The organism is Nocardia sp. NPDC056952 (assembly GCF_042674185.1).
Lineage (GTDB): Bacteria > Actinomycetota > Actinomycetes > Mycobacteriales > Mycobacteriaceae > Nocardia.
Window position 1 is genome coordinate 1 of record NZ_JBHURA010000005.1, and the last position, 57,671, is coordinate 57,671.

Consider the following 57,671-nt stretch of genomic DNA (forward strand, 5'->3'; position numbering starts at 1 on the left):
CCTTCGTCGCGTACGCAACGGCGCCTGACCGGCGACCCGGCCGCGGACCGGCCACTTCGTGGCCGCCGCTCCCTAGGGGTCGCGGGTGGGGGTTGGGAGTGCGGTCATGGCGGTCTCGGGGTTGTCCGTGTGGCGGGGTTGTGAGGGGGTCGCGTGTCGCGCGGGGTTGGGCCGCCATACTGGGCGCATGAGTATTCGGCCGTTGGACGGTGTTCGCGTCCTGGAACTCGGTAACTATGTTGCCGCTCCTACTGCCGGACGTATTCTCGGCGATTTCGGCGCCGAGGTGATCAAGGTGGAACGCCCCGGCACGGGCGACGAATTGCGCAACTGGCGGTTGTACGGTGGCGATACCTCGATGCTGTATCGCACCGTCAACCGCAACAAGAAGTCGATCGTGCTGGATCTGCGGACCGAGGCGGGGCGCGCGATCGTGCTCGATCTGGTGAAGCAGTGCGATGTGCTGCTGGAGAACTTCCGGCCCGGAATGCTCGAGAAGTGGGGCCTGGGGCCCGAGGCGCTCGAGGAGGCGAACCCGAAGCTGGTGATCACGCGGATCTCGGCCTACGGCCAGACCGGGCCGATGGCCGCGCGGCCGGGCTTCGCCGCGGTCGCGGAGGCGGTCGGTGGGCTGCGTGAGCTGGTGGGGGATCCCGATCGGCCGCCGGTGCGCACCGGGGTGTCGATCGGTGATTCGATCGCGGGCATCTACGCGGCGTTCGGGACCGTGATGGCACTGTTCCAGCGCGAACGGGTCACGGGTCCGGTGCCGCAGGTGGAGCGGATCATCGATGTCGCGCTCAACGAGTCGATCCTGTCGGTGATGGAATCGTTGATCCCCGACCATCTCGCCTACGGCATCAACCGGGAGCGCGTCGGCGGCCGGATGGAAGGCATCGCGCCGTCGAACGCCTATCCGACCAGCGATGGTTACTCCATCATCATCGGTGGCAACGGCGACGCCATCTTCCAGCGGTACATGCAGGTCATCGGCCGCCCCGACCTCGCCGTCGATCCGGAACTCGCCGACAACAACGGCCGCTGGCGCAACCGCGAACGCCTCGACGCCTCGATCGCGGAATGGTCGAGCAAACACACGCGCGCGGAGGCGCTGAAACTGCTCGATGACGCGGCCATCCCGTGCGGCCCCATCTACACCGCCGCCGACATCGTGGCCGACGAGCAGTACCGCGCACGCAATATGATCCAGATGTTCCCCGTCGACGTGGGCGAGGCCGAACCCAAGCAGGTGGGTTTCGGTGGCATCGTCCCGGTGATCGGGGACGCATCGCTGCCGATCCGCAATGTCGGCCCCGATCTCGGCGAGCACACCAGAGAGGTGCTCGGCGGGCTGCTCGGGATGAGTGAAGATCAGATCGACGCGCTGGAGGCACTGTGACGAGGCGAGTACACGGCAGGCGCCGCCCGCCGGTGCGCAACAAGTGGGAGCCGCGAGGCCCGGGTCATGTGCGTCCGACGGTCCACCCCACCCCGGCCAGCGTGGGCGACAAACCGTGCGGTGGCGTGATGTGTGTGCCCGCGCGGGAACCGGAGCAGCGACGGTGACCGCACCGCTGTTGCGTGATGTGACGCTGCGCGACGGTTTGCAGCTCACCGGCAAGGTGCTGCCGGTCGAGCAGAAGATCGACGTGGTGCGCAGACTGCTCGCGGCGGGAGTGCCCGCGCTGGAGATCGGTTCGATGGCGCGGCCGGATCTGGTCGCGCCGATGGCCAACTCGCTCGAGTTGATCGCGGCGCTCACCCCGGACGAACTGGCGAAATGCTGGGTGTGGGTGGCCACCCCGCGCCATGTCGAGAAGGCCGCCGCGGCGGGCGCTCGCAATTTTCAGTACTGCTTCTCGGTGTCCGACGCGCACAACAGGGCCAATATCGGCCGCGATACCGAGACCTCGGTGGCGGCGATGCCTGCGGCGATCCGCCTCGCCCACGAGGCGGGCGGCGAGATCCAGCTGTGCCTGGCCACCACGTTCACCTGCCCGTTCGACGGTCCGGTCGATCCCGGCCGGGTGCTCGCCATCGCGAACGATCCGCGCACCGACGGTGCCGCCGACATCGTCCTCGCCGACACCCTCGGCCAGGCCCACCCGGGTCAGGTGAGCGCCTTGGTCACCGCCGTCCGCGACACCACCCCGCCGCGCCGCATCGTCTTCCACGGTCACGACACCTGGGGCATGGGCGTGGCCAACACGCTCGCGGCCGTCGCCGCGGGCGCGACCATGGTCGACGGCGCGCTGGGCGGTCTCGGCGGCTGCCCCTTCGCTCCCGGTGCCAGTGGCAACACCGCGTCCGAGGACATCCTCTTCGCGACCAGGCCGGACTGGTTCACCCCGGCCTCGCTGGCCGACCTCGTCGGGCTCACCGAAGAACTCCTCGCCGAGCTCGGCGAGCCCAACCGTTCCCGCGCCCTGGAAGGCGCGCGTTCGGAGGCCGACGCCTTCGAGTGGGTCGTTCGCTGAGAGGTCGGTAAGACCTGCGGTATCGGGGGGATCCCGGATGGCGCGGTTCACGGTGGGCAGCCAGACTGGACAGCATGACTTCGCACGCCTTGGGCACCGAGGCCGCCGATGCGGCGGCCGCTACCGATATCGCGGCCGCCGCGCTCGACCTGGTCAAGCTGTACGGATCGGGAGATACACAGGTCAAGGCCCTGGACGGGGTGTCGGCTGACTTCGCGAAGGGCGAATTCACCGCGATCATGGGCCCATCGGGTTCGGGCAAGTCGACGTTGATGCACTGCTTGGCCGGGCTCGACAGCGCCAGCACAGGTCAGGTCCGCATCGGCGACACCGCGCTCACCGGCCTGTCCGACAAACAGATGACGGCGCTGCGGCGCGACCGGATCGGCTTCGTCTTCCAGGCGTTCAACCTGGTCCCGACGCTCACCGCGCTGGAGAACATCACCCTCCCGCTCGATATCGCGGGTCGCAAGGCCGACCAGGAATGGCTCGACACCGTGGTCAAGCGCCTCGGTCTCGGCGACCGCCTCGAGCACCGGCCGTCCGAGCTGTCCGGCGGTCAGCAGCAGCGGGTGGCGTGTGCGCGTGCGCTGGTGGGCAAGCCGGAGATCATCTTCGGTGACGAGCCGACCGGCAACCTGGACTCACATTCCTCGGGTGAGGTGCTCTCGATCCTGCGCGCCTCGGTCGACGAGTTCGGCCAGACCGTGGTGATCGTCACCCACGACCCGCGCGCGGCCGCCTACGCCGACCGCGTCGTGTTCCTCGCCGACGGTCGCATCGTCGACGAGCTGCGTGACCCGACCCAGGATTCGATCCTCGACCGGATGAAGGCGCTGGAAACCCGATGAGCAATCCCATGCGCAAGGTCGCCTTGCGTAACCTCGCCGCGCACAAGGTGCGTTTGGCATTGACTCTGCTGTCGGTGGTGCTCGGTACCGCCTTCATCTCCGGATCGTTCGTCTTCACCGACACCCTGCAGCGCACCTTCGACGGGATTTTCGAAGGCCAGGCCCAGGGCGTCGACGTGCGCGTGGGCCCCGCTGACCGCCAATCACTCGGCGTGCCGACGAACATCGTCGACGCGCTGGCCAAGACTCCCGGCGTAGCCAGGGTCGCGCCTGCGGTGAACGGCCCGGTCGTGCTGCTCGAGCCCGACGGCAAGAAGGCCGTGCAGACCGGTGGCGCACCGAGTTTCGGTCTGTCCTACCTGCCGCCCGACAAGTCCGTCGAGGAGCCGGAGAAGTTCCTGTCGGGCGCCGCGCCCACCCAGCCGAACGAAATCGCGCTCAACGCCGGTGGCGCCGAGAAGGCCGGGCTGAAGGTCGGCGACAAGACCAAGGTGCTGATTCCGTCCAAGGGTGACCCGTTCGAGGTGACGCTGTCGGGTATCTACGAGATGCCGGGCGCCGAGGGCGGCGGTGTGGTCGCGGTGATGTTCACCGAGCCGCAGGGCCGCAAGCTGTTCACCGACGGGTCGCACGTGGCTTACGCCGATATCGCAGCGGCGCCCGGTGTTTCGGCCGATGACCTGCGCGATCAGCTCGCCGCTGGCCTGCCCAACTACAAGGTGCAGAACTCCGACGAGGTCCGCGAGGACATGAAGAAGGAGATCTCCGAGGCGCTCACCTTCATCAACTACTTCCTGCTCGCCTTCGGCGCGATCGCGCTGATCGTCGGCACGTTCATCATCTACAACACCTTCTCGATGATCGTGGCCCAGCGTCTGCGCGAACTCGCGCTGCTGCGCGCGATCGGAGCGAGTCGTCAGCAGGTCGGGCGGTCGGTCGTCTCCGAGGCGATCGTGATCGGGCTGATCGGTAGCGCGCTCGGGCTGGCAGCGGGGATCGGGCTGGCGTACGGGTTGTCGGCGTTGCTCAACGCGTTCGATCTCGGACTGCCGACGGGGTCGTTGACCGTGTTGCCGCGTACCGCGATCGTCGCGCTGCTCGTCGGCCTGATCGTCACCGTGGCCAGCGCCTATGCTCCCGCTCGGCGGGCCGCGAAGGTGCCGCCGGTGGAGGCGATGCGGTCCGAATTCGCCAGCGCGGGTGATTCTTTGCGGCTGCGCACGATCATCGGCGCGGTGATGGCCGTCGCCGGTGGCGTGCTCGTGTACGTGGGTGCGCAGGGCACCGGCAAGGGCTCGGCGGTGACCGTCGGCGTCGGCGCGCTCGGGCTGATTCTGGCGGTGCTGCTGGCGGCGCCCGCGTTGTCGCGGCCGATGGTGCTCGTGCTCGGGGTGCTCACCCGGCCGTTCGGTGCGATCGGGCAGATGGCGCGCAACAACGCCACGCGTAACCCGCGGCGTACCGCCGCCACCGCGTTCGCGCTCACGCTCGGCCTGATGCTGGTCTCGGCGATCGGCATTCTCGGTGCTTCGGCGAAGACGAGTGTCGGTGTGCTCATCGACAAGGGTGTGAAGGCCGAGTACGTGCTCGCCGGTCCGCAGATGATCGGCGCGCCGATCGGTGCGGTCGACGCGGTGCGCACCGAGGTTCCCGGCGTCAGCGATGTCACCGGGATCCGGGTCGTCGCGTTCAAGGTCGGCGACGAGCAGATCGGCGCCACCTCACCGGACGGTCCGATCGACCCGGTGATGGACATCGACGTGATCAGCGGCACCACCACGATCCCGGCCGGTGGCGCGCTCATCGACGAGACCGAGGCGACCGAGCGTGGGTGGAAGCTCGGCGACAAGGTCACCATCACCAGTCTCGACAAGAAGCAGATCGAGCTCACGATCGGCGGCATCTACGCCGACTCGCCGCTGCTCGGGCCCATGGTGGTCGATCCCGGCATCTACGAGCAGCTGATGCCACAGAGTCTGCGCACCAATGTCTTCGTGCTGGTCAAGGCCGCGCCGGGGGCCGATCTCACCGCGATGCGGACGAATCTGGAGAAGGCCACCGAACCGTTCGTGGTGGTACAGGTCCAGGACCACGAACAGTTCAAGGGCGCGCAGGGTCAGCAGATCAACACCCTGCTCGCCATCCTCTACGGGCTGCTCGCCCTGGCGGTGGTGATCGCGGTGCTCGGCATCATCAACACCCTGGCACTGTCGGTGGTGGAGCGCAGGCGCGAGATCGGCATGCTGCGCGCGGTCGGCACCCAGCGTGCGCAGGTGCGTCGCACGATCTACCTGGAGTCCATGCTGATCGCCATCTTCGGCGCGATCGTCGGTCTGGTGCTCGGCATCGCGCTCGGGGTCGGATTCCTGCGCACCCTGCGTGATATGGGCATCGACCAGATCACCATTCCGTGGTCGCAGCTGGTGATCGTGCTGATCGCGTCCGGCGTGGTGGGTGTGCTGGCCGCGGTGTGGCCGGGTGTGCGGGCCGCGCGGACACCGCCGTTGGCGGCTATCGCCGATCTGTAGGCGGAACCGGCACGTCGGCCCCCGGTGGACTTCTACGCCGGGGGCCGGCCTGTGTCGGGGGGACGGCGATCACGCGGGGTAGCGGTTGTACCAGTCCTCGGTCGGTTGGCCGGAGTTGCCGACCGGCGGGGTGAGGCCGAATTCGGTGGCGTAGTCGGCGGCGAGACGTTCGAGGACGTGGCGCGCGTCGACTGTCTCGAACCAGCTTCAGAGAAATTGACAGCGTCGCTGATGAATTCACGGACGGGTAGCCTCCCGCTGGTCTACTTGGAGGTCTCGAGTTTGATGACCCGGTGCAAATCCAACAGGTAATTGGTCTGAGTTTCGTTCAGCCCAAACGCCATTGAGAGCTTCACTATGCTCGTCATGTCTGGAGTTCGCTCGCCGTGCATCCATTTGTCCACAGAAGACTGACTGGTACCGGACTCCCGTGCGATTACGGCCATCGACTTGCCCGATGCCAGGGACAGCCGAACAAGCTCATTGGCAAGTGCTGCCCGTGCGGGAGTGTGTGCCCCACGCACTTTCGGGCTAATTCTGCGCCCCGACCTACGTTCTTTTGTTGGAACATCGGCGGTGTGCGTACGGTCCGAGTCAGGTTCGACCGTCGGGACATCCGGGATAGTCTGCGTGGTCAGGTTTGTATTGGAGTTGCCGAATTCGGGGGTTCTCGGCCTTTGGGCGGGCATTGCCCGATCGGTGACGTGCTCAGTTTGAGCGTCAGCGACCGGACTGTATGAACCTCGACTATCTGCGAGGGCTGCGAATTGGAGTCTCCTGAACCGGTGCGTGAGGCCGTCGGGCTCTTCCATGGATGCGCCGGCGAGAGCGCCTACCAGTCGTTCAACGAGGTCTCTGCTCGGCAGAGCCGGGCCAATAAGTGCTCGGTGCACAACTTGACGTGATCTGCCGACCATTTCGGCAATGGTGCCGACCGAGGGGTCGCCAGCCCTCATCACGAGACCCTGTAATGCAAGGAAGAAGTCGCGTTGCGGCCCCGCGGGTGCGCGAGGTGCTGCGAGAGGTTTCTTGGCCACGGTCGCAGTGTACGAGCTACGTCAACTCTATGTCACCTATTTGTATGGGTTGATCCCACACACGTGACTTTGGACAATGGTTGCTGGTGTCAGTCTTATGTCACCCCAATGTCACCTTCACTCAAAACTTGGGTGACATCGGGTTGACGCTTGCATCCAACTGTACGAACTGTACGAAATATACGAACTGTCAAAGGTTTTCGATGGTCCTGCTACGTGAGTGCAAGACGTCGAGTCGGGGATTGATGTCACCTAACAGGTGTGGTTATATATCCGGGGCTCACTGACCTAGGAGCCCTTGGTCAGAATTAGCGATGGATTTGAGAAATGGAAAGTTGGCCCGCTGTGAAGGTGCTCGTGACGCTGATCGTTGTGCTAATCGCCGTGGTGGGTGCTCTGGTCGCCGGGGTGATTTCGCGAATCTCCGGCGCGACATGGGGCGTCGCGATTTTTGGTGGGTTCGCGAGTTTTGGTGCGACGTACTGGATCGCTGCAGATATTTCGGACCGGTTGGTGCCTGTGTAGTGGTGCACCGTTCGAACCATTCGCTCGGATGACAGTTCGAGCGTGCCGGCGCTGCGATCCCGATTTCTGGTGCGTGCCGGCGGCATTTATGCCGGGTAGCGGTTGTACCAGTCGCCGGTCGGCTGACCGTGGTTGTCGGTCGGCGGGGTGAGGCCGAATTCGGTGGCGTAGTCGGCGGCGAGACGTTCGAGGACGTGGCGTGCGTCGACTGTCTCGAACCAGCGGCGGGGTAGTGCGTTGAAGCCGTAGCGGGCGCCGAGGAGACTGCCCGCGATCGAACCGGTGGCATCGCTGTCGCCGGAGTGGTTGACCGACAGCAGCAGTCCGGTGCGAACGATGTCGTGGGGTGCGCCGCCGAGCCCTTCGGCCGCGAGGGTGGCGAAGACGGCGATCGACAGCGCTTCGGGACCGATCCAGCCCTGGCCGAGGGTCTCGACGTCTTCCGGTGTGGGATAGCGCCGTTCGCGTTCGATCCGGGCGGCCAGCCGGTGGGCGGCATTGAGGGCGGCCGAGGTCTCCTCGTGTTCGGGGTAGCTCGCCAGTTCGACCCGCGCGTGGGACAGCGCGGTGGCGAGGTCGGCGCCGCGCGCGAGCTGATAGATCAGCGCCGACAGCGTGCCCGCGGGGAGCCAGCCGCTGGGGTGGCCGTGGGTGAGTGCGGCGGCGTCACAACCCAGTTCGAAGATGGCATCGGTCGCGTCGCCGGAACGATCTGCGGCGTAACCGAATCCGCACGGGGCCGCGCGCATCACGGCTCCACTGCCCTTGGAGTGGTTGATGGGCTGGTCGCGGGTACCGAGCGGGTCGGTCGGCGCGCGCCGCGCCGCCACCTGGCGTAGCGCGGTGTAGACCGAATTGGCCACGCCGCGTTGCTCGATGAGCTCGGGGTAGCCGGTGAGTGAGCTGTGCAGTGCGAACGGTTGGTCGGGTATCTCCGCGACCTGTCCGCGCAACCACACGAGCAAGCCCTGCTGGAGCAGGCCCATCGTCGCCCCGCCGATGCCCTTGGCCCTGGCCCGCACCGAGCCTCTGATCAGCGCTTCGACCGTGAACGCGGTCAGCTGGGTTTCCTCGGAGATGCGCAGCGGGTCGATGTCGGTGACCCCGGCCGAGCCGTATTCGGCTCGGATCTGTTGCAGTGAACGCGTTTCCACCGGAGCGCCGAGCGCGTCGCCGATCGCGCCGCCGAGCAGGCAACCGTGCACACGCTGCGCCCACATCGCCGCACCCACTGCTTTACGCGCGGCATTCCCCGGCTCCCCGTTGCGAACCGCCGAACGCCACTGGTCCCGCGAGACGGTGCCCGTCCGGGCGGGCGCCGCTGGGTCACCCGGCGCACCGGGCGGCCGGGTTTCCGGCTCGGCTGCGGTGTGGCGAACAGCTGTCGGGTCGTGGCGCCGGGCAGCGCTGCGCCGACTCGACCCGTCGTGGGGCGCGGCCTCGGCGACGGAGTTCGGTGGGAACGCGGGCGATGACGTCGCGGTCGGGCGCGACTCGGCCGCCGATACGGTGCCCGCGGGGTAGACGGAGGCGCGCGGGGGGCTCTCGATGCGGATCGGGGCGTGGGTGGCGGCGGATCGGGCGGGGTGGCGCAATGCCTCGGTGAGCGCGGTGGCGAACGCGGTGCAGGTGGGGAATCGGTGGGTGGGGTCTTTGGCCATGGCCTTCGACAGGACGGTGTCGACCGTGGTGGGGAGGGTGGCGCGGCGGGTGCTGGCCGCGGGAGGTGGGGCGTTGAGGTGGCCGAGCATGACGGTGGCCGGGTTGGGGGCGTCGAAGGGCCCGGTGCCGGTGAGAAGCCGGAAAACCGTGCAGGCCAGGGAGTATTGATCACCACGGCCGTCGAGGGGAGCGCTGCTGAGTTGTTCGGGCGAGGCGTAGGCGATGGTGGCGGTGAACTGGCCGGTGCGGGTGAGGCCGCCGGTGTCGTCGAGGAGTTTCGCGATGCCGAAGTCGGTCAACACGACTCGTTCGTCGAAGCCGGCGCCGACACCCGCGGTATGCGACAACAGGATGTTGGCGGGCTTCACGTCGCGGTGCAGAACGCCCTGGCGGTGGGCGTAGTCGAGCGCACTCGCGGTCTGGGTGACGATCTGGGCGATCCGCTCGCTCCCGAACTGCTGCACCGGCACCGCCGAGGCGTCGACACCGTCCACGAACTGCATGGCTATCCAGAGACGTTCCTCGTCGACGCCGCGGTCGTAGACGGTGATGATGTTCGGGTGGTCGAGCTGGGCCACCAGGTCGGCTTCGCGTTCGAATCTGGCGCGGATCTCGAAGTCGGCGAACAGGTCACGGTGCATCAACTTCAACGCGGTCAGCCGCGGCAGCCTGCGGTCTCTGGCCGCGTACACCGCGCCCATCCCGCCACGTCCCAGCTCGCGCTCGATGACGAAACCGGCGAACACCGCCCCGCGCCGCAACATCGCCTCACCCCGTCCAACGAACCCGATCGTTCGCAGCCTAGTTGGCGCGGGCTCGCAACGCTGCCGAGTCCCGCCACGTTCCCCGGGGCGCGATCACACCGCCGGGGCGTTGGTGTCGGCCCAGCGCGTGATGTCGCCGCGGTCCAGCGCGATGGCGAGCAGGTCCGGGAACTTGTCGGGGGTGCAGGCGAAGGCGGGGATGCCGAGCGCTGCCAGTGCCGCGGCATTGTCGTGGTCGTAGGCGGGCGCGCCCTCGTCGGAGAGCGCGAGCAGCACCACCACCTGGACGCCCGCCTCTTTCATCGCATGGCAGCGGCGCAGCATCTCGTCGCGGACGCCGCCTTCGTAGAGGTCGGAGATGAGCACGAAGAGGCTGTCGGTGGGCCGGGTGATCAGCGTCTGCGAGTAGGCGATGGCGCGATTGATGTCGGTGCCACCGCCGAGCTGGGTGCCGAACAGGACGTCGACCGGGTCGCTGAGCTGGTCGGTGAGGTCGACGATCTCGGTGTCGAACACGACCAGTGAGGTCTTCAGCGACCGCATGGACGCGAGGACGGCGCCGAACACCGAGGCGTAGACGACGCTGGCCGCCATCGAGCCGGATTGGTCGATGGCCAGCACCACATCGCGCTGGATCGACTGCGACTTGCGGCCGTAGCCGACGAGCCGCTCGGGCACGATGGTGCGGTGTTCGGGCAGGTAGTTGGCGAGATTCTTGCGGATTGTCCGGTTGAAATCGATATCGCGCAGTTTCGGGCGATGGGTGCGGGCGGCACGGTTGATGGCGCCCGAGACCGCGGCCACGGTCTTGGCGGCGATACGCTGCTCGATCTCGCGCACCACCTTCTCGACCACCATGCGCGCGGTGGCCTTGGTGGTTTCGGGCATCACCCGGTTGAGGCCGAGCAGTGTGCCGACGAGGTGCACATCGGGCTCGACCGATTCCAGCAGCTCGGGCTCCAGCAGCAGCTGAGTGAGGTTGAGCCGGTCCACGGCGTCGCGCTGCATCACCTCGACCACGGTCGCGGGAAAGTAGGTGCGGATATCGCCGAGCCAGCGCGCGACTCGGGGCGCTGAACCGCCCAGCCCGCCGGACCTTTTCGTCGACCCGGCGGCTTCACCGGTGTTGTAGAGGGCCGACAGTGCCTGGTCCATCGCCTGATCGGCACCTGAGCTCAACCCGCCGAGTTGTTCTTCGGCGGCGCCACCGAGTACGAGACGCCAACGGCGCGCATGGGTTTCGTCGGGTTCGGTCATCGGTGCTCCTGGTGGTCGAGCGGGAGAGCGGGACGCGGTGTCGCGTGGGTGTCGGGCGCGGCCACCGTGACGATCGCGCCGCACGCGATTCGCGGTGCGCGATCCTCGCGCGGCGACCGGTGGATCCGATGTCGGGCCCGGCCCGGCCGCTGCTTCGGCGTCAGACGTCTGCGGAGGTGGGTCACCCAGCGGCCCCCAGGATCGCGGTCGCTGCGCGCAGCGCCAGCTGCCCGCGGATCGGATCGACCGCGGTGCGGCCGTCGGAGGTGGTCGGTGCCGATCCGGTGTCTCGCAGGGCCTGGCTGATGGCTCGGCGTTCGCCGGATTCGAAGGACCCGAAGGTGCGGCGCAGCAGGGGAAGGGTGGCGACGAACTGGTCTTCGTTGAGGTCGCGGAGCCATTCGTCGATGCGGCGCAACAGCTCTCGGTCATGGACCAGGAGCAGTCCGCGGCCGCCGAGGAAGCCGTCGATCCAGGCGGCCTTGGCGGCGGGGGTGTTGCCGACGGACAGGGCGGCGGCCAGTCGGCGGGCGGAGTCGGCGTCGTCGATGCGTTCGGCGTCGCACAGCAGGCGCACCGCGCGGCCGCCGATCGCGCCGTGCACGTCGTCGCGGTCGGCGATGCGTTGCAGGGTGGTCAGCCATTCGGTGGTGGCGTGCTCGTCGTCGCGGGTGCTGATGGCGGTGTGCGCGGCGTCGATCTGGGCGCGCAGGGCCTGGGCGGCATCGGTGTCGAGGCCGGTGACGGCACCGGGCAGGCCCGCGCAGATCCGCACCAGCAGCCCGTCGGCGACGTGGGCCAGGGCCTTGGTGTCGGTGCCTCGGACATCGCCGTAGCGCAGGGTGCGGGTCAGGCCGGGGAGGGCGCCGAGCAGGTGGGTGACATCGTGGTCGAGGGCGGCGGCGGCCTCGAGCCTGGTGATCAACCCTTCGGTGGCGCCGCCGAGGTCGGCGAGCAGGGCCATTTCCAGTGCGTCGGCGAGGGCGGTGACGGTGACGTCGTCGCGGCTCGCGGTGTCGAGGATCTTCGTCTCGGCGGCGGTGCGCAGGGTTGTTCCCCATACCGCCGCTTCGACGATGCGGACTTCGAATTCCGGTTCCCAGCGCAGCGTCCACGTCTCACGGAAGGTGCCGGTACTGCGGACTTCGCCGGTGGTCGGGGTGCCCCAGCCGATCCCGAGCAGGCGCAGGCGGTGCAGCAGGTGTGAACGCTCGACGTCGCGTTCCTTGCGCAGGTCGAGGTCGACATTTCGGGCGAGCGCTTCCTGCTTGAGCCGCAGGGTTTTACAGCGCGCCCGCAGATCGGCGGCCAAGGGAACCGTCGGAGTGTCCTCCGGGACACCGCCGAGCGTCTCGCCGACGACGAGTTCGTCGACCACCAGTCGCAGCATGGTCTCGTCGCCACCGCACATCACCGACCGCACAGCCTCGGTGACCTCGGACAATCCCGGCAGCGGCCTGCCGCGCAACGCGGCGAGGGTGTCCGCCAGCCGCACCGCCTCGATGATGTGCGCACTCGACACCGGCAGATCGTGCGAGCGCAACACCCCGGCGACCTTGGTCAGCCAGCGCGCCACCGGCCGCTCGGTCTCGGTGAACAGGTGGTGATACCAGCCGGGCGAGGTGACGCCTGCCCCGTAGCCGGACCCGGCCGCCAACCGCGAATGCGTCCACGGCACCCAGGTCAACGCGGCCTTCGTCTTCGGCAACCCCTTGAGCAGTCGCATATCCGGTGCGGCGGGACCGAGCGGTTCGACCAACGCGGGCGCGTGCCAGGCACCACACACCACCGCCAACCGCTTCGCACCGCCCTTGAGGACCTGCCGCATCACCTGCCGCATATGCGCCTCGCGGACCAGAGTGTGCTGGTCGACGATCAGTGGCGCCGTCGCGGGGTCATGTCGATCCGCGGCCGCCGGGGACTCGAATCCGTTCGCTGCCGAAGGCTTCTCCAGCAGCTCAGGAGCGTCGAGTGGTGAAGTTGTCACCGGGTCGGGGACTTCGGTGTCGGTCGGCGCCGACGCGCTGAGCGGCGGTGCAGCGTCCGCAGTGGGTGGCGTGATCCCAGTCGCGGCGTGCAGGGCATCCTCGCGCAGGGCGGTCATCGCCTCGGTGATGGCGTCGAAAGCCGCACTGTCGGGAACGGATTCGACGACCGCGTCCCACCAGCGTTCGGCGTCGTCGTAGCCCGCGGCCGAGGCCAGGGCGGCCAGCGGGTCGGAGCCGCCGCCACGGGCGTCGTCGTCGGCGGCGAGGACGTTGGTGGCGGGGAGGTCGCAGAAGCGGACCGGGACGGCGTGCTCGACGCCGTAGCGCATGGCCTGCCACTCAGGAGAGAACACGGCGAACGGCCAGAATGCCGCGTGAGCAGGCGAATCCGGGACGTAGGCGAGCAACGCGACCGGTGGGGCCATCGTGTCGGCGGCGACGAACCCGACCAGCGGATCCGCGTCGGCGGGGCCTTCGATGAGAATGGCGTCGGGCCGGAACTCCTCGAGGGCGTGGCGCAGCGAGCGCGCCGATCCGGGTCCGTGGTGACGGATGCCGAACACCCGCGTCACCGCCGCCGCGTCGACCAGCGGATCGCTCGCCGCGCCTGCGTCCGAGCCGGAGCTCTCGCGGATATCGGCATCGCTCGCCGGATCGCCCGGTGTGGCGTCACCGGTGGCCGGGTGGGTCGCCTTGTTGCGTTGACTCATCGAAAACCCCATGTGTGGTGTGTGTTCCGTCCTCCCCTTCGGGCGTTTCTCAGCCGGCGATCTCGCGGCAGGCCCGGTAGAAGTCGGCCCAGTCGGGGCGTTCCCGCACGACGGCCTCGAGGTATTCGGTCCAGATCACGGTGTCGGCCACCGGGTCCTTGATCACCGAGCCGAGAACGGCGCCCGCGATGTCGGAGGCGCGCAGCACGCCGTCGCCGAAGTGGGCGGACAGCGCGAGGCCGTTGGTGATCACCGAGATCGCCTCGGCGGTGGACAGGGTGCCCGAGGGGGATTTGAGCTTGGTGCGGCCGTCGGCGGTGATGCCGGAGCGCAGTTCGCGGAAGACCCGTACGACGCGGCGGACTTCCTCGGCGGCGGCGGGAACGGTGGGCAATTCCAGTGCGGCGCCGAGCTGTTCGACGCGACGGCTCACGATGGCGACCTCGGAATCCTCGTCGGCGGGCAGCGGCAGCACCACGGTGTTGAAGCGGCGCCGCAGGGCAGAGGAGAGATCGTTGACGCCGCGGTCGCGATCGTTGGCGGTGGCGATGACGTTGAAACCCTTGGCCGCCTGTACTTCCCCGCCGAGTTCGGGCACCGGCAGGGTCTTTTCGGACAGGATGGTGATCAGCGCGTCCTGCACATCGGAGGGGATGCGGGTGAGCTCCTCGATGCGTGCGATGGCGCCGGTGCGCATGGCGGTCATCACCGGTGACGCGACCAGAGCGGCGTCGCTTGGCCCCTCGGCGAGCAGCCGGGCGTAGTTCCAGCCGTAGCGGATCGCTTCCTCGGCGGTGCCGGAGGTGCCCTGCACGAGCAGGGTCGACTCGCCGCTGATGGCGGCCGAAAGATGTTCGGAAACCCATGTTTTCGCGGTGCCGGGAACGCCGAGGAGCAGCAGGGCGCGGTCGGTGGCGAGGGTGGCGACCGCGACCTCCATCAGCCGGCGCGGGCCGACATATTTGGGCGTGATCACGGTGCCGTCGTCGAGGGTGCCGCCGAGAATGTAGGTGACCACGGCCCACGGCGACAGTTTCCAGGACGGCGGGCGCACGCGATCGTCGACGCGGTCCAGGGCGGCCAGCTCGTCGGCGAAGGCCTGTTCGGCGTGGGGACGCAGCAGGGTGGTGGAGGGTTCGATGGTGGTCAACGCAGCTCCTCGAGCATGGTGGCACGATCGGTGAGATCGTGGGCGAGTCGGTGGAATGCCTGTTGCCAGGCGGGATCGTCGGTGGTGTCGGCGAGCGCGCTGACGCGCGTCGCGAGTTCGGCAGGCAGGTGCACGCTCGCGGCCGTGAGCAGCGCCCGGTCGGTGTACACGCCCGCACTGGCGTGCGGCTGCCGTGCGGTGGTGCGGGCGCGCTCGCCGAGCAGACGCAGCACGTGGTCGGCGACGGGTTCCGGCCACGGGTGATCGAGGCCGGGCAGGATCGCGTGTAGTTCGTTGAGCTGGTGGGCGTCGAGGTCGAGCACGTGCTCGATCCGGTCGGCGGCATCGAGCAGGGTGAACAGTTCCCGACGCCGCAGCACGGCCTGCTCGGTCGGGGTCGCGTGGGCGAACAGCGCCCGGGCCCACGCGGTGTCGTGCTGGGCGAGCGTGGCGTCGACCCAGCCGTCCACGATCGCCTTGGCGTAGCGAGGTGGCAGCGACAGGGTCAGCGCGGTGGTGGGAGTGTGCTCGCCGGTGGCCCGTACGATCGAGGACCATGCGGTGAGCGGAGTCGCGGCGATCGCCTGGTGCAGCGTCGTGATCGTCGAATCAGGGGTGTCCCAGCGCAATTTCGCTTGATCGGTCGCATCGGTGATGCCGTCGCGCCGGGCCTGCGCGTCGAGCTCCGCGGGTACTCGTACGTCTACCGTCCCGTCTTCCTCGACCCGGATCCACGACGCCACGAGCGCTGCCATCCGCCGCCCGAAAGCGGCATCCGGGAGCTTGTTCAGCAGCGTCGTGGCGGTGCGCCGGACATCACCGCGCCGGTCGTCGAGGGCCCGCTCGAGCAGGGCTTCGTCGGCCGAACTCAGCCCGTCGGCGAGCAGTCCCAGCAGCTCCGCCTTCACCGGCCCCGACTCCTTCGGCCACGCAGCTGTCAACACGGCCAGTGCCGCGGCCGGATCGGCCCGGCGAGTACGCGCGAACCAGTCCTTTCGCTCGCCGGATGTGCCGAACAACCAGACGTCGTGCGCTGCGTGCGCTCCCGGCTCCGTACCGGAGCCCGAGCCGGCAGTCGTGCCCGAATCGGCATCGGCCGCCTCATCCGCCGACGATGTGGCAGCGTCGGCAGGGAACTCGTCGACCAGTTTCGCCCAGGCCGGGTTGCGGGCGGCGAGCCAGCGTCCGCGGCGGCCGGCCAGTCGGAGCAGCGGCGCACGCAGGGTGGTGTCGGAGGCAGCCGAGAGCGCCTGGACACACAGCACATCGGGCAGGCGGAAATCGAATGGTGTTGCCGCAGTGAACCATTCGGTCAGGAACGGGGATTTGTCCGCGAGGAGGCGGCTGAGGCGGTCGGCGGCGGGGCGCGGGAGAAGCGGGCGCGGATCATCGACGGCGGGTTCGGGTTTCGCCGCGGTACGGGGGAGTTGCCCGCCGCGCAGGTACAGGTCTTGCAGCGCGGCGGTGTGGAGCAGCCGGGTGGCCGGTTCGCCCGCGTGCTGTGGGACGGCGGCGGCGACCGCGGAGTCGAGGTGCACACCGTCGGCGCTGCGCCGGGCGGTGCCGAGCAGCGCCACCGAGACGAGCTCGGCCAGCGCGGGGGTCGGGGTGGTTTCGGTGGGGAACTCGGTCTCCAGGTCGCTCACCTCGCCGGCGCACAACACCGAGATCGGGTCGAAGCCGTCGGCTCGCCACTCGCCGCACACCGTCACCGGATGACCACCCGCGACCGCGATCAGTCGCCACGGGCGCACGCCCGCGGGCAGCGGTAGCGCGGTGCCGTCGGATGCGACGAGTTGCCAGCCGTTCTCGTCGAGCACCGGGACGACATCGGTGAGCAGCGCGGGCCAGGAACGCAGCCACGGATCCGCACTCAACGCGCCCGCGTAGGCGTCGAGCGCGTCGTCGATCGTGGTGCCGCCGACAGCGGGGACGGTGGTGAAGGGTTCGGGTGTGCCGTGGCGGGTGCCCCACTGCGCGCGCAGGGACGCCGCGCCGGGGTAATAGTGCAGTTCGGCGTCCACTTCGTTGCCGGGCGCAGGCACCTCGCCGGTGAAATTCGGGGTGGCGAAGGAATGTTCGATGAGCAGGGCCCACCGTCCGCTACCGCGACCGCGCAGCCAGGTGCGGCGCGTGTGCAGCCGCTCCTCCTCGCTCGTCCGCATGCCGAGCACCAGCCAGCGATCCCGCACCGCGGGCTCGTTCAGCACCGACTCGGCCGACGTCGGGTAGCCGACATGGGTGCGGATCCCCGCCCGCAGCGGCTCGGGGAGGGCGTCGAGTCTGCGATGGGCCAGCACCAGCAGGTGCAGGCGGGCGTACTCGCGCAACAGCAGTTCGGGCCAGTGTTCGGTGGTGACGACCGCGGTGGGCAGCCTGCGCAGGGCCTCGGCGATGCGGGGCGCCTGGGCATCGACCATCCGTGCCGCGATCGCCTCGTAGGCAGCGTACGAACGGTCGGTCTGGGCGAGCCCGGTCCGGATCTGGTCGGTGAGCCAGACCTCCAGTTCGGTGAGCCCGGCGGATACCCGCGCCCGCCGCTGCTCGACGGTGGCCTGCGACGGCGTGCTCGCGGCCTTGGTCTTCGGCGGCGCGGCGGCCTTCGCGGCCCGCCCGGCCAGCCACTCGGCCGCGAAGTCGGCGGGCTCCTCCCGGACGGGAGTCCGGCCACCCGACCACGTGAGCAACAGCGACAGCGTGTGCTTACACGGGAACTTGCGGCTGGGGCACGAGCACTTGTACGCGGGCCCGTCCAGGTCGACGATCGCCTGATACGGCTTGGCGCCACTGCCCTGACACAGCCCCCACACCGCATTGCCCGCGGTGCCGGTCTCGCGCCAGCGACCGGCCAGCTTGCGTGCGGCAGCCAGTGAGCTCGCATCGGGCGCGAGCGCGCGGACCTGGTCCTCGGTCCACGGCGTGCGTTGCTCGGTCATCGGTTCCCCCGTTCTCGTGTTCGCCGAATATCTACCGCAACCCACCGACAACTGGCGGACCCGGCGGCGTAGCGCTCGGAAAACACTGGTGCCGCGGCAAATTCGTGCTCCAGCTCTTGCCGTGGGTCGCGATCTCTGGCATTCTGACCTGTTCGGCACCGCCCGGACCGCCCGCGCTGCTCGACGCAGCGTAACGCGGGTGTGAACACCTCATCGAGCTGCCCGCCGGGGTGGGCGAGGGGTGGACATCGAGGGCCCGCCGTGGCGCCGCGATGGCCATTCCACTCCCGCGGGCAGATTCGCTGAGGGCCCTGCGCATCCCCTGGGCGAACATCCGGCGATCGGGTAGCGTTTCAACCAGGATCGCCGCGTTGCGCGCCGACGCGAAGGGGGATGTCGCAAGTGTGCTCGGATCGGATCGCCGAGGTGGTCGCGCGCGAGCTCGCCGCCGACCCGGCAGTGGAGGAACGGGTCGCCGATTGCGTGCTCGCCGCGCTCACAGCTGTCGACGGTGACTCGGCCGCAACGGATTCCGGCGATACCGGGGTCTTTCTGCGGTCGATCACCGTGCAGGGTTTCCGGGGAATCGGGCCCGCGGCGACGCTGCGGTTGAATCCGGGGCCTGGCCTGACGCTGGTGGTCGGTCGCAACGGCAGCGGGAAATCGAGTTTCGCCGAGGCCGCGGAATTCGCCCTGACCGGCGGGAATCGACGCTGGGACGGCCGCTCGACCGCCTGGCGCGAGGGGTGGCGCAACCTGCACGAACCCGAGACCGCCCGGATCGACGTCGAGCTGCTCACGGCGGGCGATGACCCCGCGCTCTCGGTCGCGACCAGCTGGGACCCGAGTGCGGACCTGGCCGACGCGCGGTGGACCGAGCGGCGTGGATCCGAACCGGCGGCCTCGGTCGACCCGCACGGACGGCGCCGGCGGCTCGATCTGTACCGGCCGTTCCTGTCCTACAGCGAGCTCGGCGCGCTCGTCGACGGGAAGCCGAGCGACCTGTTCGACGCGCTGCATCGCCTGCTCGGCCTGGACGAGCTGGCCGCCGCGGCCGAACAGATCCGGTTGCGCAAGCTGGAACTCGAACGCGCGGTGAAGGATTCGCGCCAGTCCCGCGCCGACCTGCTGGTCGAGCTGGCCGAGGCCGATGACGAACGTGCCCGTGCCGTGGCCGACCTGCTGCGCACGCCGGACCCCGATCTCGACGCGGTGGCGGGCGCGGTGGCCGGTTCGGTCCTCGGCATCGACGGGCCGGAGGGTTTGCGCGCGATCCTGCGCCTGTCGTTGCCCGATGTCGCGCGGGTTGCCGCCACCACCGATCGACTCGCCGAAGCGGCCCGGAATGTGGCGCGCCACGAGACGGTCGATACCGAAGCCGATCTGCGAGTGCTCGAATTGCTCACGCGGGCGCGCGAACACGTCTCGACGGCGGGTTCGTGCCCCTGTCCGGTCTGTGGACGCGACGAACTCGACGCCGACTGGCTCGCCGCCGCCGATACCGAAATCGCCCACCGCACTGCGGAACTCGCGGCCCTTCAGGCGGCCACGGCGGAATTCGACACGGCTCTGACAGCGGCCCGCAACCTTCCCTCAGACCTGCCGATCGAGTTCGGTTCGGCGATCGCAGCCGGTACCCGCGCAGTGGGTCTCACGGTATCGACGTCCGATCCGGCGGGGCGTCGGGTGGATGCGCCCGCGCCGTACGGCACGTCGGACTCGTTGCGGAAACAGCGCGACATCGTCGGACAGCTGTGGTCGGAGTGGGCCGCGCTCGCGACAGCCGACTACGAAGACCAGCTCCCGGATCGACTGCGCACGATGCACGCCGACCTCACCGCGGAACTCGCCGCACTGCAACGGGATACGCGCACCGAACTGGACCGTCTGGATGCGGTGTGGTCGCCGTTGGTCCCGCGCGTTCTCGCGTGGCTCGACCCCGCCCGCGCCGTCGCCGACCACGCGAGCGAGCTGCGGGTGGTGAAGAAGGCAGCCGACTGGCTCAAGGCGGCCACGGCGACGATCCGTGGGGAGCGGATGCGGCCGCTGGAGACCACGGCACGCTGGGTGTGGAGCACCCTGCGCCAGCAGAGCAATGTCGAGCTCGGGGCGATTCGTTTGCAGGGCAGTGCGGGCACGGCGCGGCGGGTGCTGCTCGATGTGACCGTCGACGAGGTGGACGGCGCGGCGCTCGGCGTGATGAGCCAGGGGGAGCTGCACGCGCTCGGACTGTCGCTGTTCCTGCCGCGAGCCACGGTGGCGCACAGCCCTTTCCGGTTCGTCATGATCGACGACCCGGTGCAGGCGATGGATCCCGCGAAGGTGGACGGGCTGGCCAGGGTGCTCGCCGAGGTGGCGGCGTCGCGGCAGGTGGTGGTGTTCACCCATGACGAGCGCCTCGCCGAGGCGGTCCGCCGCATGCAGCTCGACGCGACGGTGCTCGAGGTACAGCGTCGCGAGCGTTCGATCGTCGAGGTGCGGGTGACGGGCGACCCGGTTCGCCGCTATCTCGACGACGCCCGATCCCTGCTCCGCACACCGCAACTGCCCGCCGCCATCGCCGATGAACTCGTCGCGACCTGCTGCCGTTCGGCGATCGAGGCGGCGGGCCTGGCGAAGGCCCGTCAGGAACTGCTGGCGACCGGTCTGGCGCACGGGGAAGTGGAGCGGCGCGTGCGCAACGCCCACACCACCCGCGCCATGATCACCCTCGCCATCATGGGTGTCGGCGCCCGCGTGGACGACCTGAACAAGCATCTCAGCGCGGTCGGCGGACGCTGGCTCGTCGGCGTCCTGCGCGATGCCACCGCGGGGGCGCACGTGCCGATCGATCGTCCGATGCGTGAATTGATCAGTGACACCGAACGATTCATCACGTGGCTGCGCGCCCACGAGCCGAACGCGGTGCGAACATGAGCGGCGCGGCCGCACCGCCGCGTGGCCTCGCCGGTGCGGTGAGGTCGACGTGAATCGCCGTGGCAGGCCCGCGCGCGCGAAGTTCAGCCCGAGGCCGTCGGTGGCGCAGCGGCTGGAAGCGGCCGAGAATTTGCTGGACGGATCGGTGTCGGATGCCGGTGGGGTGTGGTCGCGGGCGGTGGCGTGGATCCTGCGGTTGGCGCTCGAGCAGGCGGTGGACCAGCTGTGGGCGCAGGTGGCGCCGGAGCTGATGCGGTGTCCGATGCGGGCGCAGCTGCTCGCGTTGCGGGTGTACGCGGGGCCGGAGACGGCTGGTCAGGTCGGTGCGTTGTGGGCGGCGCTGTCACGGGCGGCGCATCATCTCGACTACGAGATGGCGCCGAGTGTCACCGATCTGCGGCGTTGGCGGGATCAGACCGCTGAGCTGGCGCGAGCGCTGGAGCTCGCGCCCCTTGCCCACCAGCCGTTCGGGTGATCGGCGAAGGGTGGCCATGGTGGACCTGGGGTGCGCGGTGTGACCGCGAGGTCCGGCAGGATGTGCGGCATGGGTGAAGTGAAACCGTGTCCGTGCCGCCGTGGCGAGCCGTTCGATGCCTGCTGTGGACCGATCCTGGCCGGGGACAAGCCCGCGCCGACCGCGGAAACGCTGATGCGCTCGCGCTACACCGCCTACGTAGTAGGTGACGTGGACTATCTGCTGCGCTCCTGGCATCCCAGCACCCGCCCCGCCGACCTCGAACTCGACGCGGACCAGCGCTGGCTGTTCCTGGAGATCGTCGGCACCCAGCGCGGCGGCCCGTTCGACGACAACGGCACCGTCGAATTCATCGCCCACTACAAGCTCGACGGCACGCGCGACGCGATGCACGAGCTGAGCACCTTCGTCCGGGTCGACGGCGCGTGGGTCTATCTCGACGGTACCTTCCAGGCGTGAACCAGGGATACTGCTGAGGTGCCACGCATCGCGATCGAGTACTGCACCCAATGTCGCTGGCTGCTCCGCGCGAGCTGGATGGCGCAGGAATTGCTCACCACGTTCGCCACCGAGCTCGGCGAGGTGGCGCTGGTGCCCGGCCAGGGGGGCATCTTCCGCATCACCCTGGACGGCGAACAGCTCTGGGAACGCAAGGCCGACGGCGGCTTTCCCGACATCGCCGTCCTCAAGCAGCGGGTCCGCGACCGGATCGCCCCCGAGCGCGACCTCGGCCACTCGGACCGCCGCGACTGACGTCGCAGCGGCGGCCGCGCACTCCGATCGACGGAATCAGCAGCAGCCGCCACCACCGCAGCAACCGCCACCCGCCGGACGTGGCGCAGGTGCGGGGGCGGGCGCCGAGCCCCGTCCCACCGCCGCGAAGGTGGTGAGCAGTTTGACGGTGTCGTCGTGGCCGGCCGGGCACGTGGCCGGATCCGCGGACTGCGCCATCGGCCGGTTGACGTCGAACGTGTCGCCACAGGAGCGACACCGGAAGCTGTAGTTCGGCATCGGCCCAGTGTAAGGCCGATGCTTGCGATCACGCTGCGCCGAACGCTTCGTCGTGGCCGCTGCGCTCCGTACCGTGAGCGAACAGCGGTGATGGCGAGGTGGCGCATGGCGAACAGTAGCGCGGGGGCGGTATTGCGGGCGGTGCTCGACCTCGGGTCGGCACCGCGCAGCGTGGTGGCCAGACACGCCGGGGTTTCCCCGGCCACGGTCACCTGGCAGAGCCGGGCGCTGGTCGAGGCGGGACTGCTCGTCGAACTGCCGGAGTCACCAGGGCCGGGTGGCGTGGGCAGGCCACACAGCCCGATCGCGCTGGACGCGGTCGGCAATGTGGTGATCGCGGTGCATATCGCGGCGGTGCAGATCACCGTCGCGGTGGTCGACATCGCCGGTGCGGTGCTGCGCAGCGAGCAGGTGCCCCACCGCACCCATGCTCCGTACGACATCCTCGACGCCGTATTGGAGCGAGTGCGCGCGGTCGGGGCCGACCTCGCCGACCAGGTGCGGATCCGCGGGCTCGGGGTGGCGATCGGCGGCCGTGTCGACACCGCCACCGGTTCGGTCGTCGAACACTCCTACCTGCGCTGGCGTGATGTGCCGGTGCGCGAATATCTCAGTGCCCGAACAGGTTTACCGGTCAGTGTGGACAGCCACACCCGCGCGACGGTGTACGCCGAACAGCTCTACGGCCGGTTGCGCGGCTCGGCGAGCTCGATCGTGCTGTTCGTCGGCAATGTCATCGACGCCGCCATCGCCGTGCACGGCCGCGTCCACTGCGGGCCGCATTTCGGGGCGGGCTCGATCGCCCGATTGCTCGGCACGACCGACAGATTCGCCCTCGAGGCCCTCGGTGACCACGCGTTGCTGGCGCGTGCCGAAGCGATCGGCCGGTTCGACGGCTTCCCCGAGTTGGTGGCGGCGGCCGCGGCGGGTGGCCCGGAACGCGAGTACTTCATCGAGCGTGCCACGGCGATGGGCGAGGTCGCCGCGGCACTGATAGATCTGATCGACCCGGAAGCGCTCGTACTGATCGACCGCGGCTTGTTCGCGGTTCCCGGCGTTCGCGAAGCCTACGACGACGCGGTGCGCGCCCACTCGACCATCGGCGCCGACCCGTCCGAGGTGATCTTCGCGTCGACGTTCCCCGGGCAGGTGCTGGTGATGGCGGCGGCCGGGGTGGTGTTGCAGGAGTTGTTCAGTGATCCACTGAGCACGGTTGTCGCGCAGGCAGTTTGATTCGTGGTTATTTTAAGACAGTCGAATATTGACCGAAAGCGGCGTCACCCGCGACAGTTGACACTATGAACAAAATGCAGTCCGGCGTCGCCCGGGTCACGTCGGATGTGCTGTGTTGTCGCGGTTCGAATTCCGTCGCCGACAATTCTTCCATCAAATCCGGGAAATCACCTTGCGTAAAAATATTCGACGAATAGCACTTCTCGCCGCAGCGGCTTCGCTGCTCGCGGTCTCCTGCGCCACCGGCGACGAGGGCGGCGCCGCGCTGACGAATCCGCTGCCCACCGAAGTCCCCGCCGGGGTCTCGCTCGCGGTCGCGGCCAATACCGCCAAAGTGGCACTGACCGCGTCGGGAGAACTGAACAAGCTCGGGTTCACGGTGTCGTCGTGGCCCGCCGTGCAGGCCGGTCCCGATGTCATCCAGGCCTTCCGTGGCGGGTCGGTGGACCTGGCCACCAACGCGGGCATTCCGCCGATCCACGCGCACGCCAGCGGTCTCGACGCGAAGATCGTCGGTGTCAAGGTGCGGACGACCCCGCTGTACAAGCTGGCCACCGCCCCCGGATCGAGCATTACCGGCCTCGATGGGCTGCGCGGGAAGAAGATCGGTTTCTCGCCGGGCCAGGCGCAGGGGCTGGTGGTGTTGCGCACGCTGAAGGCGGTGGGCATCCGCACCGACGAGGTGCAGCTCGTGGAGCTGCCGAGCACGAAGTTCCTCACTGCCCTGCAGGCCAAGGAAATCGATGTCGCCCCGTTCGGCGAACCGACCCTGACCAAGTATCTCGACAAGTATCGCGTCGACGGCGCCACCGCGATCGACACTCCCGCCGTCGACGCGCTGACCGTGCTGTGGGCGCCGACCTCGGTATTGCGTGACGACAGCAAAGCCGCTGCCGTCGCCCAATTCGTGAAATTCTGGGCGCGCGGGGAAGTCTGGGCCTGGGAGCATCCCACGGAATGGATCGACGCCTACTACGTCAAGGATCAGACGGTCTCGGCCGAGGACGGCAAACGCATTGTCGCCACAACGGAAAAGCCGTATTTCCCGGAGAATTGGAACGAGGCGATCGCCTGGGAACAGGAGACGATCGATCTGGTGACCAAAGCCGGCTTCTTCGGTAATTCCTTCCCCGCCGGCGAACTGTTCGACCGCCGATTCGAGAAGATCGCGTTCGACGCGGTGGCGGCGCCGTATCGCACCAAGGGGCAGCAATGACCATCGCCCTGTCTCGTACCGCGATTCCGGTTTCCGCACCGTCCGGTGACGGATTCGTCGAGCGGCGCACGCTGCGCCGGCTCGGACTGCGCAAGGCCTTCCCCGCCGCCCGCCTGCTCGGCGTGGTCCTGGTGGTCGGAGCGTGGGCGGCGGGCTCACTGCTCGAACTGATCGACCCGCGCAAACTGTCAGCGCCGTGGACTGTCCTGGCGACCGGCTGGGAGTTGCTGGTCGACGGGCCACTGCTGGCCAACCTGGGGGTGTCGCTGCAACGGGTGCTGATCGGCATGGTCCTCGGTGTGCTCATCGGCACCACGCTCGCCGTGATCGCGGGACTTTCCCGGTGGGGTGAATCGCTCATCGACGGCCCGGTCCAGATCAAGCGGGCCATTCCCACCCTCGGCCTGATTCCGCTGATGATCCTGTGGCTCGGTATCGGCGAGGAATTCAAGCTCGTGCTCATCACCCTGGGTGTGGTCGTGCACATGTACATCCAGACCCACGCCTCGCTCACCACTATCGACCAGAAGCTCGTGGAACTCTCCGAGGTCCAGGGTGTTTCACGCGCGGAGTTCATTCGCAGCGTGGTGCTGCCCGGATCGCTGCCCGGCTTCTTCCTCGGTCTGCGGATGTCGGTCACCAGCGCCTGGCTGGTACTGATCGTGGTCGAGACGGTCAACGCCATCGACGGTCTCGGCAAGATGATGTCGAACGCGCAGAACTACGGGCAGGCCGATGTGATCCTGGTCGGCTTGGTCGTCTACGCCATCTTCGGCCTGGCCTCGGATTCGGCGATCCGCCTGGTGGAACGGAGGGTGCTGTCATGGCGACGCACTATCGCGGGGTGAGTGAGCCGAAGGTCGCTGGTGTCGAAGTCCGCTCGCTGACGCGAAGATTCGGCGATCGCACGGTGCTCGACTCGATCGACCTGACCATCGCACCCGGCCAGTTCGTCGCCTTGCTCGGACGCAGCGGCTCCGGCAAGAGCACGTTGCTGCGGGCGCTCGCCGGGCTGGACTACGACGTCGACGGCGGTGGCACACTGCGCATCCCGGCGAAAACCTCGGTGGTGTTCCAGGATTCACGGCTGTTGCCCTGGCAGCGGGTGCTGCCGAACGTGCTCTACGGGCAGCCGCGCACGCGCCGCGCCGCCGGCGAGCAGGTCCTGGCCGAGGTCGGCCTGGCCGGTCGCGAACGCGCCTGGCCAAGAGAGCTCTCCGGTGGTGAGCAGCAACGAGTTTCGCTGGCCCGTTCCTTGGTCGGCGAACCGGATCTGCTGCTGGCCGACGAACCCTTCGGCGCGCTCGACGCGCTCACCCGGATCAAGATGCACGCTCTGCTGCGCGACCTGATCAGCCGGCATCGTCCGACCGTGCTGCTGGTCACCCACGATGTCGACGAGGCTGTCGCACTGGCCGACCGGGTGATCGTGCTCGACGACGGAAAGCTCGCGGTGGACATTCCGGTCGACCTGTCCGGCGAGCGTGATCCGAGCCAGCCCGCGTTCCAGCGCATCCGCCGCACTCTGCTCACCGCACTCGGTCTTGCCGAGACCGCGGCCTGAAAGGCACCCATCATGTCGAAAAAACTGCACCTCAACGCTTTTCTGATGTCGGTCGGTCACCACGAAGCGGCCTGGCGGCTGCCGGAGAGCGATCCCCACGCGCACACCGACATCAACTACTACGTCCGGCTGGCCCAGACCGCCGAGCGCGGCAAGCTCGACTCGATCTTCTTCGCCGACAGCCCGGTACTGATGGGCGACCCCGGCCGCCGGCCGAGCGGCAAGCTCGAACCGACCGTCATCCTGACCGCGGTCGCCGTGCAGACCAGCCGGATCGGCCTTATCGCGACGGCCTCCACCAGCTACAACGACCCCTACAACCTCGCCCGCCGGTTCGCCTCCGTGGACTGGGCGAGCAACGGCAGGGCCGGCTGGAACATCGTCACCACCGCCGGTGCCGACGCGGCCCGCAACTTCGGGCTCGACGACACCCCCGACCATCGGCTGCGCTACGAGAAGGCCGCCGAATTCGTCGACGTGGCAACGAAACTGTGGGACAGCTGGGACGACGACGCCATCCTGGCCGACAAGGAACTCGGCATCCACACCGACGCCTCGAAGGTGCGCAAGATCCTGCACCACGGCGAGCACTTCCGAGTCGACGGCCCCCTGAACCTGCCACGGTCACCCCAGGGGTATCCGCTGCTGGTGCAGGCAGGATCATCGGAGGACGGCAAAGAATTCGCCGCCCGCTACGCCGAGGCCGTGTTCACCGCGCAGCAGACGCTCGACGACGCCAAAGCCTTCTACACCGACCTCAAGGCGCGCACGGTCGCCGCGGGCCGCGATCCGGAGAGCATCAAGATCCTGCCCGGCATCGTCCCGATCATCGGCGACACCGAGGAGCAGGCCCGCGAACTCGACGAGGAACTGGCGCGGCTGATCTCGCCCGAATACGCGCGCAAGCAACTCGCCGAGCGGTTCAAGCTGCCCGTCGACGAGCTCGACCTCGACAGTGAGCTACCCGAGGACCTGCCCACCGAGGACGACATCGAGGGCGCCAAGAGCCGCTTCACCCTGATCGTGAATCTGGCTCGGCGCGAACGGCTCACGGTGCGCGAGCTGATCGCCCGGCTCGGCGGCGGACGCGGGCACCGCACCTTCGCGGGGACCGCGGTCCAGGTGGCCGACGCCATCGAGGACTGGTTCCGTCAGGGCGCCGCCGACGGCTTCAACATCATGCCCGCGGTGCTGCCCTCGGGTCTGGAGCGCTTCGTCGACGAGGTGGTCCCGATCCTGCAGGAGCGCGGCCTGTTCCGCACCGAGTACACCGAGACCACGTTGCGCGGCCACTACGGTCTCGCGCGACCGGCGAACCAGTTCGACGACGCGGACGCGCTCGTGGCCGCCCGATGAGATCGGACTGGATCCGGTACCTGACCCGTCGCTGTCTCGAGCACCGGCGGCTGGTGATCGTCAGCTACACCGGTGCGCTGGCGGCGGCGCTGCTCACCGCGGCGCTGCCGCTGGTGGTGCGGCATGTGGTCGACACACTCAGTGCCACCGCGGCGTCGGTGACGCCGTGGGTGATGCTGTTGCTGGTGATCGGGGCGGCCAGGTTCGCGTCGTCGTACGCGCGCCGGGTGGCCTCCTCCGAGCTGTCGCTGGGGGTGCAACACGACCTGCGCCGCGACCTGTTCGCCGCATTGCTGCGGCTCAACGGGCGCGAGCAGGCACAGCTGCGCACCGGGCAGGTGGTGAGCAGGGCGATCACCGATGTCACGTTGATCCAGATGTTCTTGCAGCTCATCCCGATGATCGCGGGCAATGTGGCGCTGCTGCTGGCGGTGCTGGTGCTGATGGCCGTGATGTCGCCGGCGCTCACCGTGATCGCGCTGGTCGTGCTGCCGGGGCTGTGGATCGTCACCCGGCGCAGCCAGCGTCAGCTGTTCCCCGCGAACTGGGACGCGCAGGCGCGGGCCGCCGAGGTGGCGATGCAGGTCGAGGCCGCCGTGGCCGGTGTGCGGGTGGTGAAGGGTTTCGGGCAGGAGCAATACGAGCTGGAACAGCTGGGCGCGCGGGCGCGGGTGCTGTATCGGTCGCGGTTGCGGGTCGCCCGGATCACCAGCCGGTTCACCCCCGTCGTGCAGGCGGTGCCCGCGGCGGGGCAGGCGCTGATCCTGATCGTCGGCGGGTTGCTCGCGCTGCGCCAATCCATCACGCTCGGCACGTTTCTCGCGTTCATGACCTACCTGGGCGCTTTCGTGGGGCCGGTGCGGCAGTTCTCGATGCTGCTCACCGTGAGCCAGCAGGGCAAGGCGTCCCTCGACCGGGTGCGGGAGGTGATCGAAGCGCCGGACGACGCGGGCGCGGCGCCCGGCGCGGCGGGGACGCCGGTCGCCGCCTCGAGTGGGCTCGGCGTCACCGAGCCGCCGTCGATCGAATTCGACGCGGTCACTTTCGGTTTCGACGACACGACGATCCTGGACGGCGTCGATCTGCGGATCGGCTCGGGTGAGACCGTCGCCGTCGCGGGCGGTGCGGGCAGCGGCAAGTCGATCCTGGTGTCGTTGCTGCCCGCCCTGCTCGAGCCCGATTCCGGCGCAGTGCGTTTCGACGGAATCGACCTGCGACAGCTGCCCGACCCACGCGCGCAGGTGGCGATGGTCTTCGAGGACACGCACCTGATGGCCGATTCGATCCGGGCCAACGTCGCCTACGGCAGACCCGACGCGAGCGACGAACAGGTCCGGCACGCGTTGTATCTGGCCGCGGCAGACGAATTCGTCACCGCCCTGCCGCAGGGCATCGACACCACCATCGGTGAACGCGGACAACGGCTCTCGGGTGGTCAGCGCCAGCGCATCGCGCTGGCTCGGGCCTTGCTCACCGAGGCGCCTGTCCTGGTGCTCGACGACGCCACCTCGGCCATCGACGCCCAGGTGGAGGAACAGATCTACCGGCGGATCGGCGCCGAACTGCGCAAGCGTACGACCATCGTCGTCGCGCACCGGATCTCGACCCTGGCGCTCGCCGATCGGGTCGCGGTGCTCGACGGCGGCCGCGTCGCCGAACTGGGCACACTGCGCGAACTACAGCAGTCCGGTGAGCTGTTCCGCGCCCTGTTCACGCCGCCGGAAGTCGTCGGCATCGGCGTCGACCCGCATCGCGACAGCACGCGGGTCGCCACCGAAGAGCTCTGGGTGGCACCGGAAGTCGACTCCGACGACGACCGCACGATGGAACACCTGGCCAAGGCGTTCGCGCGGCGCTCGGCAGGCGCGCCCGCGGGTCCCGGCGGTGGCGCGGGCGGGGGCATGATGGCCGGCGCGCCACCCAGCGGCGATATCGTCGCCCTGCTCGACCGGTTGCCGCCGGTGTCCGGCGAACCCGAGGTCGACCCGTCCTTTTCCCACACCCCGGACACCGCGTTCTCCCTGCCGCGACTGCTTCGCCCGTTCACCTGGCCGCTGCTCGCCGGACTCGGCCTGGTCGGACTCGATGCCATCGCCCAGGTGCTGATCCCGTTCTTGGTGCGCTACGGCATCGATCACGGCGTCCTGGCCGGTGCGCGCGAGGTGGTGATCGGCGCGGCCGCGCTGGCGATCGTGGTCGTGGTGGTGGACTGGGCGATCAGCGTCGCCCAGGTGCGCGTCACCGGGCGGGTCGGGGAGCGGCTGCTCTACGGTCTGCGCCTCAAGACCTTCGCCCACCTGCAACGGCTCGGCCTGCAGTATTACGAGCGCGAGCTCGGCGGCCGGATCATGACCAGGATGACCACCGACGTGGACGGGCTGTCGGCGTTTCTGCAGACCGGCCTGGCCACCGCGCTCACCAGCACGGTCACCATCGCGGGCGTGGTCGCCGCGCTCCTGGTGATCGACGCCGAACTGGCCGTGGTCGTGCTCGTGCTGCTGCCGGTGCTCGGCGTGGCGACCGTGGCCTTCCGGCGCGCGTCGGTGCCCGCCTACAACCTGGCCAGGGAGCGCGTCAGCGCGGTCAACGCGTATCTGCAGGAGAACGTCGACAACATCACCGTCACCCAGGCGTTTCGCCGGGAGTCGGTGAACCAGAACGAGTTCGAGCGCCGGTCGTGGGCCTATCGCGACGCGCGGCTGCGCTCGCAGGTGCTGATGGCGGTGTTCTTCCCGTGCATCGAGCTGATGTCGGTGATCGCCACGGCCGCGGTGCTCGCGGTCGGCGTGCACCAGGTTCGCGACGACGTGCTCACCGCGGGCACGCTCATCGCGTTCCTGCTCTACATCGAGTTGCTGTTCGCCCCGATCCAGCAGCTCTCGCAGGTGTTCGACAGCTATCAGCAGGCGGTGGTCGGCGTCGACCGCATCGGTGACCTGCTGCGCACCCCCGTCGACACCCCCGAGGCCGCCGATCCGCTCCCGGTGACCGGCCTCGACGGCGCGATCGAACTGCGTTCGGTGAGTTTCGGGTACTCGTCGCGAGCCCGCACCGTGCTCGACGGGCTGGACCTGCGGATCGAGCCGGGCCAGAAGGTGGCCCTGGTCGGGGAGACCGGTGCGGGCAAATCGACCCTGGTCAAGCTGCTCGCCAGGTACTACGACCCGACCGAGGGAGCGGTGCTCGTCGACGGTGTCGACATCCGCCGGTTCCGCCTGCGCGACTTCCGCAAACGTCTCGGTGTCGTCCCGCAGGAGCCGTTCCTGTTCGGCGACACCGTGCGCGAGGCCATCGCCTACGGCAACCCCGACGCCGAGCCCGCCGAGATCGAGTGGGCCGCCCGCGCGGTCGGGGCGCACGAGATGATCGCGGCGCTCGAACACGGCTACTACCAGCCGATCGGCGCGCACGGGCGCAGTCTGTCGGCCGGGCAGCGGCAGCTGCTGGCACTGGCCAGGGCGCAGCTCATCGACCCGGACATCCTCATCCTGGACGAGGCCACCGCCTCGCTGGATCTGGCCACCGAGGCACGGGTGCGTGCCGCGGTCGACGTGCTGACCGCGGGCCGCACCACGATCGTCGTCGCGCATCGGCTCGCCACCGCCGCCGACGCCGATCTGATCGCGGTGGTCGGCGAGGGCAAACTCGTGCAGATCGGCGCTCATGCCGAGCTGGTGGCCGTCGATGGACCGTATCGGCGCCTGTGGGCCGCCTATGTCGGCGACGAAGCTCAGCACATTTCCAGCTAATCGGCGCGAGCTCGGCCGCCGTCCGGTGGGGGAGATCCGGATGGCGGCCGACCCCGGTCCACCCGGGAGCGCCGGACCGGGTCGGCCTTCGCCGCCGAATTCGCGTCACGACCGCCGTGTGTCGGTGCGGAACGGGACTTTCGCGTGTACCGCGGAGTAACTGTTACCTGCGGAAATGGCGCGTAGGGCGCGCGTTCGGGCGGTGTCCACGTACGCTCGTAGGAAGTCACCAGGTGCTGCGACCAGCGGGAGCAAATGCACAGGCACCCGTGCGGTCGTGCCGGCTAGGAGGTGTGCGATGAGCATTCAGCCCGATTTCGACCCGGACGCGCGGGCCCATGATGCCGACCCACTGGCGGAGACCGAGTACGGCACGGTCAGTGGAACCTGGGACGGACCGGTCGCCGTATGGCGCAGCATTCCCTACGCCGCCGCTCCCGCCGGCCCCGCTCGTTTCGCGAAACCCGAACCCCCGAAGCCCTGGGACGGCGTGCGCGACTGTGTGGTGTTCGGGGATATCGCACCGCAGGCCATGGGCGCGATGGTGCCGGTGGATTCCGACCTGCAGATGGGCGAGGACTGTCTGTGGGTCAATGTCTGGTCGCCGCGACCCGAGCCCAGCGACGATGCACCGCGCCCGGTCATGGTCTGGGTGCACGGCGGCGCCTACTGCCTGGGCACCGCAGCCCAGACCATCTACGACGGACGCAAGCTGGCCGAGGCGGGCGACGTCGTGGTCGTCTCGGTGAACTACCGAATCGGGGTGCTCGGTTTCCTCGATCTGTCCTCGTTCGGTGAGCAGTTCACCACGAACCTCGGCCTGCACGATCAGCTCGCCGCCCTCGCGTGGGTGCGAGACAACATCGCCGCCTTCGGTGGTGATCCGGGCAACGTGACCCTCTTCGGTGAGTCCTCGGGCGCGGGATGTGTCACCGCGCTGCTCACCTCGCCCGCCGCGGCCGGGCTGTTCCACAAGGCGATCGCCCAGAGTCCGCCCGCAACCACGGTTTTCGGGCAGGAACGGGCGGCGGTCGTCGGGCAGCGCTATCTCGAGCTGCTCGAACTCGGGCCCGGCGAGGCGAATCGGTTGCTGGAATTGCCGATCGAACAGCTCGTCGAGATCGGGTCCGTGCTGTTGGACGAGGTGCCCATCAAGGAACCGGGCAGGCTCGCCGCGGCCCCGGTCGTCGACGCGGACCTGTTGCCCGGCTACCCGATCGACCGATTCCAGCAGGGACATTCGCATCGGGTGCCGCTGCTGATCGGCACCAATCGCGATGAGGCGTCGCTGTTTCGGGTGCTGCGCTCACCGATCATGCCGGTGACGCCCGACGCGGTGAACGCGATGCTGCGCGACGTCGCCGCATCGCATCCCGAGATGTCGCCCGAGCGGATCGCCGAGATCACCTCGGCCTACCCTGACCTCACCAAAACCCGCGGCGCACTGGCGATGTCGACCGACGCGGCCTTCCGGATGCCCGCGGCCTGGGTCGCCGAGGGGCACGCCCAGCATTCGCCGACCTGGATGTACCGCTTCGACTACGCCACCCCGATGTTGAAGGCGGCCAGGGTGGGAGCCGGTCACGCCACCGAATTGCCGTATGTCTTCGGCAATTTCGGCACCTTGAACCACGACCCCACCTTCTGGCTCGGTGGGCGCAAGGCCTCGGTCGCGGTCTCGGGCCGCATGCAGCGCCGCTGGCTGGCCTTCGCCGAACACAGTGTCCCCGCCGCCATCGACGGCTCCAAACACTGGCCCCGCTACCGCCCCACCGCCCGCACCACCCTGCTCATCGACACCATCGACCGCGTGGTGGACAACCCCGACGCCGAACTCCACACCGCCTGGGGCGACCAAGCCGTCGGCTTCAGCTAGACCCGGCGCGAGCGCGTTCGATCTCGTTGATGTGGGTCTCGGTCCACTGCCGCAGGGCGGTGATCGGTTCGGCGAGGCTGCGACCCAGCGCGGTGAGTTCGTAGTCGACTCTGGGCGGAATGGTGGGATACACCGTGCGGGTGACGAATCCGTCGGCTTCGAGGCGGCGCAGCGTCTGGGTGAGCATTTTCTGGGAGACGCCCTCGATGCGCCGGCTGAGGTCGGTGTAGCGCTGCGTGCCGTCGAGGAGCGCGTCGACCACCAGGATCGTCCATTTGCCTGCGATGTGATCGAGCACCTGGCGGGTCGGGCACTTCGCCGAGTAGGCGTCGGCGGGCAGGCCCGAGGACTCCACGAAGGTTGTCATCGAGGGATAGTAACGCACTATTTGGTGCCTACTTCCCAATAGAGAGTGACTCTCTGATAGTTGGTGCATGACATCAAGAATTCTGTCGGTCGCCGAAGCGATCCGCACCCGACGCACTGTCCGCCACTACCGCCCGGATCCGGTCTCGGCGACTGATCTCGAGGCGCTGCTCGATCTCGCCATCGAGGCGCCCACCAGCTGGAACTTGCAGGATCGCGCCATCGTCGCCATCACGAGCGAGGCGGGCCGGGCGGGCCTGGCCTGGGCGACCGGTGGCCAGCCCCAACCGCGGGAGGCGCCACTGATGCTCGTGTTCGTCGCCGAACCGGAGTCCTGGCGCGAGGACCACAGCGACGTCTACGACCAGGCGCGGGGCAACGGCGCGTGGTCCGAGGAGTTCATCGAGATGTTCGCCTCGGCGTCCCACGAGTTCCAGAACGATCTCGCGCGGCGCGGGCTACTGCGTGAATACGCGGTCAAGGACGCCATGATCGCGGCGACCTACGTGATGCTGGCGGCCACCGAGCTGGGGCTGGCCACCGCACCGATGAACGGCTGGGACGAAGCGAAGGTGAAGAAGACGATCGGGATCGGCGACCGTGACGATCTCGCGATCGCGCTGCTGCTGGCGGTCGGTCACCCGGCCGAGCGACGCGATCATCCAGGGCGCCGGGCCAGGGAGCGCAATGTCTTCCGTGAGGCATATGGGCTCGCGTGAACAGTACGACGCCGGGTCACCGGCCGAGGAATCGGCGGTGACCCGGCGTCGTGAGGATCAGACGTCGGTGGAGAAGCGGATGCCGCCGTCGGGGATGACCACGCCGGGCCACACGCGGGCGCCACGCAGGAGCTCGCAGCGGGCGCCGACATTGGCGCCGTCGCCGATCACACCGTCGCGGACCAGTGCGCGGGGGCCGATGCGGGCACCGAAGCCGATGATCGAGCGTTCGACGGTAGCGCCCGCCTCGACCACCGCGCCGTCGAAGATCACCGCGCCGTCCAGTCGCGCACCGGCGCCGATTTCCGCGCCCCGCCCGACCACGGTCCCGCCGATGAGCAGCGCGCCCGGTGCCACACCCGCGCCGGGGTGGACGAGGGACTCGCCACGCTGGCCGGGCAGGGCGGGGGAGGGAGCGATGCCACGGACCAGGTCCGCGGAGCCGCGCACGAAGTCCTCCGGGGTGCCCATGTCGCGCCAGTAGGAGGCGTCGACGTGGCCCTGGACGCGGGCGCCCTCGGCCAGGAGCGCGGGGAACACCTCGCGTTCCACCGAGACCGGGCGACCCGTGGGGATCTTCTCGATGTATTCGCGGCGGAACACGTAGCAACCCGCGTTGATCTGGTCGGTCGGCGGATCCTGGGTCTTCTCCAGGAACGCGGTGACGCGGCCGTCGTCGTCGGTCGGCACGCAACCGAAGGCGCGCGGATCGCTGACGCGGACCAGGTGCAGGGTGACGTCGGCGTTGGTCGACTCGTGGGTGTCGAGGATCGCGCCCAGGTCGGTGCCGCCGAGGACGTCGCCGTTGAACACCATCACGTTGTCCGCGCGCAGCTTGGGCAGCACATTGCGGATACCGCCACCGGTGCCCAGCGGCTCGGTCTCGGTCACGTACTCCAGGTCGAGGCCCAGTTCGGAGCCGTCACCGAAGTGCTCCTCGAAGACCTCGGCCTTGAAGGACGTGCCGAGCACCACGTGGGTGATCCCGGCCTCGGCGATCCTGGCCAGCAGGTGGGTCAGGAACGGCAGCCCGGCCGTCGGCAGCATGGGCTTGGGCGCCGAGAGGGTGAGCGGACGCAGCCGCGTGCCCTGTCCGCCGACGAGGATGACCGCGTCGGTGCCTGCATTGCCTGCCATCGAGTTTCCCCTGTTCACAGTGATACCGCGCCCATTCAGGCGCCGGTTCGCGCTTGCTCACGCAGCGCCGATCGAACCGCAATCTTGGAGCGAACCGCAAGTCCGGCCCGCAACGCGCCCCGCAACGGTGCCTGCCACCAGTGCGGATGCCGGTCCGCCTGGAAGCGGTAGGCGCTGGCGTGGTGGGCGGGCAGCATCAATTCGGGATGCTTGCCCGCGGCATGACCCTTGGCGTGGGTCACCTCGGCGTCCGGGACGAATACATTGTGCCAGCCCGCCTTGCCCATGCGGTCACCGAAGTCCACGTCCTCCATGTACATGAAGTAGCGCGAGTCGAAACCGTCGATGGTGTCGAAGGCGGCGCGGCGCACCAGCAGGCAGGAGCCGGACAGCCAGCCGACCACCCGCTCGGAGATCTGCTCGTTCTCCTGGCGGTAGCGCATCGACCAGGGGTTCTTCGGCCAGACCGAGCCCAGAATCGCGTGCCCGGCGCCATCGGCGAGGCCGGGGACCCGGCGCGCGGACGGGTAGATGCTGCCGTCCGGCTCGCGAACCATCGGCCCGATCGCGCCGGCCCGCGGCCAGCGCGCGGCGGCTTCGAGCATCTTGTCGATGGAGTCGACGCCCCAGCGGATGTCCGGGTTGGCCAGGATGACGAATTCGATGGACGGATCGATCTCGGCGACGGCCCGGTTGATGGCGCCGCCGTAGCCGATATTGCCGCCGGTGTGCAGCAGCGTCACGTGCGAGTTGGCCTCGGCGACGAGTTCGGGGACGCCGTCGGTCGAGCCGTTGTCGGCCAGGATCACCTGCGGCTTCTCGCTGGTCGCGTCGGCGAGAGTGGTGATGAAGTGCTCGAGGTGCTCACCCGGTGAATAGGTCACCGTGACCACGGCAAGGCCGGCGGTGGCTGGAGAATCGGCTGCGTCTGCTGCGTTCACGACTGCGGAGCCTAGTCGGACAACCGGCGCAGTGCGTCGGTGAGTGCGATACGCCAGGGGCGAAGCGGGGTGAGGCCCGCCGCGTTCCAGGCGGCGGGGGACAGCACCGAATACGCCGGGCGCGGTGCGGGTCTGGGGAATTCGCTGGACGCGCACGGCAGTACCCGGTTCGGGTCGGCGCCCAGGTCGGTGAAGACCGCCGCGGCGAGGTCGAACCAGGTGGCGGTGCCGGAATTGGTGGCGTGCAGCACACGGGGGGCGTCGGGGCGGGTGCTCAATTCGAGCAGGCCCGCGGCCAGATCGGCGGCGCTGGTGGGAGAGCCGAGCTGGTCGTTCACCACGGTGACGGTGTCGCGTTCGGCCTCCAGCCTGCGCATCGTCGCGACGAAATCCCCCTCGACACCGGAATAGACCCAGGCGGTGCGCACGACCTGGGCGCCCAGCGCGAGCACCGCCTGCTCACCGGCGAGCTTGGATCGGCCGTAGACGGTTTCCGGCCCGGTGGGGTCGTCGGGTTCGTACGGAGTGCGCGCGGTCCCGGGGAAGACGTAGTCGGTGGACACGTGGATCAGCCGCGCTCCCGCCGCGGCGCAGGCGGCGGCCAGGACGCCCGGTCCGGTCGCGTTGGCGGCGAAGGCGGCGTCGACGTCGGTTTCGGCGGCGTCGACCGCGGTGTAGGCCGCGCAGTTGATCAGTACGGCCCCCGGGGCGAGGACGGCGTCGACGGCGGCGCGGTCGGTGATGTCGAGTTCGGCCCGCCCGAAGCCACGCGCCTCGGGTGCCAGGCGCAGGATCTGTCGCCCCAGCAGACCATGTGCGCCGGTTACGATCAGGTGAGCGGGGGCGGGGAAATCGACGTTCACGCGGCCAGTCTGGCACGCCGGGGCACGTGCGGTTGGGCCCGAGTGTGGTAACTGTTGGTTAGCCTGTGATGGCCGGTGTCCTCGGACGAGCCCGGGTTAACGACAAGGCGGAGTTTGCCGGGGGAAGAGCGGGCCGGGCGCGGAGTTCGTCGAGAGGATGCACGAGTGCGAGAGTCGACAAGACCGGTCAGCGCGCCTGCGGGCACCTTCGGTCCGGCCAAACTGATGGTGGCGATTTCGGCGGTGCTGGTGCTGGCACTCACCGGATTCGCCTGGCGCAGTGTCGATAACCTGATCGCCAACATCGACCGGATCGGTGGGCTCGGCCTCGGCGGTGAGCGCGACGGCGCTGTCGACATCCTGCTCGTCGGCGTCGACAGCCGCACCGACGCACACGGCAACCCGCTCACCACCGCCGAACGCGCGATGCTGCACGCGGGCGACGAGGTGGGCACCAACACCGACACCATCGTGCTGATCCGCGTGCCCAACGACGGGCGCTCGGCCACCGCGATCTCCATCCCGCGCGACTCCTACGTCGATGTCGGCGGCCAGGGCAAGGCCAAGATCAACTCCGCGTACGGCTCGACCAAGGAGACCGAACGCGCCGAACTGCTCGCCGACGGCAAGTCCGAGGCCGAGGCCGAACGCGAGTCGACCAAGGCCGGCAGGCAGGCGCTGATCAAATCGGTGGCGACCCTGACCGGCATCACCGTCGATCACTACGCCGAGGTGAGCCTGCTCGGCTTCGTGCTGCTCACCGACTCGGTCGGTGGTGTCGAGGTGTGCCTGAATCAGGCGGTGGACGAACCGATGTCGGGCGCGGACTTCCCGGCCGGGCGTCAGCGTCTCGACGGCCAGGAGGCATTGAGCTTCGTGCGCCAGCGCCACGATCTCGAACGCGGTGACATCGACCGGATCGTGCGTCAGCAGGTGTTCATGGCGCAATTGGTCGGCCAGTTGCTCAACGCCAAGACCCTGGCCAATCCGGGCAAGCTCAGCGAGATCAGCGAGGCGGTCGGGCGCACCGTCGTGCTCGACGACGACTGGGACGTGCTGGCTTTCCTGCAGCAGCTCAAGGATCTGTCCGGCGGCAAGGTGGAATTCGAGACCATTCCCGTCTCCGACCTCAACAGCATGACCTCGGCCGGAGAGTCGGTGGTGAAGGTCGACCCGAAGACGGTGCAGAAGTTCGTCGCCGGTCTGGTGGGGGAGGAGAAGAAGGAAGAAGACACCGCTCCGAAGATCGATACCTCGACCGTGACGGTGAACGTGCTCAATGCCGGCGGCGCCACCGGACTGGCGGGCAAGGTGTCCACGGCTCTGACGGGCAAGGGATTCCGGGAAGGCACGGTCGGCAACTACACCGGCGGCAGCGTGAGCTCGAGCCGCGTGCTGGCCGCCGATGCCGACGACCCGAAGGCGGCGGCGGTCGCGGAGGCGCTGGGCGGCTTGACGGTGGTCGCCGACGAGACGGTGTCTGCGGATACAGTGAGCGTGGTGTTGGCGAGCGACTACTCTGGTCCCGGCTCGGCCGCGGCAGGCATGTTCGATCTCGACGCGACTTCCTCGGCGACCGCGACACCGATACCGCCCGCCCCGCCGATCGACGCAGGCCAGAACGGACCGAAATGTGTGAATTGACCCATGCGTGAGCCGAATTCGACCCTGACCGACGCCCTCCTCGACCCCATACTCGAACGTGATCCCGCCGGACCGCGCGTCACCTGGTACGACGACGCCACCGGCGCGCGGATCGAACTGTCCGGGCTCACGCTGGCCAACTGGGCCGCCAAGACCGCGAACCTGATCCGCGACGAATTCGCGCTCACCCCCGGTGCGCGGGTCGCGGTGCTGTTGCCCGCGCACTGGCAGACCGCCGCGGTGCTGCTCGGCTGCTGGTGGGCGGGAACCGAAGTGGTGCTCACCCCCGATCCCGACGCCGACCTCGCGCTGGTCACGCCCGACCGGCTCGACGATGCCGACGGTGTCGACGAGGTGGCGGTGCTGTCGCTGGACGCCATGGGGACCCCGGTGCGCGACCTGCCGGTCGGAGTCACCGACTTCGCGACCGCGGTGCGCGTGCACGGCGATCAGTTCCTGCCCGGTGGTTTCCGGGCCGCGCTCGACGGGCTCCCGGTGCCGGAAGTGCTGACGATGGCCAGGAAATCCGCTGCGCTGCAAGGTTTTTCCGCTGGCGACCGCGTGCTGTCGAGTACGCCGTGGGAGACGGTGGAGGAGTTGATCGACGGCTTCGTCGCGGTGTTGTTCGCCGGGGCCTCGCTGGTGCAGGTCGTCAATCCCGATCCCGCCGGTCTCGAACATCGGGTCGTCACCGAGAAGGTGACCGTCCGGCGCTGACTCCTACCCAGGTATAGGTTCGGGTCCACCTCGGGGACGTGTCGCGTGTCACACCCCGTCCGTACTGTGGAAGCAAGACTTCGGCAGAGCGGCAGAGGTGGCGATGATAGCGAAATACTGGGTTCGATGGTCGGCCGAACACGGGGCGCCGCGTGCCATCCTGCGCTGGCAGGTGCGTCGCGGCGATCCGTTCTCGACGTTGCTCAGCGGTCAGCGGGGCCTGCACGATCCGTATCCGCTGATCGATGAACTGCGCGGTCGCGGCGGATTGATCAAGACGTCGGTGTCCTACGCCACGTTCGATCACGCGCAGGTTCGAGCGATTCTGCGCGATCCCAAATTCGGGGTGCGTCCCGCCCTCAACGCGGAACTGCCCGCCGCGTGGCGCAAGCTCGCCGAGGTGGTCACGGTACCGCCCAACCCGGTCGAGCCACCGTCGATGCTGGTCCTCGACCCGCCGGAACACACCCGGATGCGCAAGCCGGTGGCGTCGGCGTTCACCCCGCGCGCGATCGCGCGGCTGCGCGAGCGCGTGGAGGTGGTCACCGCCGAACTGCTCGCGGCGATGCCCGCGGACGGCTCGGTCGACCTGATCACCGACTTCGCGGCCAGGGTGCCGATCGCGATCATCGCCGACATGCTCGGCTTCCCGCCCGCGGACCGCGAGATGTTTCTGCGCTGGGGCGACAAAGTCACCCCGCTGCTCGATCTCGGCACATCATGGCGGACCTATCGGGCCGCGATGGCCGCGATCGAGACCATGGACGACTACCTGGCCGACCACATCGCCACGTTGCGTCGCGCACCGGGCGAGGACATCCTGTCCACCCTGGTCCGCTCGGGTGATCTGAGTCTGCGGGAACTGCAGGCGGGCGCGAGTCTGCTGATGGGCGCCGGTTTCGAGACGACGGTCAACCTGATCGGCAACGCGGTCGCCGCGCTGTCGGCCCATCCCGATCAGCTCGCCCTCGCCCAGGACGATCCCGAACGCTGGCCTGACGTGGTGGAGGAAACGCTGCGGTTCGATCCACCCGTCCAGACCACCGCACGCCAGACGCTCGAGGATGTCGATATCGATGGTGTGCGAGTGCGGGCGAACAGTACGGTGATCCTGTCGCTGGCCGGGGCCAACCGCGACCCGGCGGTCTTCCCCGACCCGCACCGCTTCGACATCGACCGCCGCAATGCCAAGGAGCACTTGGCGTTCAGCAGCGGCGTGCACTCCTGCCTCGGTGCGAGCCTGGCCAGGATGGAGGCGGTCCACGCCCTGCGCGCGCTCTACACCCGCTACCCGAATCTGCGTTTGCGCGGCGAGCCGGTCCGTCGAAACCTGTTCACGCTGCACGGTTTCGAGCACATGCCGGTCGACTTGGGTCCGGTCGCGCGCGTCTCGGCCCCCGATGATCTGGCGGGTGCGTCCCGTCCGGCCTGAGTCCGGTGCTCGCCGGTCGCCGGCCGGACTTTCGCGCCTGCCCGCGCCGGACGAGCCCTCCGTGCGCGGCTACGTGCTCGCACGCCAGCGGTAGCGGGTCTTCGGCCGGCCGGCCCGGCCGTAATCGGCGCGACGCTCGGCCAATCCGTCGTCGGCGAGCTTCTCGAGATAGCGCCATGCCGTGATCCGCGAAACACCCACGGCCGCCGCGGCATCGGTGGCCGTGATCCCGGCTTCGGCCGCGCGTACCGCACGCGACACCTCTTCGAGGGTGTGCTGGACAACGCCTTTCGGCGCACCGGCCTTCTGGTCGGCGGTGCGCAGCGCACCGAGCGCGCGGTCGATGTCGTACTGCGACAGTGCCGCCTCACCCGCGGGCAGCGCGGTGTCGAAACCGCGGTAGCGTTCCAGCTTTTCCCGGAACGCGGCGAAGGTGAACGGCTTGAGCAGGTACAGCACCACACCGTGCGCCACCGCGCTGCGCACCATGTTCAGCTCGCGCGCCGAGGTGATCGCGATGACATCGGGGCGCGGCTGGAGCCCGTTGAGCGCGGCGGCCACATCGAGGCCGCTGATGTCGGGCAGGCCGATGTCCATCAGCACCAGATGGAACGGATTGCCGTCGGCGATCGCCTCGGCCGCCACCCGCAGCGCGTCGCGTCCGGTGTGGACGACCCCACCGGTGACGAAACCGTCGAGCCGTTCGAGATAGGCCCGATGTGCCTGGGCGATCAACGGCTCGTCCTCGACGATCAGGACGCGGATCATGGTGTCTCCCTCAGCGGAATGCGAACGATGACCGCGCTGTGTGGTGCGGCCGTGGTGGTGATGGTGCCGCGATGTCGATCGACGAGGCGGTGCACCAGAGCGAGGCCGAGGCCCGCGTGGTCGGATTTCGTGGTGTAGCCGCGTTCGGCGGCCCGCGAGAACATCTGGGCCGACATGCCGGGCCCGCTGTCGGACACCTGGACCCACAGCGCGCCGTCACGATGACACACCGACACCTCGACGCGCTTGTCGACGGTGCCCGCCGCCGCGTCGATCGCGTTGTCGATCAGGTTGCCCGCCAGGGTGACGGTCTCGTGCGCGGACAGTGGATCGGTGGAGTCCAGCGCGGTGTCCTCGCTGATCGCCAGGCTCACCCCACGCTCGGCGGCCTGGTCGACCTTGCCGAGCAGCAGCGCGGCCAGCGCCGCGTCGCCGACGGCGGCCAGCAGCCGGTCGATCAGCACCTGCGAGAGCTGTAGCTCCGCGGTCGCGAAGGCCACCGCTTCGTCGGGTCGGCCCAGCTCGACCATCGTCACCACGGTGTGCAGCCGGTTGGCCGCCTCGTGTGCCTGCGCGCGCAGCGATTCGGCGAAGCCGCGCACCGAGTCGAGCTCGCCGAGCACCGCGCGCAGTTCGGTCTGATCGCGGATGGTGAGCACGGTGCCGATTTCGCGGCCCTCCCAGCTCACCAGGTCCTGGTTGACCAGCAGGATGCGGTCGGTGGTCACGTGCGTCTCGTCGCGCACCACACCCCCGCTCATCTGTTGCAGCGAGACCGGCAGGTCGCTGCGCAGGACGGGACCGTCGGGCAGGTCGAGCAACGTGCGCGCCTGATCGTTGACCACCTCCGCGGCCTCGGATTGGTCACCGAACACCACCAGGCCCTCGTGGACGGAGTGCAGCACCGCGTCGTGGTGCTCGTAGAGCGCGCGTAGTTCGTCGGGGGCCAGGCCGTGGGTCTGGCGGCGCAGCCTGCGGCTGATCAGGAACGACGAGAGCGCGGCCAGCGCGAGACCCATCGCGGCGACGCCGAGGATCAGCGGCAGCTGGGAGGCGACCTGGGTGCTGATCTTGGCTCGGGTGACACCCGCCGAGACCAGCGCGACCACCCGGCCGTTGTCGTAGACCGGGGTGACCGCGCGGATCGAGGGGCCGAGGGTACCGGTGAAGGTCTCGGTGAGGGTCTGGCCCGCCAGGGCTCCGTCGATGCTGCCGACGAACGGCTTGCCGATCAGGTCGGGGTTGGTGTGGGTGTAGCGGGTGCGGTCGGGGGCCATCACGACGATGAAGTCCATGCCGGTGGCCGCCCTGATCCGCTCGGTGGTCGGTTGCAGCAATCCGCTCGGGTAGGGCGAGTTCACCGCGGCCAAGGTCGACGGCGACCGCGCCACCGTGACCGAGACGTCTCTGACCTGCATCTCCGCGGCCATGTCATGGTCGCGCCTGGCATCGAGCACGGCCAGGATCGTGCCGATGGCGATCAGCAGCGCCAGCACCACCAGCTGCCATACGAAGGCCTGTCCCGCGAGCGACAGTCGTCCTCGTCGCACCTCTTGCCTCCGACCTGGATTTCTCGAACGTTATGCGCAGATATGAAACTTATGGACCAAAGTGACGGCCGTCACAATAGTTGCTCATGCTCGTCGGCATGAGTGATACCACCGCAGCGCGGAAACGCGACCATACCCACTGGCTGTACATCGCGGTGATCATCGCCGTCGTGGCCGGCGTCGTTGTCGGCCGGGTGGCCCCGGAATTCGGTCAGTCACTCGCGCCGCTCGGCACCGTGTTCGTGAACCTGATCAAGATGATGATCGCACCTGTCATCTTCTGCACGATCGTCCTGGGCATCGGTTCGGTGCGCGCGGCCGCGACCGTCGGCAAGGTGGGTGGCCTGGCCATCGGCTATTTCCTCGCGATGTCGACGGTCGCGCTCGGCATCGGGCTCGTCGTCGGCAACCTCATCGATCCGGGCGAGGGCCTGAACGTCGGCGCCACCGGAGCGGGCGCGAAGTACGCCGATCAGGCGCACAGCGCGGGCGGTACGTGGGACTTCATCCAGAACATCGTGCCGACCACGCTCGTGTCCTCGCTCACCGCGGGCAGCGTGCTGCAGGCGCTGTTCGTCGCGCTGCTGGTCGGGTTCGCCGTGCAGGCGATGGGCGAGGCGGGCGCTCCGATCCTGCGCGCGGTCTCGCTGGGCCAGAAGCTGGTGTTCCGGATCCTGTCGATGATCCTGTGGCTGGCGCCGATCGGCGCGTTCGGCGCGATCGCGAACGTGGTCGGCCGCACCGGCTGGTCGGCGGTGGTGCAGCTGGCGACGCTGATGATCGCGTTCTATCTGACGTGCCTGGTGTTCGTGTTCGGTGTGCTCGGGGTGATCCTGCGGATGGTCTCGGGCGTCTCGATCCTGAAGCTGTGCCGCTACCTGTCGCGTGAGTACCTGCTGATCGTGGCGACCTCGTCGTCGGAGTCGGCGCTGCCGCGCCTGATCGCGAAGATGGAACACGCGGGGGTCGAGCGCACCACCGTGGGTGTTGTGGTCCCGACCGGGTATTCGTTCAACCTCGACGGCACCGCCATCTACCTGACCATGGCCTCGATCTTCATCGCCGACGCCATGGGCAAGCCGCTCGAGCTCAGTGAGCAGTTCGGCCTGCTGCTGTTCATGATCATCGCGTCCAAGGGCGCCGCGGGCGTGACCGGCGCCGGCCTGGCCACCCTCGCCGGTGGCCTGCAGAGCCATCGCCCCGACCTGCTCGACGGCGTCGGCCTGATCGTCGGCATCGACCGCTTCATGTCGGAAGCCCGTGCGCTGACCAACTTCTCGGGCAACGCGGTGGCCACCCTGCTCATCGGTACCTGGACCAAGACCGTCGACGCCGACCGGACCCGGCGCGTGCTCGATCGTGAGCTGCCCTTCGACGAGGAGACGATGGTCGACGACCACATCGACAACCACGTCGACGAACATCGCGTCGACATCACGAAACCTGTTCCGGCCCAGGTGGTCGACGCGCAGTGAGACAGCCGAAAGGCCCCGCGACGAGATCGCGGGGCCTTTCGACGGTGAGATCCTGGACCGGCTAGATTCTGGACCACTTGCCGGGGTTGAGGTGGAACTGCACCAGGGCGGTGGCATGACCGTGGCCGAGGCCGTGCTCGGACTTCAGCCAGGTGACCAGGGCGGTGTGCCCGGTCGGCTCGGCCGCGGAGAGCAGGGCGAACCACTCGTCGACGGTGCGCCCGTACTTGGTCTCGATGGTGGGAAAGTAGGACGCGGGGCCGTGCGGCGCGTTCGCCATGGTGGTTCCTCCTCGACAGGTGATCGTTATCGGTGGAGACGGTGCGGCGGTGCGAAATTCATCGCTGCGGGGGTCATGCCGCGACGAGTGCGTGATCGGTGGTGGTCGAGCGGCGTTCGCGGATCAGCAGCACGCCGGCGAGCGCGACGAGTACGGCGGTGAAGCCGTGGACGCCGAACGCGGTGGCGGTGGAACCGTGCCAGCTCAGGACGGTGGCCATGTCCCCGAACGGGGTGAGCGAGGTGGCCAGCATGGCGACGCCGAGCGCGAAGCGCTGCTTGGTGGCCAGCAGGCCGAGGATCACCAGGCCGCTCACCACGTCGCGGACGCCCTTGAGGTTCAGGAAGGCCACCGCGTCCCCCTCGGGTACGGCGGGGAGGCCGAAGCCCGCGGCCGTCATCTCCGGGGCGATGAGGTAGTTGATGCCGACGTAGATGATGAACAGGCCGCCGAGCAGGGAGAGGGCGGTGGCGATGCGCGAGGTGGTCATGAGGTGCTCCTGAATCTTGTTGCTTGCTCTGAAATCTAGCGGCGCTAGGTGTTGAGAGAACAATAACCCGATCCTCGCTATCTTGTCTAGCGTTGCTAGAATATCGAGCATGAGCACCCAGCAGCGCAAGGAACGCGAACGCGCCGAACGGCATCAGCGGATCATCGACACCGCGCGCGAGATGGCCGAAGCGGAAGGCTGGGACGCGGTCACCATCCGCAAACTGGCCGACCGCATCGAATACAGCCAGCCCGTGCTCTACAGCCATTTCGCGAACAAGGCGGCCATCGTCGGCGCCGTCGCCCTGCAGGGCTGCGTCGAACTCGCCGAGCAACTGAAGCAGGCCCGCGAGGCGGCGACCACCCATTCCGAGGTGATCGCCAACGTCGCGCGCGCCTACCTCGACTTCGCCACCGCCAACCCGGCCCGCTACGACGCCATCTTCCAGCAGAAGACCGACCTGAACTTCGGCCTCGACGCCCCGCAGCCCCTGCGTGACGCCTTCGCCGGCCTGGAAGCGATGTTCTCCCCCTATGCCGAGGGCGACGATCTCGGCGCCCGCACCGAAGTGGCCTGGGCATCCCTGCACGGCCTGGCCACCCTCGACCGGGGTGGACGGCTGCGCCCCGAACTGCGTGAACGACGCCTCACCCTGCTGGTCGACGGGACCAGCGAGGCGACTGCCGATCCGGCCTGAGCGAGGCGACGGCGCGTCGAACCTGCCGGGTGACCCAGCGCACCTGGACGGGCTCGCCGCTCCGCGTAGGTTGGAGGCAACGACGCAGGTCGGCAGAGCGGGGCGAGGGCGAAGGGACGGCGGATGGCGGAAGTCGTAGTAGTGGGGTCGGGGCCGAACGGTCTTGCCGCGGCGGTGATCGCCGCTCGCGCCGGGTTGTCGGTGCGGGTCCTCGAAGCGCAGGAACAGGCGGGCGGCGGCTCGCGCACGGCCGAGCTGACCCTGCCCGGATTCCATCACGACATCTGTGCGGGCGCGCATCCGATGGCGTTGGCGTCACCGTTCTTTCGGGCTTTCGACCTCGAGGCGCACGGCGTCGACCTGCTCACCCCGACCGTTTCCTACGCGCACCCCCTCGACGGCGGGATCGCCGGATTGGCGTGGCGCAACATCGAATCCACCGTCGCCGACCTAGGCCGCGACGGTCGCCCGTGGCGCGACCTGTTCGCGCCGCTGGTCGAGCACTGGCCCGATGTCGTCGACCTGGCCATGTCGGATCTGCGGCACCCCCCACTGCGCGTCGGCACCGGCATCAAGTTCGCGACCCGTCTGCTCGAACAGGCGTCCCCGCTGTCGGACAGCCGTTTCAGCGATGACGTCGCGCCCGCGATGTTCAGCGGGGTGGCTGCCCACGCCATCACCTCACCGCGCGCCTTCCCCGCCGTGGGCGCGGCCCTGCTGCTCGGCACTCTCGCGCACGCGGGTGGCTGGGTGATCCCGCGCGGTGGCAGTCAAGCCATCCCGAACGCGATGATCGCCGAGATCGAACGTCTCGGCGGCGAGGTGCGCACCGGGCACCGGGTCGACGATTTCGCCGAACTCGCCACCGCGCGCACGGTGCTGTTCGATACCTCGCCCGCCGAACTCCTTCGCATCGCCGGTGACCGTCTGCCCTCGCGATACCGCAACAGCCTCGGGCGTTTCCAGTACGGCAATGCCGCGTGCAAGGTCGACTTCGCCCTGGCGGGACCGGTGCCGTGGGCCGCCCCCGGCGCCGACCTGGCGGGCACCCTGCACCTGGTCGGCACCAGGGCGCAGGCGATGCACGCCGAACATCAGGTCGCCACCGGCACTTTCGCCGATCAGCCCTTCGTGCTGGCCATTCAGCCCGGCGTGGTCGACTCCACCCGGGCTCCGGAGGGGCAGCACACTCTCTACACCTACGCCCATGTTCCCAACGGCACCGATCGCGATATCAGCGATCAGGTGATCGACCAGGTCGAACGGTTCGCGCCCGGTTTCCGCGACCTGATCCTGGCGAAACACGTGACACCGGCTGCCTTCATGCCCGCGCACAACGCCAACTACATCGGCGGCGACATCTCGGCGGGCGCGATGACCACGCGTCAGACCCTGTTCCGGCCGCTCGCTCGCTGGAATCCTTACTCCACCCCGATTCCGGGCACTTACCTGTGCTCGTCGTCGACTCCACCGGGTCCCGGTGTCCATGGGATGCCGGGCCTGCACGCGGCGCATCACATGCTGCGCAACCGATTCGGCATCGTCACCGACCCGCTCGACCTGTTGCGCGGCGAGGCGCCCGCCTACCGGTAGGGCTTCATCGGTGCGTCGTGGACCTTGTCGGGCTCGAACACATCGGGCTCGAGGTAGATCGTGCACGTGTTCGGCACGGCGACGTGGATACGGTCGTCGGCGGCGTCGATCACCTCGGCGACCTGGGTGATGTCGAGGCCCGCGTGCAGCGCGATCTTGGCGTTGATCAGCAGATCCTGGGGCCCGAGGTACTGGGTCTGCATCCTGATCACGCGCTCGATCCGCGGATCGGCCAGCAGCGCCGACCGAATCGCGGTGTCGTCCTTGGCCGTCGCGCCCTCACCGATCAGCAGGCTCTTGGTCTCCACGATCAGGATCACCGCGTTCACGCCGAGCAGGATGCCGATGAACAGCGTGCCGACGCCGTCCCATACCGCGTTTCCGGTGAGCACCGACAGACTCACCCCGGTCAGGGCGAACAGCAGGCCGATGATCGCGCCCGCGTCCTCGAGCAGCACCACGGGCAGTTCGGGATTGCGGGTGTGGCGGATGAAATACCACCACGAATTCTTGCCCTTCAGCGGCGCCGACTGCTTGCGCGCGGTACGGAAACTGGCGCTCTCCAGTACCAGCGACACCCCGAGGATCCCGATCGCCACCCAGGCCGAAACGATCTCCTCGGGGAACCGGATCTTGTGGATCGCCTCGTTGATCGCGAACAGCGACCCCATCACGAACAGGACGAGCGCCACGACGAACGAATAGAAATACCGATTGCGCGAATACCCGAAGGGGTGCAGCGTATCCGCGGGCTGGTCGGCCCGATTGCGGCCGACCAGCAGCAGCGCCTCGTTCCCGGTATCGGCCACCGAGTGCACGGCCTCGGCCAGCATCGCCGACGAGCCGGTGATGAACGCGCCGATGAACTTCGCGACCATGATCCCCGCGTTCGCCCCGAGTGCGGCGAGGATCGCGATTTTGCTGTCTTCACCTTGCTCGGCCATATCGGAACGCTACCGCCAACACCGAGCCACGCACCGACCTCGGCACCGTGTCGTCGGCCGAGAACCGCGGCGCCAGCCGCTATTCAACTCGGTACAGATCGGGTTCCAGGTAGATGAGGCGGGCCATGGGGACTGCTGCGCGCACGCGCGTTTCGGCGGCGTCGATCGCCTCGGCGACATCGGCGATGTCCAGGTTCGGGGCGAGGGCGACCTTCGCGGCGACCAGCATTTCGTCCGGGCCGAGGTACTCGGTCTTGAGGTGGATCAGCGAGGTGATCCTGGTGCCGTCGACCAGGTTCTCGCGGATCGCCCGACCCTGTTCTGGGGTGGCGCCCTCACCGATGAGCAGGCTCTTCATCTCCACGATCAGCACGATCGCGATGATGCCGAGCAGGACACCGATCGACAGGGTGCCGATGCCGTCGTAGATCGGGTCGTCGGTGACCATGGTGAGCCCGACGCCACCGAGGGCGAGCACCAGACCGATCAGCGCGCCGGTGTCCTCGAGCAGCACCACCGGCAGCTCGGGGCTGCGCGAGTTGCGGATGAACCGCCACCAGCTCGCGTTGCCCTTGAGTGGCCTGGATTCGCGGACCGCGGTGAGGAAGCTGAAGGTCTCGAGGCCGATCGCGATCACCAGGATGACGACCGCGACGATCGGCTGACTCAGCTCTTCGGGGTGCTGGATCTTGTGGATGCCTTCGTAGATCGCGTACACCGAGCCGAGGGTGAACAGCACCAGCGCCACGACGAACGAGTAGAAGTAGCGATTGCGGCCGTAGCCGAACTGGTGCAGCTCGTCGGCGTCCTTGGCGGCGGCGCGCTGGCCGAACAGCAGCAGGCCCTGATTCGCGGTGTCGGCGACCGAGTGCACGCCCTCCGCCATCATCGAGGCCGAACCCGTGATGAACGCGCCGACGAACTTCGCCACCGCGATCCCCGCGTTGGCCGTCAACGCCGCGACGATCGCCTTCTTGCCACCACCAGCCGACATGCCGGCCCGCCCTTCTGTTCACTGAACACGACTCGCCACAGCCTAATCGGACACAGCCGCGAACCGGTCATCAGTCCCTTGCGGCACGGGCGCGGCGAAGGCGGTTCAGTTGTCGCCGACGCAGGCGCTGAACAGCTGGGCGGGGCCGCGCAGCGCGCGCGCCTTGATGTCGGTGTCGGCAGCGGAGATCCAGGCCGCGCTGCCACGTTCGACGATGAGCGTGTGCCCGTTCTCGGAGAGTTCGAGCGTGCCCGCGGTGCACAGCACGATGCCGGGGCCCGCGTCGGCGAGCACGACCGGCTCGTCGTCGGCGCCGAGGTCGAAACGGCACAGGGCGAATTCCGGTGCGGGCGTGCGGTATCGGATGCCGCCGTCGCTACCGGGTTCGGGTTCGATCACCGGCAGGTCGATCGGCTCGAAGTCCAGCACCCGCAGCAGTTCTGGCACGTCGACGTGCTTGGGGGTGAGCCCACCACGCAACACGTTGTCGGAATTGGCCATGATCTCCACGCCCACCCCGCGCAGGTACGCGTGCAGATTGCCGGCCGCGAGGAACAGCGCCTGGCCAGGTTCCAGGGTCAGCCGGTTGAGCAGCAACGCGGCGAGGACGCCCGCGTCGCCGGGGTAGACCTCGGCCAGTTCGAGCGCGGTGCGCACCTCGGCGGTGAACTCGTGCGCGCCCTTGCTCGACAGGTAGGTCACACAGCCCTCGAGCACCGTGGGCAGCAGCTTCGACAGCACGGCGGGCGGCAGCGTGATCCAGGTGGTGAACAGGGTGCGCAGACCGGCCGAATCGGGCTGGGCGGCAAGCAGTTCGGCGTAGATGTTGAGGCCGGGTACATCCAGCGCGCGCAACAGGTCGACGGTGCGGTGCGGATCACGGAACCCGGCCAGCGCCTCGAACCGTTCGAGTGCGACAACGAGTTCGGGCTTGTGGCTGTCGTCGCGGTAGTTGCGCAGCGGCGAATCCAGTGCCACGCCGGTGCGGTTCTCGCGTTCGAAACCGGCACGCGCCTGCGCCGAACTCGGGTGCGCCTGGAGCGAGAGCGGTTCCTCGGCGGCGAGGATCTTCAGCAGGAACGGCAGCCGGGCGCCGAAAGTGTCGGCCGCTGGTCCCAATTCACCCGCCGGGTCGGCCATGAGGACCTCGAGCAGTGAACGTTTGCCCGAGCCGGTCTGCACGTGCGCGGGATCGGCCGGGTGCGCGCCGAACCACAGTTCGGCTTCGGGATGGGCCGATGGCACCGGCCGTCCGCACAGCTGAGCGAGCGCGGTGCGCGACCCCCATGCGTAAGAACGCAGCGCACCAACGAGTTCCTGCACTAGTAGCGTCCCCCGTCGTATCGATCCGGTTCGGGCGCGGCGGCACCGCGCGCACCGGTGAGTCGAAGATAGGCCGCGGCCATGTCGAGCCGCAGCGCGAGCACAGCGAGCTGCTCGAGTTCGCTGCCGTGTCCGCCCCCTGCGGCGGAGTCGGCAGCGGTGCGTTCGATCGCGGGCGCGGCGCCGGGGTCGGCGAGCTGGGATTGCAGCACGTCGACATCGGCATGGACCAGATCGGCGTCGACCAGGCCCGCGCCCGCGCCTTCGAAGACCGCGAGCTTGCGCCGGGCGGCGGCCTGGTCGGGATGCACGCTCAAGGCCAGCACCCGGACCCGGTCGACCGGGGCGGGACCGTCGAGTTCCTCGTCATGGAACAGCGGATCGAAGCCGGGCGCGGTGCCGCCGGTGGCAGCGGCCAGGCGCCCGACCGCCGCGACGGCGTCGGCGAGATCGGCGGCCGAAGCCAACCGGCCCGCGGACTGCAGCAGCACCTCGGCGCCGTGACCGGCCAGTTCCACCGCGGCGGGCGAGTCGCCCGCGAGGACGATCCCCACCCCGTGCATCCGCGCGGCGAGGGTCTTGGCCGGGTTGTGGAAGACCTCGTTGGTGGGGCCGTCGCGCAGCGCTTCGGCGTCGAGCATGTCGGCCAGCGCGGTGAGATCGGGCGTGGCCGGGCCGCTGCGCTGGGCGTCGACCCCACGCAGCACGGCGATGCCGACGGCGAGGAAACGCAGCAGCCGATTGTGGTCGAGAACGGGCACCCTCGGTTCGAGCACGATCGCGCGACCGGCGGCGACCGCGCGCAACGGACCCTCGTTGGGCGCGGCGATCACCACCTCGGCGCTGCGGCGCAGGGCACGGTCGACGGCATCGATCAGCCGCGGGTCACCCGCGTCGTCGCCGGCCACCAGGACCACGTCCAGCGGACCGACCCACGGCGGCAGCGCGGTGACGGGCACGATCGGCAGCCCGGCCCGATCGCCGAGCGTGGCGACGAGCAGTCCGGCCGCGCGCGCGGCGCGACCCGATCCCGCCACCAGCACCAGGCTGCGCGGGCGCAGGTCGGAGAGCCGTTCGATGAGCGAGGTTTCGGCGACCGCCGCCGCGGTGGCCCGCACCTGGGCGCCGCCCGAGGCCGCCGAGCGCAGGGCGCCGCCGGTGTCGGCCGCCGCCAGCGACTCGGCATCGTCGAGGTCGAATACCGGTGTTCCAGCGATCATCGCCGAATCCACCTCCCCTCATCGCGCTGTGTCGTCTGTGACTCCACTATTCCAGCCGGGCACCGGCAATGCTCGTAATCCGCCGTCGCCGAATACCGGGCATGTGATTCCACGGGTACTGGTTTCATCTTCCCAGTCAGGCGCGGACGATGCTCAGGATCTCGGTCACGAGTGCGTTTACATCGTCGCGCGATCCGGCCTCGACATTGAGTCGAAGCAGCGGTTCGGTATTCGATGCGCGCAGGTTGAACCAGGCGTGGTTGCCCAGGTCGACCGTGACGCCGTCCATCCGGTCCACCGACTCGGTGCGGTCGGCGAACGCGGCGAGCACGGCGGCGGTGCGGTCGGCGGCGTCGGCGACGGTCGAGTTGATCTCGCCCGAGGCGGCGTACACGTCGTAGGCGGCCATCAGGCCCGAGACCGTACGCTCGCCCTCGCCGAGCGCGGCCAGCACGTGCAGCGCGGCCAGCATGCCCGAGTCGGCACCCCAGAAATCGCGGAAGTAGTAGTGCGCCGAGTGCTCGCCACCGAACACCGCGCCGGTCGAGGCCATCTCCTGCTTGATGAACGAGTGCCCCACCCGCGTGCGCACCGGCTTGCCGCCCAGCTCCTCGACCAGCTCGGGCACCGCGCGCGAGGTGATCAGGTTGTGGATCACGGTGGCGCCCGGCTCCTTGGCCAGCTCACGCTGCGCCACGATCGCCGTGATCGCCGACGGCGACACGGGCTCGCCGCGCTCGTCGACGACGAAGCAACGGTCGGCGTCGCCGTCGAAGGCCAGGCCGATGTCGGCGCCGCTGGAGCGCACCAGCGCCTGCAGGTCGACGAGGTTCTTCGGGTCGAGGGGGTTGGCTTCGTGGTTGGGGAACGAGCCGTCGAGTTCGAAGTACAGCGGCACGATCGTGATCGGGCCCAGGGTGCCTAGGACGGCGGGCACGGTGTGGCCGCCCATGCCGTTGCCGGCGTCGACCGCGATGGTGAGCGGGCGGATCTGGTCGAGGTTCACCAGTTCGCGCAGGTAGTCCGCGTAGTCGGCGAGCAGATCGGTGCTGGTGGCGGTGCCGGGCGCGCCGTCGTAGGCGGGCACGCCCGCGATCACCTCGGCCGCGATGGTCGCCAGCCCGGTGTCCTGCCCGACGGGCAGCGCGTTCGCGCGGCACAGCTTGATGCCGTTGTACTTGGCCGGGTTGTGACTGGCGGTGAACATGGCGCCGGGACAACCGAGCTTGCCCGAGGCGAAGTAGAGCTGGTCGGTGGAGGCCAGACCGATGTGCACCACATCGAGGCCCTGGGCCCGCACACCCTGCGCGAACGCCTCGGACAGCGCGGGGGAGGACTCGCGCATGTCGTGGCCGATCACGACGCGGGTGGCGCCTTCTTCGCGCATCAGACGCGCGAAGGAAGCGCCGACATCGCCGACGAACGCCTCGTCGATCTGTTCGCCCACCACCCCGCGGACGTCATAAGCCTTGATCACGGCATTCACGAGTTCGCCAGAGCGCGCGAGGGTCGTCATGGGGCTAACCCTAGCGGGCTGCGCCGACTCTCCGGGATCCTGGCCGGACTAGCTACGGATCCGGCAGAACCCGTAGGTGGCCGCGGCGGCCCGTGCGCGCGGTGCGGGGGGCCGCGGCAGCGTTGTCGCGGTAGCCCGGCTGGTCGGCTTCGGCGGGGCGGCGACGCAGGCCCGCTTCGCGGACGGCTTCGGCCAGCGCGGTGAGATCGTCGTCGTCGGGGGTGCTCGAGGAGAAGCCGCCTTCGTGGCGGACCAGTTCCCAGCCCTTGGGCGCGGTGATGCGGCAGGCGTGCGTTTCGCAGAGATCCCAGGAATGCGGTTCGGCGACGGTGGCCAGGGGTCCGACGACAGCGGTCGAGTCGGAGTACACATAAGTCAGCGTCGCTACAGCCGGGTTCTTGCAGCCGGGTCGGCAGCAACGACGCATAGGGATCACGACGTCGAGATTAGCCCTCCGCGGCCCGAAAGTGGATACGGACACGCCCTAATGAGCGAAGGCAGAGGACGTCTATTCGGGCTCGGGATCGATCAGATCGGGATCGACGCCGAGGTAGGTCGCGATCTGCTGGACGAGGACCTCGCGCAGCAACTCGACCAGATCGTCGGGATCGGCGGCCCGCAATTCCAGCGGCTTGCGGAACAACACCACTCTGGCGCGAGTGGCCGCACCGTGCCGGTCGACGCCCGCGGGGATCAGCCGCGACAGCGGCACCGGTCCGTCGGCGACCACCTCATCCGGCCAGGTGACCGAATCAGGATGCAGTGGACGGATTTTCGGAACATCGTCGACGGCGATGTCGAGCTTGGTGAGGCGATCGTGCCAGCGGGTGTCCAGTGGGGCGAATGCCTCGAGCACGAGCCGATCGAATTTCTGGCCCCTGGTACGCCACGCGGGCACCGTCGGCGGGAGCATGGGGCCACGGACACCGCGGCCGCGGCGGGTCACCGAACGAGCGGTGGGTGCCGGGGAATGACGCCGGGAACGTGCCATGGGTCTTTCACCTCTCTCGCCTGCACCGTGAAAATCAACAAGGGCGTTCGCCCGGAGACACCGACGTACTGCGCCTGCGTGGCTCCGGGCCAGGCCTGGAGAGAGTCTACTTTCGAACAGTCACTTAACCGATTCCGCGCTTCAGCCTGCGACGCTCTCGTTCCGAGAGACCGCCCCAGATGCCGAAGCGTTCATCATGTGCCAGTGCGTATTCCAGGCACTGGTCACGTACTTCACAGCCCAAGCAGATGCGCTTGGCCTCACGCGTCGAGCCGCCCTTCTCGGGGAAGAACGCCTCGGGGTCGGTCTGAGCGCAGAGGGCACGTTCCTGCCACTGCTCTTCGATCGACTCGAACATTTCGTCGAAGCCCGTAACGACCAGACTCAGCCGGGGAGCCGCGACTTCGCTTACCACGTCCGGTTCCTGCCAGCTCATGTCAGCGCAGACAGCGTGAGCTGCGCCTGCTGTGGAATCGGTCGGCGAGACCAGATCTTCGGTCATCGTTCCGCCTCCTCACTATGTGTTAGCGCAGAATGATTCTTTCCGTCGGTCCGAATGAGATCTCCGACGGCCCAACACCGCGACGTAGTCTCGCGGGCTTCCCCGAGCCTGCCTTCCGGCGAGCGGGAACCTTCTCGCAAACGTCCCCTGCGCTATGTCCTCGCGCCGTGGCCGTTTCCGGCGACTTGGAACCCTCTCGCAAACGCCCCCGCGCTATGCCCTCTCGCGGTGACCGGAATGACATGTCTGTGATTAGACACGCCGCACTTGCCGGTGGTCAACCCGCCGTCACCCTTCCGTTACACTCCGCACCCGCCTTTCGTGTTGATCTTGTTATGTGCCGTGGCAAATGACCAGCAACTTCGCTGTCGTTCGGCGCGGAACCAACCGGCAACCGCCACTCACTAGGCTGTGACCCTGTGACTGCACAACACGCGGTGCGCGAGCCCAAGATCGCCGTTCTCGTCGGCGGTGTCGGCGGTGCCCGGTTCCTCCAAGGCGTCCGGCAGCTGCTGCCCGAAGCCGACATCTCGGCCATCGTCAACGTCGGCGACGACGTCTGGATGCATGGCCTTCGCATCTGTCCCGACCTCGACACCTGCATGTACACCCTCGGCGGTGGCATCGACACCGAGCGTGGCTGGGGCCACGCCGACGAAACCTGGCACGCGAAAGAGGAGCTGGCGAAATACAACGCCCAGCCCGATTGGTTCGGCCTGGGCGATCGCGATATCGCCACCCACCTCATCCGCACCGAAATGCTGCGCGCCGGATATCCGCTGTCCGCGGTCACCGAAGCGCTGTGCAATCGCTGGCAGCCGGGAGTGAAGCTGATCCCGGCTACCGACGATCGCTGCGAAACCCACGTGGTGGTCAGCGATCCCGACAATGCTGGCGAACGTCGCGCGATCCACTTTCAGGAATGGTGGGTGCGGTACCGCGCGGCGCTCCCGACTCACGGATTTGCCTCGATCGGCGCCGAGCAAGCCTCTCCGGCGCCGAATGTGACCGAAATCATAGGCTCCGCTGACGCCGTGTTGCTGGCCCCGTCCAACCCCGTGGTGAGCATCGGCGCGATCCTCGCCGTGCCCGGGATCAGAGGCGCGCTACGTACCAGCGAAGCCAAGGTGATCGGCCTCTCGCCGGTGATCGACGGAAAGCCGTTGCGCGGCATGGCCGATGAGTGCCTGACGGCGATCGGCGTCGAGTCCACCGCCGAGGCGATCGGCCGCCACTACGGCGCCCGCTCGGCCACCGGCATCCTCGACGGGTGGCTGGTCCACTCCACCGACTCCGCCGATGTTCCCGGCGTGGAGGTGCGCAGCGTTCCGCTGTTGATGAGTGACCCCGACGCCACCGCTGAAATGGCGCGCGCCGCACTGGAATTGGCGGGAGTGAAGGCATGAGTTCGCAGGAGAACGGCACCGGCGGCGCGTTGCCCGACCACGCCGCCGACGAGTTGCGGATCCTCCCGGTGACCGGGCTGCCGGAGTTCCGGCCCGGCGACGACATCGCCGAACACCTTGCGGCACAGGCGCCCTGGCTCGCCGACGGCGACATCATCGTGGTCACCAGCAAGATCGTGTCGAAGGTCGAGGGGCGCATCGTCGTCGCGCCGGTCGACCCCGAGGAGCGCGACACCGCTCGTCGCAAGCTGGTCGAGGACGAAGCCGTGCGGGTGCTCGCGCGCAAGGGCCGCACCCTCATCACCGAGAACCGGCTCGGCATCGTGCAGGCGGCCTCCGGTGTGGACGGCTCCAACGTGGCCGAGGGCGAATTGGTGCTGTTGCCTGTCGATCCCGACGGCAGCGCGAAGTCACTGCGCACCGCGCTCGCCCAGCGGCTCGGCGTCGACGTGGCCGTGGTCGTCACCGACACCATGGGCCGGGCCTGGCGCAACGGGCAGATCGACGCGGCCATCGGGTCGGCCGGGCTGCGGGTGCTCCATGACTACGCCGGCTCGGTGGATGGGCAGGGCAACGAACTGCACGTCACGCAGGTGGCCATCGCCGATGAGCTCGCCGCCGCGGCCGATCTGGTCAAGGGCAAGCTCGGCGGAGTCCCGGTGGCGGTGGTGCGCGGGCTGCGGACCGACGACGACGGGTCGACCGCGGCGGCACTGCTGCGCGGTGGCATCGACGACCTGTTCTGGCTCGGCACCGCCGAAGCGCTCGAGCAGGGCCGCAAAGAAGCTGTGCCGCTGCGCCGTTCGGTGCGAGCGTTCACCG

48 protein-coding genes (1 of these 48 running past the window's edge) are annotated in these 57,671 nt (G+C 68.8%); 25 read left to right on the forward strand and 23 right to left on the reverse strand.

Annotated features, from left to right (window positions below; genetic code table 11):
• The first annotated feature begins 187 nt into the window (after window positions 1-187).
• The 4 genes from ACFTS5_RS18830 (at window position 188) to ACFTS5_RS18845 (ending at window position 5,856) form a co-directional block, all read left to right on the forward strand.
• The gene (locus ACFTS5_RS18830) at window positions 188-1,399 is read left to right on the forward strand and encodes a CaiB/BaiF CoA transferase family protein (protein WP_378632480.1); all 1,212 of its coding nucleotides are present in this window, start codon (window positions 188-190) and stop codon (window positions 1,397-1,399) included.
• Between the two features lie 163 nt (window positions 1,400-1,562).
• Window positions 1,563-2,477 (forward strand): hydroxymethylglutaryl-CoA lyase, encoded by a 915-nt coding sequence (locus ACFTS5_RS18835; protein WP_378632482.1) that lies wholly within the window; start codon window positions 1,563-1,565, stop codon window positions 2,475-2,477.
• Between the two features lie 74 nt (window positions 2,478-2,551).
• A complete protein-coding gene (locus ACFTS5_RS18840) occupies window positions 2,552-3,328 on the forward strand; it encodes an ABC transporter ATP-binding protein (protein ID WP_378632484.1) in 777 nt (258 codons plus the stop codon).
• Window positions 3,325-5,856, forward strand: a complete 2,532-nt coding sequence (locus tag ACFTS5_RS18845; protein WP_378632485.1) for an ABC transporter permease — start codon at window positions 3,325-3,327, stop codon at window positions 5,854-5,856. The genes ACFTS5_RS18840 and ACFTS5_RS18845 overlap by 4 nt, the downstream gene beginning before the upstream one ends.
• Window positions 5,857-6,119: 263 nt before the next feature.
• Here the strand turns inward: ACFTS5_RS18845 and ACFTS5_RS18850 are convergent, their stop codons facing one another.
• A complete protein-coding gene (locus ACFTS5_RS18850; RefSeq protein WP_378632487.1) occupies window positions 6,120-6,893 on the reverse strand; it encodes a helix-turn-helix domain-containing protein in 774 nt (257 codons plus the stop codon).
• Window positions 6,894-7,238: 345 nt separating this feature from the next.
• On the opposite strand from ACFTS5_RS18850, the gene ACFTS5_RS18855 reads away from it, so the two are divergent.
• Complete coding sequence (locus tag ACFTS5_RS18855; protein WP_378632489.1) at window positions 7,239-7,418, forward strand: hypothetical protein; 180 nt, start codon at window positions 7,239-7,241, stop codon at window positions 7,416-7,418.
• 86 nt (window positions 7,419-7,504) lie between these two features.
• On the opposite strand, the gene ACFTS5_RS18860 is transcribed toward ACFTS5_RS18855, so the two are convergent.
• The 5 genes from ACFTS5_RS18860 to ACFTS5_RS18880 all read right to left on the reverse strand — a co-directional run bounded on the left by ACFTS5_RS18860 (window position 7,505) and on the right by ACFTS5_RS18880 (window position 17,885).
• Window positions 7,505-9,844, reverse strand: coding sequence for an ADP-ribosylglycohydrolase family protein (locus ACFTS5_RS18860; RefSeq protein WP_378632491.1), 2,340 nt, complete (start codon window positions 9,842-9,844; stop codon window positions 7,505-7,507).
• A gap of 93 nt (window positions 9,845-9,937) precedes the next feature.
• Window positions 9,938-11,101, reverse strand: coding sequence for a VWA domain-containing protein (locus ACFTS5_RS18865; RefSeq protein ID WP_378632493.1), 1,164 nt, complete (start codon window positions 11,099-11,101; stop codon window positions 9,938-9,940).
• Between the two features lie 181 nt (window positions 11,102-11,282).
• Entirely contained in the window at window positions 11,283-13,799 is a 2,517-nt protein-coding gene (locus ACFTS5_RS18870; RefSeq protein ID WP_378632495.1) for a DUF5682 family protein, read from the reverse strand.
• A gap of 49 nt (window positions 13,800-13,848) precedes the next feature.
• Entirely contained in the window at window positions 13,849-14,949 is a 1,101-nt protein-coding gene (locus tag ACFTS5_RS18875) for an AAA family ATPase (protein ID WP_378632496.1), read from the reverse strand.
• A complete protein-coding gene (locus ACFTS5_RS18880) occupies window positions 14,946-17,885 on the reverse strand; it encodes a DUF5691 domain-containing protein (RefSeq protein WP_378632498.1) in 2,940 nt (979 codons plus the stop codon). The genes ACFTS5_RS18875 and ACFTS5_RS18880 overlap by 4 nt, the downstream gene beginning before the upstream one ends.
• Window positions 17,886-18,278: 393 nt before the next feature.
• On the opposite strand from ACFTS5_RS18880, the gene ACFTS5_RS18885 reads away from it, so the two are divergent.
• From ACFTS5_RS18885 to ACFTS5_RS18900, 4 genes are read left to right on the forward strand one after another with little or no spacing between them, the layout of a single operon-like run.
• Window positions 18,279-20,801: an AAA family ATPase gene (locus tag ACFTS5_RS18885; protein ID WP_378632500.1), complete on the forward strand. Its 2,523-nt coding sequence runs from the start codon at window positions 18,279-18,281 to the stop codon at window positions 20,799-20,801.
• Window positions 20,802-20,850: 49 nt separating this feature from the next.
• Window positions 20,851-21,276, forward strand: a complete 426-nt coding sequence (locus tag ACFTS5_RS18890) for a hypothetical protein (RefSeq protein WP_170112314.1) — start codon at window positions 20,851-20,853, stop codon at window positions 21,274-21,276.
• Between the two features lie 60 nt (window positions 21,277-21,336).
• Window positions 21,337-21,735: a YchJ family protein gene (locus ACFTS5_RS18895; protein WP_378633422.1), complete on the forward strand. Its 399-nt coding sequence runs from the start codon at window positions 21,337-21,339 to the stop codon at window positions 21,733-21,735.
• A gap of 18 nt (window positions 21,736-21,753) precedes the next feature.
• On the forward strand, window positions 21,754-22,029 hold the full coding sequence (locus tag ACFTS5_RS18900; protein ID WP_056813149.1) for a SelT/SelW/SelH family protein: 276 nt from the start codon (window positions 21,754-21,756) through the stop codon (window positions 22,027-22,029).
• A 36-nt stretch (window positions 22,030-22,065) separates the two neighbouring features.
• Here ACFTS5_RS18900 and ACFTS5_RS18905 read toward each other — a convergent pair whose 3' ends face one another.
• On the reverse strand, window positions 22,066-22,287 hold the full coding sequence (locus ACFTS5_RS18905) for a zinc ribbon domain-containing protein (protein WP_378632502.1): 222 nt from the start codon (window positions 22,285-22,287) through the stop codon (window positions 22,066-22,068).
• A gap of 105 nt (window positions 22,288-22,392) precedes the next feature.
• Between ACFTS5_RS18905 and ACFTS5_RS18910 the strand changes: the two genes are divergently transcribed.
• The 7 genes from ACFTS5_RS18910 to ACFTS5_RS18940 all read left to right on the forward strand — a co-directional run bounded on the left by ACFTS5_RS18910 (window position 22,393) and on the right by ACFTS5_RS18940 (window position 33,281).
• Window positions 22,393-23,520, forward strand: coding sequence for an ROK family protein (locus ACFTS5_RS18910; RefSeq protein ID WP_378632505.1), 1,128 nt, complete (start codon window positions 22,393-22,395; stop codon window positions 23,518-23,520).
• Between the two features lie 172 nt (window positions 23,521-23,692).
• On the forward strand, window positions 23,693-24,736 hold the full coding sequence (locus tag ACFTS5_RS18915; protein ID WP_378632508.1) for an ABC transporter substrate-binding protein: 1,044 nt from the start codon (window positions 23,693-23,695) through the stop codon (window positions 24,734-24,736).
• Window positions 24,733-25,584 (forward strand): ABC transporter permease, encoded by an 852-nt coding sequence (locus tag ACFTS5_RS18920; RefSeq protein ID WP_378632510.1) that lies wholly within the window; start codon window positions 24,733-24,735, stop codon window positions 25,582-25,584. Before ACFTS5_RS18915 ends, ACFTS5_RS18920 begins: the two co-directional genes overlap by 4 nt.
• Window positions 25,560-26,300 (forward strand): ABC transporter ATP-binding protein, encoded by a 741-nt coding sequence (locus ACFTS5_RS18925; RefSeq protein ID WP_378632513.1) that lies wholly within the window; start codon window positions 25,560-25,562, stop codon window positions 26,298-26,300. Before ACFTS5_RS18920 ends, ACFTS5_RS18925 begins: the two co-directional genes overlap by 25 nt.
• Window positions 26,301-26,312: 12 nt before the next feature.
• The gene (locus ACFTS5_RS18930) at window positions 26,313-27,656 is read left to right on the forward strand and encodes an LLM class flavin-dependent oxidoreductase (RefSeq protein WP_378632516.1); all 1,344 of its coding nucleotides are present in this window, start codon (window positions 26,313-26,315) and stop codon (window positions 27,654-27,656) included.
• Window positions 27,653-31,405 carry an ABC transporter ATP-binding protein gene (locus ACFTS5_RS18935; RefSeq protein WP_378632518.1) on the forward strand — a complete coding sequence of 1,251 codons (3,753 nt, stop codon included), beginning with the start codon at window positions 27,653-27,655 and terminating at the stop codon, window positions 31,403-31,405. Before ACFTS5_RS18930 ends, ACFTS5_RS18935 begins: the two co-directional genes overlap by 4 nt.
• Before the next feature lie 298 nt (window positions 31,406-31,703).
• Window positions 31,704-33,281 (forward strand): carboxylesterase/lipase family protein, encoded by a 1,578-nt coding sequence (locus tag ACFTS5_RS18940; protein ID WP_378632521.1) that lies wholly within the window; start codon window positions 31,704-31,706, stop codon window positions 33,279-33,281.
• On the opposite strand, the gene ACFTS5_RS18945 is transcribed toward ACFTS5_RS18940, so the two are convergent.
• Window positions 33,274-33,648: a winged helix-turn-helix transcriptional regulator gene (locus tag ACFTS5_RS18945; RefSeq protein ID WP_378632524.1), complete on the reverse strand. Its 375-nt coding sequence runs from the start codon at window positions 33,646-33,648 to the stop codon at window positions 33,274-33,276. The two genes, ACFTS5_RS18940 and ACFTS5_RS18945, sit on opposite strands and share 8 nt — an antisense overlap.
• Before the next feature lie 67 nt (window positions 33,649-33,715).
• Here ACFTS5_RS18945 and ACFTS5_RS18950 point away from each other — a divergent pair, with 67 nt between their 5' ends.
• Window positions 33,716-34,366, forward strand: a complete 651-nt coding sequence (locus ACFTS5_RS18950) for a nitroreductase family protein (RefSeq protein WP_378632526.1) — start codon at window positions 33,716-33,718, stop codon at window positions 34,364-34,366.
• A 57-nt stretch (window positions 34,367-34,423) separates the two neighbouring features.
• On the opposite strand, the gene ACFTS5_RS18955 is transcribed toward ACFTS5_RS18950, so the two are convergent.
• From ACFTS5_RS18955 to rfbD, 3 genes are read right to left on the reverse strand one after another with little or no spacing between them, the layout of a single operon-like run.
• Entirely contained in the window at window positions 34,424-35,503 is a 1,080-nt protein-coding gene (locus tag ACFTS5_RS18955; RefSeq protein ID WP_101466021.1) for a sugar phosphate nucleotidyltransferase, read from the reverse strand.
• A 35-nt stretch (window positions 35,504-35,538) separates the two neighbouring features.
• Window positions 35,539-36,444: a glycosyltransferase family 2 protein gene (locus ACFTS5_RS18960; RefSeq protein ID WP_378632529.1), complete on the reverse strand. Its 906-nt coding sequence runs from the start codon at window positions 36,442-36,444 to the stop codon at window positions 35,539-35,541.
• An 11-nt stretch (window positions 36,445-36,455) separates the two neighbouring features.
• The gene (rfbD, locus tag ACFTS5_RS18965; RefSeq protein WP_378632531.1) at window positions 36,456-37,307 is read right to left on the reverse strand and encodes a dTDP-4-dehydrorhamnose reductase; all 852 of its coding nucleotides are present in this window, start codon (window positions 37,305-37,307) and stop codon (window positions 36,456-36,458) included.
• Between the two features lie 225 nt (window positions 37,308-37,532).
• On the opposite strand from rfbD, the gene ACFTS5_RS18970 reads away from it, so the two are divergent.
• From ACFTS5_RS18970 to ACFTS5_RS18980, 3 genes are all read left to right on the forward strand, one after another.
• Window positions 37,533-38,951, forward strand: a complete 1,419-nt coding sequence (locus tag ACFTS5_RS18970) for an LCP family protein (protein ID WP_378633425.1) — start codon at window positions 37,533-37,535, stop codon at window positions 38,949-38,951.
• 3 nt (window positions 38,952-38,954) lie between these two features.
• Window positions 38,955-39,668 carry a TIGR03089 family protein gene (locus tag ACFTS5_RS18975; protein WP_378632533.1) on the forward strand — a complete coding sequence of 238 codons (714 nt, stop codon included), beginning with the start codon at window positions 38,955-38,957 and terminating at the stop codon, window positions 39,666-39,668.
• Between the two features lie 103 nt (window positions 39,669-39,771).
• Complete coding sequence (locus ACFTS5_RS18980; protein ID WP_378632535.1) at window positions 39,772-41,100, forward strand: cytochrome P450; 1,329 nt, start codon at window positions 39,772-39,774, stop codon at window positions 41,098-41,100.
• 69 nt (window positions 41,101-41,169) lie between these two features.
• On the opposite strand, the gene ACFTS5_RS18985 is transcribed toward ACFTS5_RS18980, so the two are convergent.
• Together ACFTS5_RS18985 and ACFTS5_RS18990 are read right to left on the reverse strand one after the other, a co-directional pair.
• Entirely contained in the window at window positions 41,170-41,868 is a 699-nt protein-coding gene (locus tag ACFTS5_RS18985; RefSeq protein WP_378632537.1) for a response regulator, read from the reverse strand.
• Complete coding sequence (locus ACFTS5_RS18990; RefSeq protein ID WP_378632540.1) at window positions 41,865-43,418, reverse strand: ATP-binding protein; 1,554 nt, start codon at window positions 43,416-43,418, stop codon at window positions 41,865-41,867. Before ACFTS5_RS18990 ends, ACFTS5_RS18985 begins: the two co-directional genes overlap by 4 nt.
• Window positions 43,419-43,516: 98 nt before the next feature.
• On the opposite strand from ACFTS5_RS18990, the gene ACFTS5_RS18995 reads away from it, so the two are divergent.
• The gene (locus tag ACFTS5_RS18995; RefSeq protein ID WP_378632542.1) at window positions 43,517-44,893 is read left to right on the forward strand and encodes a cation:dicarboxylate symporter family transporter; all 1,377 of its coding nucleotides are present in this window, start codon (window positions 43,517-43,519) and stop codon (window positions 44,891-44,893) included.
• A gap of 61 nt (window positions 44,894-44,954) precedes the next feature.
• Here the strand turns inward: ACFTS5_RS18995 and ACFTS5_RS19000 are convergent, their stop codons facing one another.
• Window positions 44,955-45,173: a DUF4287 domain-containing protein gene (locus tag ACFTS5_RS19000; protein WP_378632544.1), complete on the reverse strand. Its 219-nt coding sequence runs from the start codon at window positions 45,171-45,173 to the stop codon at window positions 44,955-44,957.
• Between the two features lie 73 nt (window positions 45,174-45,246).
• Window positions 45,247-45,663, reverse strand: coding sequence for a DUF4267 domain-containing protein (locus ACFTS5_RS19005; protein ID WP_378632546.1), 417 nt, complete (start codon window positions 45,661-45,663; stop codon window positions 45,247-45,249).
• A gap of 109 nt (window positions 45,664-45,772) precedes the next feature.
• On the opposite strand from ACFTS5_RS19005, the gene ACFTS5_RS19010 reads away from it, so the two are divergent.
• Both ACFTS5_RS19010 and ACFTS5_RS19015 read left to right on the forward strand, forming a co-directional pair.
• On the forward strand, window positions 45,773-46,360 hold the full coding sequence (locus ACFTS5_RS19010; RefSeq protein WP_378632549.1) for a TetR/AcrR family transcriptional regulator: 588 nt from the start codon (window positions 45,773-45,775) through the stop codon (window positions 46,358-46,360).
• A 123-nt stretch (window positions 46,361-46,483) separates the two neighbouring features.
• Window positions 46,484-47,953 (forward strand): phytoene desaturase family protein, encoded by a 1,470-nt coding sequence (locus ACFTS5_RS19015; RefSeq protein WP_378632551.1) that lies wholly within the window; start codon window positions 46,484-46,486, stop codon window positions 47,951-47,953.
• Here the strand turns inward: ACFTS5_RS19015 and ACFTS5_RS19020 are convergent.
• From ACFTS5_RS19020 to ACFTS5_RS19055, 8 genes are all read right to left on the reverse strand, one after another.
• On the reverse strand, window positions 47,944-48,897 hold the full coding sequence (locus tag ACFTS5_RS19020; RefSeq protein WP_378632553.1) for a cation diffusion facilitator family transporter: 954 nt from the start codon (window positions 48,895-48,897) through the stop codon (window positions 47,944-47,946). The two genes, ACFTS5_RS19015 and ACFTS5_RS19020, sit on opposite strands and share 10 nt — an antisense overlap.
• A gap of 79 nt (window positions 48,898-48,976) precedes the next feature.
• On the reverse strand, window positions 48,977-49,891 hold the full coding sequence (locus tag ACFTS5_RS19025) for a cation diffusion facilitator family transporter (protein ID WP_378632556.1): 915 nt from the start codon (window positions 49,889-49,891) through the stop codon (window positions 48,977-48,979).
• A gap of 105 nt (window positions 49,892-49,996) precedes the next feature.
• Complete coding sequence (gene manA, locus ACFTS5_RS19030; RefSeq protein ID WP_378632558.1) at window positions 49,997-51,214, reverse strand: mannose-6-phosphate isomerase, class I; 1,218 nt, start codon at window positions 51,212-51,214, stop codon at window positions 49,997-49,999.
• Window positions 51,214-52,434 carry a tobH protein gene (locus tag ACFTS5_RS19035; protein ID WP_378632561.1) on the reverse strand — a complete coding sequence of 407 codons (1,221 nt, stop codon included), beginning with the start codon at window positions 52,432-52,434 and terminating at the stop codon, window positions 51,214-51,216. The genes manA and ACFTS5_RS19035 overlap by 1 nt, the downstream gene beginning before the upstream one ends.
• Window positions 52,435-52,570: 136 nt before the next feature.
• On the reverse strand, window positions 52,571-53,950 hold the full coding sequence (locus ACFTS5_RS19040) for a phosphomannomutase/phosphoglucomutase (protein WP_378632564.1): 1,380 nt from the start codon (window positions 53,948-53,950) through the stop codon (window positions 52,571-52,573).
• 52 nt (window positions 53,951-54,002) lie between these two features.
• Window positions 54,003-54,377 (reverse strand): DUF3499 domain-containing protein, encoded by a 375-nt coding sequence (locus ACFTS5_RS19045; protein ID WP_378633427.1) that lies wholly within the window; start codon window positions 54,375-54,377, stop codon window positions 54,003-54,005.
• An 81-nt stretch (window positions 54,378-54,458) separates the two neighbouring features.
• On the reverse strand, window positions 54,459-54,941 hold the full coding sequence (locus ACFTS5_RS19050) for a metallopeptidase family protein (protein ID WP_194826429.1): 483 nt from the start codon (window positions 54,939-54,941) through the stop codon (window positions 54,459-54,461).
• A gap of 124 nt (window positions 54,942-55,065) precedes the next feature.
• A complete protein-coding gene (locus ACFTS5_RS19055; RefSeq protein ID WP_133733920.1) occupies window positions 55,066-55,299 on the reverse strand; it encodes a WhiB family transcriptional regulator in 234 nt (77 codons plus the stop codon).
• 563 nt (window positions 55,300-55,862) lie between these two features.
• Between ACFTS5_RS19055 and cofD the strand changes: the two genes are divergently transcribed.
• On the forward strand, window positions 55,863-56,849 hold the full coding sequence (cofD, locus tag ACFTS5_RS19060) for a 2-phospho-L-lactate transferase (protein ID WP_378632567.1): 987 nt from the start codon (window positions 55,863-55,865) through the stop codon (window positions 56,847-56,849).
• Window positions 56,846-57,671: the 5' portion of a coenzyme F420-0:L-glutamate ligase gene (locus ACFTS5_RS19065; protein ID WP_378632569.1), read on the forward strand. It continues 545 nt past the right edge of the window; 826 of the gene's 1,371 nt are visible here — the first part of the coding sequence; the start codon lies at window positions 56,846-56,848; the stop codon falls past the right edge of the window. Before cofD ends, ACFTS5_RS19065 begins: the two co-directional genes overlap by 4 nt.

Coding starts and splice junctions, on each gene's coding strand:
- ACFTS5_RS18860 (WP_378632491.1), bottom strand. CDS start 9,844: ATGTTGCGGCGCGGGGCGGTGTTCGCCGGTTTCGTCATCGAGCGCGAG.
- ACFTS5_RS18940 (WP_378632521.1), top strand. CDS start 31,704: ATGAGCATTCAGCCCGATTTCGACCCGGACGCGCGGGCCCATGATGCC.
- ACFTS5_RS18840 (WP_378632484.1), top strand. CDS start 2,552: ATGACTTCGCACGCCTTGGGCACCGAGGCCGCCGATGCGGCGGCCGCT.
- ACFTS5_RS19000 (WP_378632544.1), bottom strand. CDS start 45,173: ATGGCGAACGCGCCGCACGGCCCCGCGTCCTACTTTCCCACCATCGAG.
- ACFTS5_RS19020 (WP_378632553.1), bottom strand. CDS start 48,897: ATGGCCGAGCAAGGTGAAGACAGCAAAATCGCGATCCTCGCCGCACTC.
- ACFTS5_RS18870 (WP_378632495.1), bottom strand. CDS start 13,799: ATGAGTCAACGCAACAAGGCGACCCACCCGGCCACCGGTGACGCCACA.
- ACFTS5_RS19040 (WP_378632564.1), bottom strand. CDS start 53,950: ATGACGACCCTCGCGCGCTCTGGCGAACTCGTGAATGCCGTGATCAAG.
- ACFTS5_RS18920 (WP_378632510.1), top strand. CDS start 24,733: ATGACCATCGCCCTGTCTCGTACCGCGATTCCGGTTTCCGCACCGTCC.
- ACFTS5_RS19025 (WP_378632556.1), bottom strand. CDS start 49,891: ATGTCGGCTGGTGGTGGCAAGAAGGCGATCGTCGCGGCGTTGACGGCC.
- ACFTS5_RS18935 (WP_378632518.1), top strand. CDS start 27,653: ATGAGATCGGACTGGATCCGGTACCTGACCCGTCGCTGTCTCGAGCAC.
- ACFTS5_RS18905 (WP_378632502.1), bottom strand. CDS start 22,287: ATGCCGAACTACAGCTTCCGGTGTCGCTCCTGTGGCGACACGTTCGAC.
- ACFTS5_RS18955 (WP_101466021.1), bottom strand. CDS start 35,503: ATGGCAGGCAATGCAGGCACCGACGCGGTCATCCTCGTCGGCGGACAG.
- ACFTS5_RS18885 (WP_378632500.1), top strand. CDS start 18,279: ATGTCGCAAGTGTGCTCGGATCGGATCGCCGAGGTGGTCGCGCGCGAG.
- ACFTS5_RS18980 (WP_378632535.1), top strand. CDS start 39,772: ATGATAGCGAAATACTGGGTTCGATGGTCGGCCGAACACGGGGCGCCG.
- ACFTS5_RS18895 (WP_378633422.1), top strand. CDS start 21,337: ATGTGCGGCATGGGTGAAGTGAAACCGTGTCCGTGCCGCCGTGGCGAG.
- ACFTS5_RS18930 (WP_378632516.1), top strand. CDS start 26,313: ATGTCGAAAAAACTGCACCTCAACGCTTTTCTGATGTCGGTCGGTCAC.
- ACFTS5_RS18970 (WP_378633425.1), top strand. CDS start 37,533: ATGGTGGCGATTTCGGCGGTGCTGGTGCTGGCACTCACCGGATTCGCC.
- ACFTS5_RS19055 (WP_133733920.1), bottom strand. CDS start 55,299: ATGTTCGAGTCGATCGAAGAGCAGTGGCAGGAACGTGCCCTCTGCGCT.
- ACFTS5_RS19015 (WP_378632551.1), top strand. CDS start 46,484: ATGGCGGAAGTCGTAGTAGTGGGGTCGGGGCCGAACGGTCTTGCCGCG.
- ACFTS5_RS18975 (WP_378632533.1), top strand. CDS start 38,955: ATGCGTGAGCCGAATTCGACCCTGACCGACGCCCTCCTCGACCCCATA.
- ACFTS5_RS18910 (WP_378632505.1), top strand. CDS start 22,393: ATGGCGAACAGTAGCGCGGGGGCGGTATTGCGGGCGGTGCTCGACCTC.
- ACFTS5_RS18865 (WP_378632493.1), bottom strand. CDS start 11,101: ATGACCGAACCCGACGAAACCCATGCGCGCCGTTGGCGTCTCGTACTC.
- ACFTS5_RS18950 (WP_378632526.1), top strand. CDS start 33,716: ATGACATCAAGAATTCTGTCGGTCGCCGAAGCGATCCGCACCCGACGC.
- ACFTS5_RS19050 (WP_194826429.1), bottom strand. CDS start 54,941: ATGGCACGTTCCCGGCGTCATTCCCCGGCACCCACCGCTCGTTCGGTG.
- ACFTS5_RS18945 (WP_378632524.1), bottom strand. CDS start 33,648: ATGACAACCTTCGTGGAGTCCTCGGGCCTGCCCGCCGACGCCTACTCG.
- ACFTS5_RS18830 (WP_378632480.1), top strand. CDS start 188: ATGAGTATTCGGCCGTTGGACGGTGTTCGCGTCCTGGAACTCGGTAAC.
- ACFTS5_RS18995 (WP_378632542.1), top strand. CDS start 43,517: ATGAGTGATACCACCGCAGCGCGGAAACGCGACCATACCCACTGGCTG.
- ACFTS5_RS19010 (WP_378632549.1), top strand. CDS start 45,773: ATGAGCACCCAGCAGCGCAAGGAACGCGAACGCGCCGAACGGCATCAG.
- ACFTS5_RS18880 (WP_378632498.1), bottom strand. CDS start 17,885: ATGACCGAGCAACGCACGCCGTGGACCGAGGACCAGGTCCGCGCGCTC.
- ACFTS5_RS18845 (WP_378632485.1), top strand. CDS start 3,325: ATGAGCAATCCCATGCGCAAGGTCGCCTTGCGTAACCTCGCCGCGCAC.
- ACFTS5_RS18925 (WP_378632513.1), top strand. CDS start 25,560: ATGGCGACGCACTATCGCGGGGTGAGTGAGCCGAAGGTCGCTGGTGTC.
- ACFTS5_RS19045 (WP_378633427.1), bottom strand. CDS start 54,377: ATGCGTCGTTGCTGCCGACCCGGCTGCAAGAACCCGGCTGTAGCGACG.
- ACFTS5_RS19005 (WP_378632546.1), bottom strand. CDS start 45,663: ATGACCACCTCGCGCATCGCCACCGCCCTCTCCCTGCTCGGCGGCCTG.
- ACFTS5_RS19035 (WP_378632561.1), bottom strand. CDS start 52,434: ATGATCGCTGGAACACCGGTATTCGACCTCGACGATGCCGAGTCGCTG.
- ACFTS5_RS18985 (WP_378632537.1), bottom strand. CDS start 41,868: ATGATCCGCGTCCTGATCGTCGAGGACGAGCCGTTGATCGCCCAGGCA.